At 36.6% G+C, this 57,671-nt stretch carries 50 protein-coding genes and 2 other annotated features (1 of these 52 running past the window's edge); of the genes, 33 read left to right on the plus strand and 17 right to left on the minus strand.

The genetic code is table 11. The features are described 5' to 3' along the window. On the minus strand, positions 1-324 hold a 324-nt coding region (locus LY60_RS14945; protein ID WP_484346121.1), incomplete at its 3' end, for an acetyl-CoA C-acetyltransferase. Positions 325-591: 267 nt separating this feature from the next. Here LY60_RS14945 and LY60_RS14950 point away from each other — a divergent pair. From LY60_RS14950 to spoIIR, 6 genes are all read left to right on the plus strand, one after another. After that, entirely contained in the window at positions 592-2,280 is a 1,689-nt protein-coding gene (locus tag LY60_RS14950) for a sigma-54 interaction domain-containing protein (protein ID WP_170226262.1), read from the plus strand. 113 nt (positions 2,281-2,393) lie between these two features. After that, positions 2,394-2,594, plus strand: coding sequence for a CLC_0170 family protein (locus LY60_RS14955; RefSeq protein WP_019228419.1), 201 nt, complete (start codon positions 2,394-2,396; stop codon positions 2,592-2,594). Positions 2,595-2,602: 8 nt separating this feature from the next. After that, positions 2,603-4,120, plus strand: a complete 1,518-nt coding sequence (locus LY60_RS14960; protein WP_145085689.1) for a spore germination protein — start codon at positions 2,603-2,605, stop codon at positions 4,118-4,120. Beyond that, positions 4,121-5,218 carry a GerAB/ArcD/ProY family transporter gene (locus LY60_RS14965; protein WP_145085692.1) on the plus strand — a complete coding sequence of 366 codons (1,098 nt, stop codon included), beginning with the start codon at positions 4,121-4,123 and terminating at the stop codon, positions 5,216-5,218. Positions 5,219-5,297: 79 nt separating this feature from the next. Further along, positions 5,298-6,407 (plus strand): Ger(x)C family spore germination protein, encoded by a 1,110-nt coding sequence (locus LY60_RS14970; RefSeq protein ID WP_145085695.1) that lies wholly within the window; start codon positions 5,298-5,300, stop codon positions 6,405-6,407. A gap of 8 nt (positions 6,408-6,415) precedes the next feature. Beyond that, positions 6,416-7,120: a stage II sporulation protein R gene (gene spoIIR / locus LY60_RS14975; protein ID WP_145085696.1), complete on the plus strand. Its 705-nt coding sequence runs from the start codon at positions 6,416-6,418 to the stop codon at positions 7,118-7,120. 85 nt (positions 7,121-7,205) lie between these two features. Here the strand turns inward: spoIIR and LY60_RS14980 are convergent, their stop codons facing one another. Together LY60_RS14980 and LY60_RS14985 are read right to left on the minus strand one after the other, a co-directional pair. Then, a complete protein-coding gene (locus LY60_RS14980; protein ID WP_145085699.1) occupies positions 7,206-8,609 on the minus strand; it encodes a sigma-54 interaction domain-containing protein in 1,404 nt (467 codons plus the stop codon). Positions 8,610-8,698: 89 nt separating this feature from the next. Beyond that, entirely contained in the window at positions 8,699-9,118 is a 420-nt protein-coding gene (locus tag LY60_RS14985; protein ID WP_019228413.1) for a YwiB family protein, read from the minus strand. A gap of 313 nt (positions 9,119-9,431) precedes the next feature. Here LY60_RS14985 and kdd point away from each other — a divergent pair, with 313 nt between their 5' ends. The 13 genes from kdd (at position 9,432) to LY60_RS15050 (ending at position 26,568) form a co-directional block, all read left to right on the plus strand. Continuing rightward, positions 9,432-10,472 carry an L-erythro-3,5-diaminohexanoate dehydrogenase gene (gene kdd / locus LY60_RS14990; protein WP_145085702.1) on the plus strand — a complete coding sequence of 347 codons (1,041 nt, stop codon included), beginning with the start codon at positions 9,432-9,434 and terminating at the stop codon, positions 10,470-10,472. A 90-nt stretch (positions 10,473-10,562) separates the two neighbouring features. Next, the gene (gene kamA, locus LY60_RS14995; RefSeq protein ID WP_145085705.1) at positions 10,563-11,816 is read left to right on the plus strand and encodes a lysine 2,3-aminomutase; all 1,254 of its coding nucleotides are present in this window, start codon (positions 10,563-10,565) and stop codon (positions 11,814-11,816) included. A gap of 117 nt (positions 11,817-11,933) precedes the next feature. Then, a complete protein-coding gene (kamB, locus tag LY60_RS15000) occupies positions 11,934-12,962 on the plus strand; it encodes a lysine 5,6-aminomutase reactivase subunit KamB (RefSeq protein WP_145085708.1) in 1,029 nt (342 codons plus the stop codon). Continuing rightward, a complete protein-coding gene (gene kamC / locus LY60_RS15005) occupies positions 12,959-14,551 on the plus strand; it encodes a lysine 5,6-aminomutase reactivase ATPase KamC (RefSeq protein ID WP_145085711.1) in 1,593 nt (530 codons plus the stop codon). Before kamB ends, kamC begins: the two co-directional genes overlap by 4 nt. Positions 14,552-14,715: 164 nt before the next feature. Beyond that, complete coding sequence (gene kamD, locus LY60_RS15010; RefSeq protein ID WP_145085713.1) at positions 14,716-16,272, plus strand: lysine 5,6-aminomutase subunit alpha; 1,557 nt, start codon at positions 14,716-14,718, stop codon at positions 16,270-16,272. Further along, entirely contained in the window at positions 16,272-17,066 is a 795-nt protein-coding gene (gene kamE / locus LY60_RS15015; protein WP_145085716.1) for a lysine 5,6-aminomutase subunit beta, read from the plus strand. The genes kamD and kamE overlap by 1 nt, the downstream gene beginning before the upstream one ends. A gap of 238 nt (positions 17,067-17,304) precedes the next feature. After that, entirely contained in the window at positions 17,305-18,465 is a 1,161-nt protein-coding gene (locus tag LY60_RS15020; RefSeq protein ID WP_170226264.1) for a sensor histidine kinase, read from the plus strand. Continuing rightward, the gene (locus LY60_RS15025; RefSeq protein ID WP_145085722.1) at positions 18,462-19,109 is read left to right on the plus strand and encodes a response regulator transcription factor; all 648 of its coding nucleotides are present in this window, start codon (positions 18,462-18,464) and stop codon (positions 19,107-19,109) included. The genes LY60_RS15020 and LY60_RS15025 overlap by 4 nt, the downstream gene beginning before the upstream one ends. A gap of 180 nt (positions 19,110-19,289) precedes the next feature. Beyond that, complete coding sequence (locus tag LY60_RS15030; protein ID WP_145085724.1) at positions 19,290-20,279, plus strand: hypothetical protein; 990 nt, start codon at positions 19,290-19,292, stop codon at positions 20,277-20,279. 9 nt (positions 20,280-20,288) lie between these two features. After that, complete coding sequence (locus LY60_RS15035; RefSeq protein WP_145085727.1) at positions 20,289-21,218, plus strand: ABC transporter ATP-binding protein; 930 nt, start codon at positions 20,289-20,291, stop codon at positions 21,216-21,218. A 9-nt stretch (positions 21,219-21,227) separates the two neighbouring features. Continuing rightward, on the plus strand, positions 21,228-22,601 hold the full coding sequence (locus tag LY60_RS15040) for an ABC transporter permease (protein ID WP_145085730.1): 1,374 nt from the start codon (positions 21,228-21,230) through the stop codon (positions 22,599-22,601). Further along, a complete protein-coding gene (locus LY60_RS15045; protein ID WP_145085733.1) occupies positions 22,564-23,736 on the plus strand; it encodes an ABC transporter permease in 1,173 nt (390 codons plus the stop codon). The genes LY60_RS15040 and LY60_RS15045 overlap by 38 nt, the downstream gene beginning before the upstream one ends. 348 nt (positions 23,737-24,084) lie before the next feature. Continuing rightward, positions 24,085-26,568, plus strand: coding sequence for an ATP-binding protein (locus tag LY60_RS15050; protein ID WP_145085736.1), 2,484 nt, complete (start codon positions 24,085-24,087; stop codon positions 26,566-26,568). A gap of 362 nt (positions 26,569-26,930) precedes the next feature. Here the strand turns inward: LY60_RS15050 and LY60_RS15055 are convergent, their stop codons facing one another. Both LY60_RS15055 and LY60_RS15060 read right to left on the minus strand, forming a co-directional pair. Then, complete coding sequence (locus tag LY60_RS15055) at positions 26,931-28,190, minus strand: competence/damage-inducible protein A (protein WP_145085738.1); 1,260 nt, start codon at positions 28,188-28,190, stop codon at positions 26,931-26,933. A 204-nt stretch (positions 28,191-28,394) separates the two neighbouring features. Next, positions 28,395-29,540, minus strand: coding sequence for a M14 family zinc carboxypeptidase (locus tag LY60_RS15060; RefSeq protein ID WP_145085741.1), 1,146 nt, complete (start codon positions 29,538-29,540; stop codon positions 28,395-28,397). Positions 29,541-29,815: 275 nt separating this feature from the next. Here LY60_RS15060 and LY60_RS15065 point away from each other — a divergent pair, with 275 nt between their 5' ends. The 3 genes from LY60_RS15065 to LY60_RS18405 all read left to right on the plus strand — a co-directional run bounded on the left by LY60_RS15065 (position 29,816) and on the right by LY60_RS18405 (position 33,517). Next, entirely contained in the window at positions 29,816-30,376 is a 561-nt protein-coding gene (locus LY60_RS15065; RefSeq protein ID WP_212633495.1) for a hypothetical protein, read from the plus strand. Between the two features lie 372 nt (positions 30,377-30,748). Next, entirely contained in the window at positions 30,749-33,142 is a 2,394-nt protein-coding gene (locus LY60_RS15070; RefSeq protein ID WP_145085747.1) for an S-layer homology domain-containing protein, read from the plus strand. Between the two features lie 213 nt (positions 33,143-33,355). Beyond that, positions 33,356-33,517, plus strand: a complete 162-nt coding sequence (locus tag LY60_RS18405; protein WP_145085749.1) for a transposase — start codon at positions 33,356-33,358, stop codon at positions 33,515-33,517. 217 nt (positions 33,518-33,734) lie between these two features. On the opposite strand, the gene LY60_RS15080 is transcribed toward LY60_RS18405, so the two are convergent. The 3 genes from LY60_RS15080 to LY60_RS15090 form a co-directional block, all read right to left on the minus strand. Beyond that, positions 33,735-35,705, minus strand: coding sequence for an FAD-binding protein (locus LY60_RS15080; RefSeq protein ID WP_145085752.1), 1,971 nt, complete (start codon positions 35,703-35,705; stop codon positions 33,735-33,737). A gap of 108 nt (positions 35,706-35,813) precedes the next feature. After that, entirely contained in the window at positions 35,814-36,614 is an 801-nt protein-coding gene (locus tag LY60_RS15085; protein ID WP_145085755.1) for a MerR family transcriptional regulator, read from the minus strand. Positions 36,615-36,644: 30 nt separating this feature from the next. Further along, the gene (locus tag LY60_RS15090; RefSeq protein ID WP_145085758.1) at positions 36,645-37,079 is read right to left on the minus strand and encodes a 2-thiouracil desulfurase family protein; all 435 of its coding nucleotides are present in this window, start codon (positions 37,077-37,079) and stop codon (positions 36,645-36,647) included. Positions 37,080-37,493: 414 nt separating this feature from the next. Here LY60_RS15090 and LY60_RS18240 point away from each other — a divergent pair, with 414 nt between their 5' ends. After that, positions 37,494-37,928, plus strand: coding sequence for an FMN-binding protein (locus LY60_RS18240; protein ID WP_246145516.1), 435 nt, complete (start codon positions 37,494-37,496; stop codon positions 37,926-37,928). 55 nt (positions 37,929-37,983) lie between these two features. On the opposite strand, the gene LY60_RS15100 is transcribed toward LY60_RS18240, so the two are convergent. The 4 genes from LY60_RS15100 to hpf all read right to left on the minus strand — a co-directional run bounded on the left by LY60_RS15100 (position 37,984) and on the right by hpf (position 41,493). Further along, positions 37,984-38,580, minus strand: coding sequence for a M23 family metallopeptidase (locus LY60_RS15100; RefSeq protein ID WP_170226265.1), 597 nt, complete (start codon positions 38,578-38,580; stop codon positions 37,984-37,986). Continuing rightward, entirely contained in the window at positions 38,573-38,983 is a 411-nt protein-coding gene (locus tag LY60_RS15105; RefSeq protein WP_145085764.1) for a hypothetical protein, read from the minus strand. The genes LY60_RS15100 and LY60_RS15105 overlap by 8 nt, the downstream gene beginning before the upstream one ends. 104 nt (positions 38,984-39,087) lie before the next feature. Beyond that, complete coding sequence (locus LY60_RS15110) at positions 39,088-40,227, minus strand: HD-GYP domain-containing protein (RefSeq protein ID WP_145085767.1); 1,140 nt, start codon at positions 40,225-40,227, stop codon at positions 39,088-39,090. A 735-nt stretch (positions 40,228-40,962) separates the two neighbouring features. Beyond that, on the minus strand, positions 40,963-41,493 hold the full coding sequence (gene hpf / locus LY60_RS15115) for a ribosome hibernation-promoting factor, HPF/YfiA family (RefSeq protein ID WP_019230581.1): 531 nt from the start codon (positions 41,491-41,493) through the stop codon (positions 40,963-40,965). Between the two features lie 153 nt (positions 41,494-41,646). On the opposite strand from hpf, the gene LY60_RS15120 reads away from it, so the two are divergent. Then, positions 41,647-41,886, plus strand: a complete 240-nt coding sequence (locus tag LY60_RS15120) for a hypothetical protein (RefSeq protein WP_145085770.1) — start codon at positions 41,647-41,649, stop codon at positions 41,884-41,886. 31 nt (positions 41,887-41,917) lie between these two features. On the opposite strand, the gene LY60_RS15125 is transcribed toward LY60_RS15120, so the two are convergent. Both LY60_RS15125 and LY60_RS18360 read right to left on the minus strand, forming a co-directional pair. Beyond that, positions 41,918-42,409, minus strand: a complete 492-nt coding sequence (locus tag LY60_RS15125; protein ID WP_145085773.1) for an HD domain-containing protein — start codon at positions 42,407-42,409, stop codon at positions 41,918-41,920. A 240-nt stretch (positions 42,410-42,649) separates the two neighbouring features. Beyond that, entirely contained in the window at positions 42,650-44,140 is a 1,491-nt protein-coding gene (locus LY60_RS18360) for a M23 family metallopeptidase (protein ID WP_145085776.1), read from the minus strand. A gap of 272 nt (positions 44,141-44,412) precedes the next feature. Between LY60_RS18360 and LY60_RS15135 the strand changes: the two genes are divergently transcribed. The 4 genes from LY60_RS15135 to LY60_RS15150 all read left to right on the plus strand — a co-directional run bounded on the left by LY60_RS15135 (position 44,413) and on the right by LY60_RS15150 (position 48,947). Continuing rightward, positions 44,413-45,468 carry a DnaD domain-containing protein gene (locus tag LY60_RS15135; RefSeq protein WP_212633496.1) on the plus strand — a complete coding sequence of 352 codons (1,056 nt, stop codon included), beginning with the start codon at positions 44,413-44,415 and terminating at the stop codon, positions 45,466-45,468. Next, positions 45,461-46,444, plus strand: a complete 984-nt coding sequence (locus LY60_RS15140) for an ATP-binding protein (RefSeq protein WP_145085782.1) — start codon at positions 45,461-45,463, stop codon at positions 46,442-46,444. Before LY60_RS15135 ends, LY60_RS15140 begins: the two co-directional genes overlap by 8 nt. Before the next feature lie 15 nt (positions 46,445-46,459). Further along, the gene (locus LY60_RS15145) at positions 46,460-48,088 is read left to right on the plus strand and encodes a putative manganese-dependent inorganic diphosphatase (RefSeq protein WP_145085785.1); all 1,629 of its coding nucleotides are present in this window, start codon (positions 46,460-46,462) and stop codon (positions 48,086-48,088) included. Positions 48,089-48,389: 301 nt separating this feature from the next. Then, positions 48,390-48,947, plus strand: a complete 558-nt coding sequence (locus LY60_RS15150) for a DUF3793 family protein (RefSeq protein ID WP_145085788.1) — start codon at positions 48,390-48,392, stop codon at positions 48,945-48,947. A 65-nt stretch (positions 48,948-49,012) separates the two neighbouring features. On the opposite strand, the gene ilvA is transcribed toward LY60_RS15150, so the two are convergent. Beyond that, a complete protein-coding gene (ilvA, locus tag LY60_RS15155; protein ID WP_246145518.1) occupies positions 49,013-50,248 on the minus strand; it encodes a threonine ammonia-lyase in 1,236 nt (411 codons plus the stop codon). Between the two features lie 43 nt (positions 50,249-50,291). Continuing rightward, positions 50,292-50,510, minus strand: a binding site (T-box leader). 130 nt (positions 50,511-50,640) lie between these two features. Beyond that, positions 50,641-50,889, plus strand: a binding site (T-box leader). Between the two features lie 213 nt (positions 50,890-51,102). Between ilvA and LY60_RS15160 the strand changes: the two genes are divergently transcribed. From LY60_RS15160 to ilvB, 3 genes are all read left to right on the plus strand, one after another. After that, entirely contained in the window at positions 51,103-51,342 is a 240-nt protein-coding gene (locus tag LY60_RS15160) for an ACT domain-containing protein (RefSeq protein ID WP_145085791.1), read from the plus strand. Between the two features lie 86 nt (positions 51,343-51,428). Next, a complete protein-coding gene (ilvC, locus tag LY60_RS15165) occupies positions 51,429-52,439 on the plus strand; it encodes a ketol-acid reductoisomerase (RefSeq protein ID WP_019227334.1) in 1,011 nt (336 codons plus the stop codon). Positions 52,440-52,464: 25 nt separating this feature from the next. Beyond that, positions 52,465-54,117 (plus strand): biosynthetic-type acetolactate synthase large subunit, encoded by a 1,653-nt coding sequence (gene ilvB, locus LY60_RS15170; protein WP_145085794.1) that lies wholly within the window; start codon positions 52,465-52,467, stop codon positions 54,115-54,117. A 269-nt stretch (positions 54,118-54,386) separates the two neighbouring features. Here ilvB and LY60_RS15175 read toward each other — a convergent pair whose 3' ends face one another. Both LY60_RS15175 and LY60_RS15180 read right to left on the minus strand, forming a co-directional pair. Continuing rightward, positions 54,387-54,938, minus strand: coding sequence for a putative ABC transporter permease (locus tag LY60_RS15175; protein WP_170226266.1), 552 nt, complete (start codon positions 54,936-54,938; stop codon positions 54,387-54,389). 108 nt (positions 54,939-55,046) lie between these two features. Beyond that, complete coding sequence (locus tag LY60_RS15180; RefSeq protein WP_145085800.1) at positions 55,047-56,576, minus strand: putative polysaccharide biosynthesis protein; 1,530 nt, start codon at positions 56,574-56,576, stop codon at positions 55,047-55,049. A 185-nt stretch (positions 56,577-56,761) separates the two neighbouring features. Between LY60_RS15180 and LY60_RS15185 the strand changes: the two genes are divergently transcribed. Together LY60_RS15185 and LY60_RS15190 are read left to right on the plus strand one after the other, a co-directional pair. Continuing rightward, positions 56,762-57,310 (plus strand): helix-turn-helix domain-containing protein, encoded by a 549-nt coding sequence (locus LY60_RS15185; protein WP_145085803.1) that lies wholly within the window; start codon positions 56,762-56,764, stop codon positions 57,308-57,310. Between the two features lie 83 nt (positions 57,311-57,393). Further along, on the plus strand, positions 57,394-57,671 hold the 5' portion of the coding sequence (locus LY60_RS15190; protein WP_145085806.1) for a glycyl radical protein. It continues 2,092 nt past the right edge of the window; 278 of the gene's 2,370 nt are visible here — the first part of the coding sequence; the start codon lies at positions 57,394-57,396; the stop codon falls past the right edge of the window.

The following is a 57,671-nucleotide window of genomic DNA, read 5'->3' on the forward strand; positions in this document are numbered from 1 at the left end:
ATCGCATTGTCCGCTTTCCACAAATTGTGCAGCCATGCTCACTGCTCTTAAGCCTGAACCGCATACCATATTGATTGTCAGTGCCGGAATTTCTATTGGAACTCCTGCACCCAATGTAACCTGTCTTGCAACGTTTTGTCCAAGACCGGCTCCTAAAACATTTCCAAAATAAACTTCTTCGATTGCACTTGGCTCAATGCCTGCTCTTTTAATTGCTTCTTTGGCTGCAATCACGCCTAAGTCAACAGCTGATAACGGTGATAACGCTCCTCCGAAAGAACCTATAGGTGTTCTTGCTGCTGATACTATTACTGCCTTTCTCATAATTTGCCTCCTAAATTTATTATATATGATACATAAAGCAATTATCATGCCAACAATTAAATTATCCATTTATCGTTGATATATGTAGGAAGTTAAAAATCCAGGCAAATTATTTATAAATTCTTATATGCAAAATTGCATACAAAAAATATATAGTAATTGCAAAACTGCATATACTGGTTTATAATATGTATTGTTCACATTTAATAATAACACATTGTAAAAAAAATATCAATTGAAATATAAAATTTATAAATGAGGAAAATTATGAATTCAAAAAACATTGATTTAAACATGGGTTTTGTAATAACTGATGATAAGTTCAATATTTTATACTCAAACAATTTCTTTAAAACAAATATATGCAAAAATAATGAGGATATATTGAATAAAAAATTAACAGTTTTTTTTCAGGATATAAATGTTGATTCTGATGATGACCTTTATTCTGTAAAATACCGTGATAACTCGGTTTATTATGTGGTTCATAACAGGCTTAAGCTTCAGGGCAAGGATTTTTATGTTTTTTTCTTTTATGATTTTACCCTGGGCAATGAGCTGGAAAAACAAATAATAAGGCTCAGCAGCCAGCAATATCTTTACAATGAAATGCTCAACAAGCTTAAGGATGGAATATATATAACTGATGAAGAAGGTACAACCACATATGTCAATGATGCATTTTTGAACTTGTCGGGGCTTACCAGGGATCAGATAATAGGAAAAACCGTGTATGACTTAAGAAGGTTCAACATTCTTCCCAATTCATGCTGTGCCAAAGTAATAGAAACAATGGCGCCAGTTTCCACAATCAACAATTATTACAAGGGGCAGAGATGTCTGGTTTCAGGTTCTCCCATATTTGATGAAAAGGGCAATCTTGCTAAGACAATAGCTGTAATCAGGGATGTTTCTGAACTGGATGTGCTCATGAAAAATATTACAAAAGAAAAAAATCAGTTTATTAAAAACAGCGAAATAAAAAATATATCCAACAAGGAACCTTTTGTAGTAATAAACAATGAAAAAATGAAAAACATCTATACAAAAGCAAAAAAAATAGCCAATGTTGAGAGCACTGTGTTGATATTGGGTGAAACAGGAGTTGGAAAGGATTTTATTGCAACGTACATTCACGGCATAAGCAACAGAAGCAGTGGAAAGTTTGTAAAAATAAACTGCAGTGCTGTTCCGGAGCACTTGCTTGAGTCAGAATTTTTCGGCTATGAGGAAGGAGCTTTCACAGGAGCTCAAAAGGGAGGGAAAAAGGGACTTTTTGAGGAAGCAAACGGGGGAGTTCTTTATCTTGATGAAATAGGAGATATGCCCTACACACTTCAGGTGAAGCTTTTAAGTGCACTGAATGACCGAATGTTTTATCGCATCGGAGGAACTGCATCGGTTGAATTCAATGCCCGTATTATTGCAGCCACCAATGTGGATTTGAAACATCTTGTGGAAGAAAAAAAATTCAGGGCAGATTTGTACTACAGGCTTAACGTTGTTAATTTTGTCATTCCTCCTCTCAGACACAGGAAGGAAGACATTATTCCTCTTGCACATCAGTTCATTGAATATTACAACAACAAGTACGGCAAAAACTGCTATTTTACAACTAACTGCCTTGAACATTTCTTGGTTTATGACTGGCCAGGAAACATAAGAGAGCTTAAAAATATGATTGAACGTCTTGTGCTCATGACAGATGACGCATTCATTGACACAAATTTGTTTACTGAAAATCTCATGTTTAATGAAGGGGTAGAATCATTATCAGGAAACAACCATTTTATGCAGGAAGCCAAGTCATTAAAGGAAAGAATAGATGATTATGAAAAAGAAATAATAGAAACAACTCTTGCTTCTTCAAAAAACATGAAAGAAGCTGCCTTAAGGCTTGGAATAGACCTGTCGACCCTTGTAAGGAAAAAACAAAAATACGATCTCACCAAGTAACCGCTTAGGCGGTTTTTTTATTGCAGGAAAATTTTTCAATAAATTTTACCAATAATTGAATAAAAAAGACTTAAAATGCAAATATTACATATCAGAGATATACAGGAGGGGCCATGTTCTTTATAAATGATCTTAAACACATGATAAATACGGAAATAATAATTCTTTTCTTGATAATCAGCGGTATATTGATTTTTATAACCAGCAAGGATCTGAAGCGCAAAAATTATCACAGGGATTATAAAATAGTGCGCACTACGGGGATAGTTTACGGAATTCTTGCACTGGCAGCAGCTGCGGCAATATACATATAGGGGGAAAAATGAGCGAAAATAACAATAAAAACCAGAATACTACTAAAACAAACATTGATAAAGATCTGAATAAAAATGAAGCAAACTTAAGAAACATATTCAAAAATGCTGATGATATTGTCTTCAGAAAAATTGAAGGAGGACAAAATCAAAAAATCAACATGCTGTTGGTGTATGTGGACGGTATGACTACAAAGGAAGCAATTAGCGAATATGCTGTTCAAAATCTCATGATGAACTTGAATCTTGAAAACCTTGAGAAAAGTCCTGACAATGAAATTTTAAATGCTGTGTCAAAGACTAACATTGCAATTCTTGAGGTGAAGGCTCTCTTAACATTAGAAGAATGTGTGGACAAGATGCTTTCAGGGGAAACAGTGCTTTTGATCGACACATGCACAAAAGGTATCATGCTTTCATCAAGAGGCTGGCCAATGAGGGGAGTTCAGGAACCTTCGGCAGAAACTCTCATAAGGGGTGCAAGGGACGGATTCAATGAAACAATGAAAGTCAACATTACCCTTATAAGGAGAAGAATAAGGGATCCGAAGCTGAAGGTTAAATACACTCAGGTAGGCTCCAGGTCAAAGACTGACATGGCAATCATGTATATAGAAGACCTTGTAAACAAGACCGTTCTTGATACAGTGGAAAAAAGAATCAAAAACATCGATATTGAAGCAATTCTTGAAAGTTCCTACATAGAAGAAATGATTGAAGACGACAGCTATTCTCTTTTTCCTCAGATTGAAAATACAGAAAGGCCTGATGCAGCAGCTTCAGCGCTTCTGGAAGGAAGAGTTGTCATAGCTGTAGACAACACACCTACTGTACTTATTGCACCGGCCATTTTTGTTTCATTCATGCAGTCATCGGAGGATTACTATGAAAGGTGGCTTCCATCATGCATAACACGAATGATTAGATATGTGGCACTACCCATAGTAATGCTTTTACCTGCTTTGTATGTGGCTGTTACTCAGTTTCACCCAAACATGCTTCCAACGCAGCTAGCCCTTTATGTGGCTGCATCCAGAGCTAATGTTCCTTTTCCGCCTTATTTTGAAGCACTTTTGATGGAACTTGTAATAGAGCTGGTGAGAGAAGCATCAATGAGAATAACAACACCGGTGGGCTCCACCATAGGACTTGTGGGTGGTCTGGTAATCGGGCAGTCTTCTGTGGAAGCAGGGCTTATAACACCATTAGCTGTTATAATAGTTGCCCTTACAGCAATAGCTTCATTTACAATACCAAGCTACAATTTCAGCACAACACTTAGGATGATAAGATTTGCATTCATAATACTTGCAGCCGTATTCGGGCTGTTTGGTATATCCATAGGTTTAAGCGTGCTCATAATACATCTTTGCACACTTAAGAGCTGCGGGATTCCATACATGTCTCCGCTGTCAAGTTTCATTGAAAACAGAAGCGATCTGAAGGATACCATCATAAGGCCGAGGATAAAAAATATGGTCCGCAAACCAACATATCTTCAGGCAGAAAAAGAAAAGGGGAATTAAATGTTTAATCAGGATATTACACCTTATCAGAATATATCGATTTTAATATTGGTTTCATTTGCTTTTCAATCATTGCTGATGCCATCAATACTTTCAGAAATTGACGGTCCGGTGGGATGGATTTCCATTGCAGCTGCAGCACTGTTATTGTATCTGGCCATTAGACCGGTAAACAAACTCATGGAAAAACACAGTGAAGACACAATCATCAGCATTTCAAACAAGCTTTTTCCGAAATTTATATCAAAATCCATTGGATTATACTACATATTTATGTTTTTGATTTCAAACAGCATCCTTCTCAAGGACTTTTCGGAGCAGATAAAGCTGATGATGCTTTTTAATACTCCGCTGAGCACCATAATTATTGCAATACTCCTAACTGCAGGATACGCTGCTAAAAAAGGAATTCAGACTATTGCAAACATAACAAATATTGCTGTTATAGTTGCGCTTATACCCTATCTTTTGATAATAATATTTTCAACATATTATGCAGATTACACCAATATACTTCCGATTTATCCTGCTGATGTTGTTGGAGTTGCAAAATCAATACCTTTTGCAATGCTTGGTTTCTTTGGTTTTTCAATACTCATGTTTTCCAACAGCCGTGTGGCCATAAAGGAAAAGAATCTATTGATCAATAAAAGGTTCATTGTCATAAGTGCCATTCTTTATATAGCATGCTATCTTTTAATAGTTGTAAAGTTTGGAATGAAGGAAGCTGTAAACATGGTGTGGCCATTCATATCAGTAATGAAGTTTGTGAACATACCTGGTTTTTTCTTTGAAAGCACTGAAATTGTAGGTCTTTGTTTTCAAATTGTTGTTACATTCACCTGCATATGCATACTTTCATATTTTACAAACCTTTCCATGCAGGAAACTTTCAAAACAAGAGAAAACGGCTACTTCATATTCATTCAGATACCAATACTGTACCTGATGGCAGCAGCGCTTCCGGGAATGTACATGATGTTTCCATACATACGCATACCCATTTATGCACTGAGTGCACTGAATTTCCTCATACCGCTGTTAGTAGCGTATAAAAACAAATTAAGAGTGAAGAATGAAGAATTAAGAATTAAATGAAGGGTTTGTGCAGGGCACAAACCCAACGATAATTATTAATTCTTAACTCTTAATTCTTCATTAATAAAAAGGGGTTTATATGAAAAAGAAAAAATTAATTATAATGATGCTGGTAGCTGTGGCAACATCGCTGGTTCTTACAGGATGCTGGGATAGCGTAGAAATAAACAAGAGGGAATATCTGTTTGCTGTGGGAATAGACAAGGAAGGGGACACACTTAAGTTTACTGCTGAAATTCCAAAAATAAATGAAGGAAGCGAAGAACAAAGAATTATTTATTCCATGGAAAACAACAACTTTGCGGACTTTTACAACACAAGCTATCTTCATTCAGACAAAGCCATTTCAGACAGGTTGATGCAGGTTATAGTCCTCGGGGAGGAAACAGCAAAGGATCCGGAAATATTTAAAAAAATATTTGACGAAATACAAAGATCTCCTCAAATGAACAGAAGGGTAAAAATCTGCATTGCAAAAGGAAAAGCAGAAGACATTATAAACACAGAAATACCAAGCAACCCCATTGTGGGCAGATTTTTAAGCGACATGCTTGTGAAGCTTAAAAGGGAATCCTACCAGGACATATACACTTTTGATGAAGCAATACTTCATCTGGGTCAGACAGGAAATGCAATGATTCCTGTTGTTGAAATGAACGACAAGAGCCTTAAAATAGAAAGGGCTGCTGTAATCAAGGAATATGAGCTTCTTGGATTTTTGGAAACAGAAGAAGTGGAATCAATAATGCTTTTGTTGAATCCAACAAAGGCTAACATAAAGAACATAAACATTGAAGCTGACGAGAAAACTCTGGCTCTTGGGGCAGTGGATGTGAGCATGACGGAGGATATTGATTTAGACAAAGACAAACTAAATGTTGATTACTATATTACATTGTACTGTTATGTGGATTCATTCATTATAGGGGATGACAGCCTTGCAGATGAAAATTTCATGAACAAAGTGAAAGAAGAGTCGTTGAAAAAAATTTCCGACACCACATCTTCCACCATAGATAAGCTGCAGCATACATACAAGGCAGATCTTCTCAGGATAAAGGATGATTTGTACAAATTCCACAAGCAGGATTATGAAAAAATAATGGATAAATACGATGAGGTTTTTGAAGCAGCCGACATAAATGTTCATTTTAAAATGGATATAAAAAGTATAGGGCTGGTAAAATAGGGGGGAAAATGAGTTACAGAAAGAAAATATTATATTCGGCAGCATTTGTATTAATGGCAGCATTAGTTTCATACAGTGTTGAATCATACATGGGAATGGCAAAAATAAATGAAAAAGTTATCCGTCTTCACGTTATTGCAAACTCTGACAGCTTTGAGGACCAGCAGCTTAAGTACCAGGTCAGAAACAGCATCATAACAACTTTCAATAACCAGTTTAAAAATATCTCTTCAAAAGAAGACAGCGAAAAAATTATAATTGAAAAAATAGGCGATATCAGGCAGGAAGCAGAAACAGTGATTAAAAATGAAGGATATGAATATGAAGTGAACGTTTATTACGGAAATTACAAGTTTCCAAGGAAGCTTTACGAGGATATAGTCCTTCCGGAGGGTTACTACGATTCTGTGAGGATAGAAATAGGAATGGCCGAAGGGAAAAACTGGTGGTGTGTCATGTTCCCTCCTTTATGCTTTGTTGATTTCGGAAAGGATGAAAGTACACCGATTTTTGAAGTCGATACTGAAGCAAAACTCAGAGAAGTGCTGACAGAAGAAGAAATCGAGACTATAAAAACAAAAAGGGGATTAGAAGAAATAAAGTTGAAATCAAAAATATTTGAGTTTATAGAAAAAGGCAAGGTTGAAAATACAGGACTTTACTCCACTGACCGTTCTAAAACATACGCAGAATCAATTTCAATTAAGAATTAATAATGAAGAATTAAGAATTATGGTAGGCTTTGTGCATCTGCACAAAGCCATCATTCATTTTTAACTCTTAACTCTTAATTCTTAATTAATGAAAGGGTATATCCAGCTTCTTAATCTTGTATTGTAGAGTCTGTCGAGGAACATTTATGAGTTTTGCTGCTTTTGCAATGTTGTAGTCTGTCTGCTCGAGAGCTGAAATTATAATTTCTCTTTCCACTTTGTCAACAGCAACGTTCAATGGCTGTATTACACTAGTATCAAGAGAACTTGAGTATGTCGGGTGATAATTTTTGAACTGGAAGGGAAGGTGTTCTTCTCTTATGAGGTCACCGTCATACAAAGACACAGCACTTTCAATGGCATGTTCCAGTTCTCTGACATTTCCAGGCCAGCTGTATTCCATGAAAATATCCATTACTTCTTTGGAGATTCCGCTGAAAAACTTGCTGCACTTATCATTGTATTTTTTTATGAAGTGTTCAACAAGTATGGGTATGTCTTCTTTCCTTTTGCACAAATCAGGTATAACCAGTGTAATAACATTGAGCCTGAAAAATAAGTCCTGCCTTAGCTGCTTACTTTCAACAACTTCGTTTATTTCAGTGTTTATTGCTGAAATTACTCTCACGTCAACATCAACTGTGTTGCTTGAACCCACTCTTCGTACTCTTCCGTCCTGCAGAACTCTCAAAAGCTTTGTCTGAAGCTCCAGTGGCATGGAGTTAATTTCGTCAAGGAACAATGTTCCTCCATTTGCAAGCTCAAACAGACCAGGCCTGTTTTCTGCACCTGTGAAGCTTCCTTTAACTGAACCAAACAAAATGCTTTCCAGAAGATTAGATGGAAGTGCCGCACAGTTTTGAGCAATGAAGGGCTTATGCTTACGGTTGCTTGAGTTGTGAATAGACTGAACAAAAAGTTCCTTTCCTGTTCCTGTGCTTCCTGCCACCATTACAGGCGAATCAGACATAGCAGCCTTTAAACCAAGGGATTTCAATTTAAGCATTTCCTTATTTTGACCTATTATGTCAAGAAAGTTGAATTTTGCCAGTGGCTTTGAAGTTTTTTCAAGGCTTTCGCTTGTTTCGTAAAGTTCACGCTGCAGATTTACAATTTTTTCTGACAATTCCCTAACTTTTGTGATATTTCGTGAAACCTCAAGAGCACCAACTACTTTGTTGTTGTAGGTGATGGGAAGCGTTGAGTTTAATGTTGAAATTTTATCACCCTTGTAATTTACAAAATTTTGTTCAACATTGTAAATTGGTTTGCCGGTTTTAAGCACTTTAAGAATTGTGCTCGTGTCAAATGAAAGTGAAGGGTATACTTCAAGAATGTGCCTGCCTATGGCTTTGTCCACATCTATTTCATCCAGCTGCTTGGCAGCGACGTTGTAATATACTATTTTTCCGCTTGCATCAACTATATGAATTCCATCTGTAATGATATTAATTGCTTGAATTAAAGCATCAAAATATTTAATTTCCATAGCTCTCCTCTTTAGCGCCTAAAATTAGGCGTATAATGCCGAAAAATGGGCAACAATGTTCGTGTTTGTTGAAATGCGGTAATCTTTGTTTAAAATATATCAATTTTCAACTTGTTGTAACTTTCCTCTGCGCCGCCAAAAGTAATCTTGTATTCAACATATATTTGGCCTTTTCCAAATTCATTTAGTGAATTTTTATAAATTGCTGTAGTGAAATCAAGGTCAAATGTTCCATAGGGGGTGGTGTAAAGGTTGCTGTTCCTTGTATCCTGCTGAAACTCCATTTTGGAAGAATAAAGTCCAATCTTGGTCATAATCATTTTGTCTTTGTAAATTTTAAGCCTGGTCCTGCTTCCCTTGTTTTCTGTTATGTCGCTTTCATCATAATTTACTGTGAAGCATCCTCCGTGGTGTTCAAGAACTGCTTCAGTAATAAGCTCTATAACATCTTCGTTTCCAGCTTCGTCAACAGTCTGTGTAGTGGTTATTTTCAATTTTACCTTGTCCAATTTATCATCTCCTGATCAGGTTTTATTCTATTATCATTTGTACTGGATATTAATATTTTATTATTATTTCACAAATTGCGGTGTAAAATCAATAATTATGTTGTATACTGTTAATTATACCAAAGTTATAAGTGAAGAGCAATATCAAAAAGCTGAAAATTCGGCACTCAGTATTTTTTGATAAACTTTGTTAAAGTAAAAACACTGAAATATGCCTATTTTTATTTTTTTTAAAAGTTGGCATAATAATTGCACTATAATATTATGAATATACCCAATATTCACCCAATAATAAGCATTAATAGGAGGCGCTATGATTAAAAAAGGAAACCCATACGGAACTCACAGGGTTATAGAACCAAAAGGAGTGCTGCCACAGCCAGCTTTGAAAGTCGACAACACAATGGAAATATATGATAATGAAGTATTGATTAATGTTCAGACTTTAAATGTGGACTCAGCAAGCTTTACACAAATAAGTGACCAAGCAGGCGGTGACGTTGAAAAAATCAAAGAAATAATGAAGGGAATAGTTGCTGAAAGAGGAAAACACCAAAACCCTGTAACAGGATCAGGCGGAATGCTTATAGGCACAGTTGAGCAAATAGGACCTGCATTAGAAGGAAAGACTGATTTAAAAGTTGGAGATAAGATTGCAACTTTGGTATCCTTATCCTTAACTCCATTAGTAATTGAAGAAATACTTGAAGTAAGAAAAGAAATCGACCAGGTAGACATTAAAGGCAAGGCAATATTGTTTGAAAGTGGAATTTATGCTAAAATACCTACAGACATTCCTGAAAATCTGGCTTTGTCAGTTCTTGACGTAGCAGGAGCACCTGCACAGACTGTTAAGCTTGTAAAAGAAGGAGACACTGTGCTTGTTCTTGGTGGCGCAGGAAAATCAGGCCTTCTCTGCTTGTATGAAGCAAAGAAATTAGTAGGTCCAACTGGTAAGGTTATTTGCTGGGCACACAGACAAAGCTCACTTGATACTGTTAAAGAGCTTGGTTTAGCCGATGTTTGCATAGCAGGAGATGCTACAGACGCAATTGAAGTTTATGAAAAAATTATGGAAGCTACAGACGGAAAACTTTGTGATTTAGTTATAAGCTGTGTTTCCAGACCAAATTGCGAAATGTCTGCAATCCTTGCAACAAAGGATGAAGGAACAGTATATTTCTTCAGCATGGCAACTAGCTTTACAAAAGCTGCATTAGGTGCAGAAGGCGTTGGCAAAGACGTTAACATGATGGTAGGAAACGGATATTGTAAAGGACATGCAGAAATTTCTCTTCAAATAATGAGAGAAAGCAAAGAATTAAGAGACTTGTACACTAAATTATACGCATAATTTAAAGCAATTTATAAATTCAAATACTAATTAAGAATTATTTCTTAATTAGTATTTCCATGCTAAAAATAATAAAATGGAGGGATCATAGTGGCTTATTACAATGAAATCGAACTCTGGAAGGATGTAAAACCTGAAGAGTGGAGCGACTGGAAATGGCAGGTTGAAAACAGAATCGACTCTGTAGAAAAAATCAAACAAATAATCAACATCACAAAACAAGAAGAAGAAGATATATCAAAGGTGCTGGAAAAATTCAGAATGGGTATAACACCATATTATGCAGCACACATGGATAAAGATGACCCGAGAGATCCAGTTAGAATGCAGGCTGTTCCTACATTTACAGAAACTCACGTAAGTTCTGCAGACATGCTTGACCCACTGCATGAAGACACTGACTCACCGGCTCCCGGACTTACTCACAGATATCCAGACAGAGTATTGTTCCTTATAACAGACCAATGCTCTATGTACTGCAGACACTGCACAAGAAGAAGATTTGCAGGACAGTGCGATGATGAAGTTTCCATGGAAAACATCGACAAATGCATCGAATATATCAGAAAAACTCCTGTTGTAAGAGACGTTCTTTTGTCAGGCGGAGACTGCTTGCTGGTTTCTGACGAAAAACTTGAATATATAATCAAAAAATTAAGAGAAATACCTCATGTTGAAATAATCAGACTTGGTTCAAGAACACCTGTTGTTCTTCCTCAGCGTATTACAGACAATCTGGTTAACATGTTAAAAAAATATCACCCAATTTGGCTGAACACTCATTTCAACCATCCAAAAGAATTCACTCCTGAATCTATGGAAGCTTTGAGAAAACTTGCTGATGCAGGTATTCCATTAGGAAACCAGTCAGTATTATTAAGAGGAGTTAACGACTGTCCTCATATTATGAGAGAACTTGTTCATAAACTTGTTATGAACAGAGTAAGACCATATTACATTTATCAATGTGACCTTTCTCTTGGAATTGAACATTTCAGAACTCCTGTTGCAAAGGGTATTGAAATAATTGAGTCCTTAAGAGGACACACTTCAGGATATGCAGTTCCTACATTTGTTGTTGATGCTCCTGGCGGCGGCGGAAAAATTCCTGTAATGCCAAACTATGTATTGTCACAGTCAGCTGACAAAGTAATTTTAAGAAACTATGAAGGCGTTATAACAACATACACAGAACCACATCTTCCAGACATTGAATGTACATGCGATGTATGTCAGGGCAAGAAGTCAGATCCATTAACAGGAGTAGCAGGCTTGTTGCAGGGAAATGAATTAGCATTAGAGCCTACTAAACTGGCAAGAAGAGAAAGAGTTCACCACGAATAATACAATTAAGAATTATGCTGAAGAATGAAGAATTGAATGAAAGGATTTGTGCTTTGCACAAATCCTACCATAATTTTTAATTCTTAATTATTAATTCTTCATTATCAAAGGGGCAATATGAGATTAATTGAAGATATACTAAAAAACAATTATGAAACAGTATCGATAATCGGGCTTGCAAAAAATGCAGGCAAGACAGTGGCACTCAATTATCTCATAGAAGAGGCAGAAAACAACAATATTAATATTGGAATAACATCAACAGGCAGAGATGGAGAAAACACGGATCTTGTGACGCAGACACAAAAACCTTCCGTCTACGTAAGGGAAGGCATGTATGCGGCAACAGCCAAAAAAACTCTTCTGCTGTCTGATGCAAAGACAGAAATACTGGAAACAACAGGAATAAGCACTCCAATGGGAGAAGTCATAATTGTCAAGATAAGACAGGGAGGCAATATACAGATTGCCGGGCCTGTTAATGTTACGGATATGAAGTACGTGGCAGGGCGATTAAAACATTTTGGGGCACAAATTGTTTTTATTGACGGAGCAATTGACAGAAAGGCTGTTTCATCACCTGCAGCAACCGATGCCTGTATAATGGCAACAGGGGCGGTTTTAAGCAGGGACATGAAAAAAGTCATTGAAAAGACGGCTCACGCAGTTGAGTGCTATACTTTGAAACAAACAACGGATGAAATTAAAAGGATAGTTTCAAAGAAGAACAAAACATGCATCATATTGCATGATGGAAGTGTGATTGTTCCTGAAATTAAAACAAGCATAACAGGAGGCAAAAAAATAAGCGAGCTTATTGATGAGAATGCTGCTTGCGTGTTTGTCAAAGGGGCAGTAACAACCGCTTTGTTGAAAGATTTATGGGAAAACAAATATTTAAGAGGCATTGAAGTAATAATAGAAGATGGTACAAAATTGTTCACGGATATTAATGTGTGGAATGAAATGAGACAAAAAGGTCTCAAGGTTGTAACGCTTAACAGCATCAATGTTGTGGCTGTAACCTTGAATCCCGTATCTCCTGCAGGGTATTTTTTTGACAGTGCCTTGTTCAGGGAAAGCATGGAAAGACATATTCCAGCAGTGAAAATAGTTGATGTGGTGTCGGGCGGTGATGCAGAATGAAGCGTTTTATGACAGAGAACACGGCTAAAAATATAAACTTTGATTATATTTTCAGCGAGGTTAAACCAATTACCGAATATGGTATCAAAAAAAAGCAGGAAGCTTTACCTTTTTTTAAGGGTCAAGAGGCAGATCTTAAGAATGAGTTCAATAAAATAAGGGCATTTATTGAAAACAGAAAAAGGCGTGATATCATTGACGTGCTCAAACATATCAAGAACATATATGAAACAATAGAGAGGGCAAACAAGAATCAGGTTTTAGATGAAGTTGAGCTTTTTGAAGTCAAGAATTTCCTGATTCAAGTGCAAAGACTGGATAAAATTTTAAGAGGCATATCCATAAATAATTTAAAGCAGCTTACACCTCTGCCGCAGCTCTATGAACTGTTGGATCCATCTCATGAAAATCTGAACACATTTTATATTTACGATGAATATACGGAAAAACTTAAATCTGTAAGAAATGAAAAAAGACAAGTTGAAAAAGACATTAAGAAGTTAAAAACTGATATAAAAGATGATGTACAAAAAAAATACAACATCAAACTGAGCACAAGAGATGAAGCAACAATAAGCAAATCTCAGAAAGAAAAAGTCGAAGAAATGTCAATGGACACAAATCTTCGTGTATCAGGAGAAAACTATCTTAATGTGATTTTCAAAATCAAAAACAACGAGAGCATTGATTTACTGGAGCAAAAATACGAAGTTTTATCCAGGGAAGAAGAAGAAGAGGAATATAATATAAGGCAGGAAATTTCTTCTCAAATAAAAAAATATTATGGTGTGCTCATTGAAAATACCCGTGTCATAGGTGAAACGGATTATATAATTGCAAAAGCAAATTTCGCTCAGAAAACAAATTCCGTTGAGCCTGAAATAATTTCTGAGCTTCAATTGGATGTGAAGGGCGGAAGAAATCTTAAGCTTGAAAAGACATTGAAAGAAAAGCATGTGGAATATGTTCCTGTTGATTTAAACTTAAGAAAAAACGTCATATGCATTACAGGGGCAAACATGGGGGGAAAGACTGTATCCCTCAGGATGATTGGACAAATTGCAGCCATGGCAAGCTACGGTATGTTTGTGCCGTGTGAGTATGCAAAATTATGTCTTTTTGATCACATATATATATCAGTTGGAGACGATCAGTCCATTGAAAAAGGACTTAGTACCTTTGGGGCGGAAATAGTGAATTTAAAAGAAGCGTTGGAGAATTCTCTTGACAGGTGTCTTATTTTGGTGGATGAACTTGCAGGAGGTACTAATCCAAAGGAAGGATATGCAATCACAAAGGCTGTTGTCAACTATCTTAAAAAGAAGGATTGCATAACGGTGCTCACAACACATTATGACAATGTTGCAAATGATGATGAAGTTCAGAATTTGCAGGTTGCCGGGCTGAAGCTTCCTGATGAGGCTGATTTATTTGTAAACAGAAGCATTGAACAAATATCCAAATATATGGATTACAGGCTTATTGAAGTTAAATATAAAAGCGATATTCCAAAGGATGCACTGAAAATTGCAAGCATAGCAGGCATTTATCCGGAAATAATCGAAGATGCAGAAAATTATATTAATTAAGAATTAAGAGTTAAGAATTAATTGTATACATTAGACGCTGTCATTCTGAGGCGCAGCCGAAGAATCTCATGTTTTAAAAAAAGATGAGATCCTTCACTATCGTTCAGGATGACAGCTCGCTAATTATTCATTATTCATTCTTAATTACAAAAAAGGGAGGTAACATGGAAAGCAAATTAAACCTTAATCAAGGACTCATTGACAGCGCGCGTTCAGCTGCAAAAAATATAGCTGAAAATGTACAGCAGTTTATTGATAAAAACACAACTGTAACAGTTGAAAGAACAGTGGCAAGACTTATGGGAGTTGACGGCGTTGACGAAATCGACAAACCTCTTCCAAATGTACTTGTTGATAACATCAAGGAAGGCGGCGGACTGTCAAGAGGTGTAGCATTCTGGATTGGAAATGCTATGGTTAACACAGGACTCACTCCTCAGGAAATAGCAGAAAAAGTCAGTGCAGGTGAAATAGACATCACAAAGCTTCCAATTGCTGATGAGAAAAAAATCATGGATGCTGTTTATGAAACTGCAAAAATGATGGTTGAAAGAATAAAAAACAACAGAGCAAAAAGAGAAGATTATTTAAATACAATAGGTGAAGGACAGAAACCTTATCTATATGTAATTGTTGCTACAGGAAACATCTATGAAGATGTTCTACAGGCTCAGGCCGCTGCAAGACAGGGAGCTGACGTTATTGCAGTTATACGTACAACTGCTCAAAGCTTGCTGGACTATGTTCCATACGGACCTACAACTGAAGGATTCGGAGGAACTTTCGCAACTCAGGAAAACTTCAGAATAATGAGAAGAGCTCTTGATGAAGTGGGAGAAGAAATAGGAAGATACATCAGGCTGTGCAACTACTGTTCAGGACTTTGCATGCCTGAAATAGCAGCAATGGGAGCAATGGAAAGACTTGATGTTATGCTTAATGATGCATTGTATGGAATTCTTTTCAGAGACATCAACATGCAAAGAACATTGGTTGACCAGTATTTCTCAAGAATAATCAACGGATTTGCAGGAATAATCATAAACACAGGTGAAGACAACTACCTTACAACAGCAGATGCTGTTGAAGAAGCTCACACAGTACTTGCTTCTCAGTTTATAAACGAGCAGTTTGCTCTTAAGGCTGGAATTCCTGAAGAACAAATGGGATTGGGCCATGCATTTGAAATGAATCCAGCTTTGGAAAACGGATTTTTGTATGAACTTGCACAGGCACAGATGGCAAGGGAAATATTCCCTAAGGCTCCACTGAAATACATGCCTCCTACAAAATTCATGACAGGCAACATATTCAGAGGACACTTGCAGGATGCGCTGTTCAACTTCATATCAATTTGGACACACCAGGGCATCCAGCTTCTTGGTATGCCAACTGAAGCAATTCACACTCCTCATCTTCAGGACAGAATGCTTTCAATTGAAAATGCACAATACATTTTCAACAATGCTAAAAACATAGGCGATGAAGTTGAATTCAAGAAAGACGGAATGATTCAGAAGAGAGCTCAGGAAGTTCTTGCCAAAGCAGAAAACCTCTTGAAGGACATTGAAACTGAAGGAATATTCGACACAATCGAAAAAGGAAAGTTCGGCGGAGTTAAGAGAAGCTTTACTGGCGGAAAAGGACTTGCTGGAGTTGTTGAAAAAGATGAAAAATACTTTAACCCATTTATTGACTTAATGCTTGGAGGTGTGAAGTAATGGAAGGAATTCAAAAAGTTGATTTAACAAATGTAAAACCAGGAATTCAAAAAGTTGATTTAACAAATGTAAAACCTTATGGTGACACATTAAATGACGGAATGGTTCAGATGAGCTTCACATTGCCTGTACCATACGGCGACGAAGCAAGCGAGGCTGCAAAGCAGCTGGTATCCAAAATGGGATTTGACGAGCCTGCAGTTGTTTATTCAAAGGACTTAGGAGTTGGCTACACTTACTTCGTAATGTATGGAAAATGCACTCACACTGTTGACTACACAACAATTGAGGTTCCAAAGGTTGACATTGAGTTCATGGACAGACACCAGGTTGAAGATTATATAAAAGAAAATATAAAAAGAGATGTTGTTATTGTAGGAGCATGCACAGGAACAGATGCTCACACAGTAGGAATTGATGCCATCATGAACATGAAGGGCTTCGATGGAAATTATGGACTTGAAAGATACAACGGAATTGAAGCGATAAACCTGGGAAGCCAGGTTCCAAATGAGGAACTTATTGCAAAAGCCATAGAATTTAAGGCAGATGCAATTCTGGTATCACAGGTTGTAACACAAAAGGACGTACACATAGCAAATCTTACTCAGCTTGTTGAAATGATGGAAGCTGAAGGGTTGAGAGATAAAATGATTCTTGTGTGCGGAGGACCTCGTATTTCTCACGAACTTGCACAGGAACTTGGATATGATGCAGGATTTGGTTCAGGCAGCTTTGCTAATCATGTTGCAACATTTGTTGTAAAACAAATAGTTGAGAGAAACTTGATATAAACGATATAATTATAGTAGGAGTAATGCTCCAGCGGAATGGCAAGCCATTCCGTTTTTTTTGTTAGGCACTATATTTATTTGTCATTTTGTAGGGGCGTGCCTTGTGTCCGCCCGGGGTTATACTATACCTTGAAAAGCGTAAAAAGATGTTCTTACAATCTTGATAAAAATTTTTCACCTGTATGGAAATCCATATTCATATAATGTATAATGTACATAAATGAAGCAGGAGATTTGTATGGAAAAATATAAGAAATTTTTATACATCCTAAAGGCTGTAATATTCATATCATTATTCACATCTGCGCTTTACTTTGAAAGTGCAAAAAAGCAGCGCCTTATTATATTATGTTTATTGTTCATAGCTTTTCTTGTTACTAACATGGGGAAATACTTCATTAAGGATAAAAAGAGAGTTTATATCATGTCTTTTGCAGCGGATACAGCACTTATTTATTTAATTGAATTTAACTCAAGACTTCTTATCAATTACTTTTTTCACTCATTTTACATAATTGTACTTCTCGAAGCAACGCTTACATTACAACTTACAAGGGGAATAATACTTGGAACATTGATTGTTCTAGTTTCAATGATTAAGTACATATACTTGATTTACTATAAATTCAATTTATCAAGCGTGTCTCAGATGATGTTTTTTTTCATGATTAATATTTTAATCCTCATCATCGCATCTTTTGCTCAACAAAACAAGCAGGAGAAGGAAAAAAAGGACGTGCTCTACAAGGAGCTTCTGGATGCCCACAGAAAATTGAGAGAATATACTGATGAAGTCAACCGTCTTTCTGTAATTGAAGAAAGAAACAGAATTGCAAGAGACATTCACGACAATCTTGGACATAACATGACTGCGCTGATAATGCAGCTGCAGATGGCGGAGCATTACATGAAGACAGGTTCAGGCAAAACTCAGGAAATGCTTCAAAGCTCCATACAAACAGCAAGGGACAGCCTTTCCTCCATAAGAGAAGTTGTTGAAACTTTAAGAGGAAAAGAGAGAATAATATCACCGGAAAAAGCAGTCAGGACACTTATTGATGAATTTTCACAAAAGACAGGGGCTGAAATAAATTTAAATATAAGCGGAGAAGTAATAAATGATGTGAAAGCAGGAACTGCCCTTTACCACATATTGCAGGAAAGCCTCACAAACTCCGTGAGGCATGGAAGCGCCACAAGAATAGATGTTGAGCTTGATTATTCAGAAACTTCTGTAAGTTTTTCCATCAAGGACAACGGCAGAGGTTCTGAAAGCATAAAAGAAGGCTTTGGAATGAAGGGAATTCGCGAAAGGGTGGATGATTTTAAAGGCAGTGTTGAATTTCAGTCCCTTAATGGTTTTAACGTAAAAGGAATTCTGTATTTGGAGGATGTATGATAAAGTTACTGTTGGTTGATGATCAGGATATATTACTTGAAGGATTAAAGTTAATACTTGGCATGGAGGAAGACATAGAAATTTCAGGAACTGCCAACAACGGTAAAAAAGCATATGAATTTTGCAAGTGGAACATGCCGGATGTTGTGCTAATGGATATTCAAATGCCTGAATTAAACGGCGTTGAGGTGACAAAGATGATTCACCGTGATTTTCCTAAGGTCAAAGTAATAGTGCTAACAACATTCAATGATGATGAATATATTTATGATGCCTTGAAAAACGGAGCTTCAGGCTATATGTTAAAGGATACTTCCCCTTCTGAAATTGCCAGGGCTGTGCGCACTGTGTATAACGGCGGAGCCCTCATACAGTCGGAGGTTGCTGTAAAGGTAATAGACAAATTTTCAGAGCTTGCTAAGGAAAAAAGGGATAAAAGTATAGATCCAAGGACAGATTTGTTGACGGACAGGGAAAAAGACATTTGTCGTCTCATAGCAGAGGGAAAAAACAACAAGGAAATTGCAGATGAATTGTTTTTAAGCCAAGGCACTGTTAAAAATCACATAACAAGAGTTTTAATAAAGCTTGACCTTAGGGACAGGACACAGCTCGCAGTCTTCACAATCAAAAATGATTTGTAGATATTTAATTAAATATAGATTTTTCTAAGGGCGGACCTTGTGTTCGCCCTTGTCAGTAAGAAAAATAATGTGCCAAAAGTCATGCTTCACAACTTAATTATGTGATTTGCGATACTAGAAAACAACTTTCAATAAATATAAAATGGTATTGTAAGATAATAAAACCTACAGGAGGGTATTATGAAAAGACTATTATTTGCAGCATTGGCACTGATGCTTGTGATTTCACTGTCAGCATGCAATACCAGCAGTCTTGAAGAATATAAACAAGCATCGGAGAAAACGGATCAGATCACAAGGGGCAAAGTTTCTGGAGAGTTTGCAACTAAAATAGAACTCAACACTGAAAATATGACTGCTGAAGAAATAAAGGAACTTAATTATTACAAGGACATGAAGGGAAGCTTCAATGTTTCCTACGACGATGAAGCAGGAAAAAGCATATTCAGAAATTATCTCAACATGGGAGGCCTTGGATTTGACTTTGAAGTGTTCATAAACGGTGAAGAAATGTTTATGAAACTGCCGGTAGTTGGAAAATACATGAAGCTCGATGAAGTAGAGGCTAATGTTAATGTTGAAGAAAATGAAGAGATCATATCAGAAGAAACCATTGATTTTATAACACAAAAATGGATCAGCCTCATGAATGATGACGATGTTTTCAAGGGTAAGGATATAGTCCTTACAACTCCAGACGGAGAAGTCAAAACAACTGAGTATGTAATAAAATTAAATGATCAGCAGATAAAAACCCTGGTCAAGGATAGCACTGACATACTTTCAAAGGATGAAAAGCTTAAAAGTTTCTATAGGAAATATATTGAGAAAAGTTCAGAAGAATCAAATGTAAAATCTTTTGAAAGCATTCTTGCAGAATTTAAAATCGGCATAGACAATTACAACATTGAAAGCTTTATATATACTGCATATGTTGATATCGACGGATATATTGTAAATGAAACATTTGAAATTTCTGCTGCTGTCATTGACCCTGAAGAAAAGAATCTTAAGGCAATCAGTTACAAACTGAATTTGAACAATTTTGACATCAACAAGGAACAAAACTTTGATTTTCCTGTTTTGTCAAATGATAATACACTGAGTGTTGATGAAATGGATGAAAGTATGCCTGACATGATGAAGGACTTGTTCAATAATAAAGATTAGGGGTGTGTTATGTTAAAAGTTGAAAATTTATATAAAAATTTTGGAAAAGTCAATGCTGTTGACGGAGTCAGCTTTGAGGTAAAAAAAGGTGATGTGTTTGGGCTGCTGGGACCAAACGGTGCAGGAAAGTCCACAACCATATCTATGATTTCAACATTGCTGGCTCCTTCTTCAGGAGAAATATTGTACGATGGAAAAAGTATATTTGATAATCAGAAGTCAGTCAGACAAAGACTGGGGGTTGTTCCCCAGGAAATAGCTCTTTATCCTACCCTTTCCGGATATGAAAATCTCAGGTTTTGGGGAAGCATATACGGGCTTAAGGGAAGCGAGCTCAAGAATAGGATTGAAGAGGTTTCAGACATCATTGAGCTTAACGGCAGATTGAAAGACAGGGTTGACAAATACTCAGGAGGGATGAAGAGGAGGCTCAACATCGGAGCAGCCCTCCTTCACATGCCTGAGATGCTCATAATGGATGAACCCACCGTGGGCATAGATCCTCAATCAAGAAACCACATACTTGACACAGTTTTAAAACTTAACAATCAGGGCATTACAATAATCTACACCAGCCATTACATGGAAGAAGTGGAGTATCTCTGCAACAAGGTTTGCATCATGGATGAAGGAAAGATTATTGCTTCCGGAAGTCAGGATGAACTTGTAGAAATGATCAGAGAAAAAACACAGATAAATGTGAGACTGAACAGAGTGGATGGTTTAATATCTGAAAAGTTAAAAGAAATCAAGGGTGTGTCTGATGCAAGAATTTCTGATGACACTGTTGTGCTCCATGGAGATAATGCCGATACTCTTCTTGCTGACATTGCATTGAAGGTTTCAGAAAACGGAATGTTTATAAAGTCAATTGATGTCAAAAAACCCAATCTTGAAGCAGTGTTTCTTCATTTGACGGGAAAAGCCCTTAGGGATTAAGGTGAGCGTATGAAAATGTTAAGCATTATTATTAAGGATTTACGAACAATTTTAAGCGATAAACATGCAGTTGCAATAATTATAATCATGCCCCTCATATTGATGACAATATTGAGTTTTGCCTTGAAGTCTTCGTTTTCTGATGGTGACTATTTTGATGAAGGCGTGAAGATTGCAGTTGTGAAGCTGTATGACGGGGATGAGGATTCAAAGATGTTTGATGAAACCTTAAGAAACGGTATTTTTTCAAAAAATATGGGTGAAGAAACTATCACAAAACTTGGGGATTCAAGTCGTGATGTTGATCCTGAAAAAATATTCTTTCAAGAATTTCTTGGAAGCGATGAGGTTTCAAAAATAATATCATACCAAGTCGAAGATGAAAAAACTGCAATGGAGCTTCTTGATAAAAATGAAGTATCAGCTGTGGTTACTCTTCCTGAAAAATTTGTGTATGACATGAAAGTAAACCTTGTTACTCCATTCAGGAACAATGTTGATATAAAGGTTGAGGTGCATCCTGATAAAAGCATTGAAGGGGTGGTAGTAAAATCAGTGATGGAATCTTACTCCAGTGCAATGGCAACAGTCATCATAGGTAAGAATGTTATTATTGAACAAGCAATGGTTAATGGTGTAGGCGAACTTAAGAATTTAGACATTGTAATGGAAGAACTTACAAATGTGCTTGAACATATGGACATTGAAATAAAGGATGTAGTGGTTGAAGGAAGAAAAAGCATAACAAGCGCAGATTACTATGCTGCTGCCATGATGGCCATGTTTATTCTCTTTTCTGCAGGTCATGGGGGGAGAATGCTTCTGGAGGAAAAGGAAAATAAGACATATGGAAGGATGATAATGGCAGGAACATCAAAGTTCAGCATTTTGTCGGGAAAGTTTGTGGTTGTGTTTTTGCTTTGTTCCATACAAATAACAATAATGATAATTTACTCTCACTTTGCTCTCAAGGTTCATTGGGGAAATATTGTAAATACTGCAATAATCAGCGCTTCTGCTGCATTTGCTGTTGCAGGGCTTGGAGCTTTCATAGCTTCTGCAACTTTCAGAGCAGGCAACTTCAAACTTGCCAATACATTTGAGTCTGCAATCATACAAGGGATGGCTCTTCTTGGCGGAAGTTTTTTTCCCGTTGATGTTATGCCTAAAGTAATTCAAAACTTAAGTTTCTTATCCTTGAACGGATTAGCACTAAAATCTTATCTTAAGGTTATGATGGGGTACGGGCTAAATGATGTAATGAAAAATGTTGCGGCTCTTGGTTTAACAGGCATTGTATTTTTAATTCTCTCTGTTGCAATATTAAATAGAAAGGAGGAACATTATGTTAAGCATAATAAAGTTAAGACTGTTAAGGCTTAAGGATGACGTGCTGGTTTTCGTGCTTATGACCGGAATGGCACTTGTGCTGACGGCTGTGTTTGGAATCTCATTCAACACCTACAGGCCTGAAATTATGATAGTCGATGAAGATAAAAGCAATTATTCTGAAATGCTAATTGATGAGCTAAAAACAAACAATTCGTTTAATTTTATTGTGACTGACATGGATGAAGCCTCTAAAAGTGTTCAGGGAGGCAACGTAAGCGTTGCAATGGTTGTTTACGACGGTTTTGAAGAAAGTCTCATTTCAGGCAGTGAAGTGTCACTTGGGTTTATAAAAATAAAAGATGACACAATGATTCTTACCCTTCAGCAGGCAGTAACAAGCATTGCTTCAAAAATGGCAGGTGCAGTTAAAGTTGCAGATATTACGTCGGATTATATCAGTTCTCAGGATAATATGACTGATACAGAAGCTGTAAGAGCCAAGACATATGCAGGTGTCATGGATTCATGGAAGTACAAGAATCCTATGTATGTAATATCCACTATTGCCCATACAAAAAACCAGTCTGGTTACGACGGTATGAAGCATACCATGATAGGATTTACATTGTTTTTTTCCATGTACACCATGGTGTTTTCAATAGGAACAATATTAAGCGACAAGCAGTACAAGACATGGGAGAGGATGCTCATATCTCCGGTTTCAAAGACTTCCATACTTGGAGGAAGCATGGTCGTAGCGTACTTGGCAGGAGTTGTTCAGATGGGAGTGCTGATTTTGTGCGGAAACTACCTGCTTGGAGTTGATTGGGGAAACAGCATGTTCGGTGTATTGATGGTTGCAGCTGCATTCATATTTGCAGTAACGTCTCTGGGGCTTATGATGTCTGGTTTTGTAAAGACACAGGCTCAGCTTGGTGCAATTGTGCCGGTTGTTTTGACCAGCACATCCATGCTTGGTGGATGTATGTGGCCTCTTGATATAGTCAACAACAAGGCACTTTTGTTTCTGGCAGAACTTACCCCTCAAAAATGGGCTATGCAGGGAATAGAAGGAATAGCCAGCAAAGGAATGGGATTTGAAGCGGCAGTGTTTCCAACAATAGTGCTCATGGGTATGGGAGCCGTATTCTTCATAGCAGGAGTAAAGGTTTTGAAAACTGAGTAAATTGTATTACAAGTGTATATCGCTTCAGTCATATAACAAAGTTATTTCAACAATGTAGGGGCGGACCTCGTGTCCGCCCGTGTTTTAATTTAATAATTTTGTAATCTTTCGTTCGAGATGACATTAGTGCTCCTCTACAGCATTGAATCAAATTTGTAATCATATGGTGGTGGTTTTGTACCCACCTTTTTTTATTGCAGTTAAAATGTTAATAAATATTTTAAAAACACCACATACTGTTGACAACTTTTAAATTCAGCAGGATATATTGTCCAATTTGTATATTTTCGTTTAATATTAAAGTTGAGGGGTATATGTAAATTAAAGTGATTATTTAAAGGAGGATATATGGATTACGCTGACAAAATTAACATAGATAAATACAAGGTACCAACAGAAAGGCTTAAGAAAATCTGCATGACTGATGATGAACTTAATTTCTGCGGTTCATCAAAGGAAGTAAATTTTCCAAAGGGAGTCATAGGACAGGACAGGGCGGTAAAGGCAATGGAGTTTGGTCTTTCAATGAATGCCGCTGGCTACAATATTTTTATTCTCGGTCACCAGGGAACAGGAAAAAGCACATATGCTCAATCAGTAGTAAACAATGAAGCCGCTAAGGGAAAAATACCTGGAGACTGGTGCTACATCAATAATTTTAACGAGTGGGATAAACCACTGGCAATAACTCTTCCTGCAGGCCAGGGGAAAATTTTTCAGAAGGATATGGAAAAATTAATAGCAAACCTTGCTGTTTATATACCAAAAGCATTTGAAGGAAGCAACTTTCAACAGCAAAAGGAAACAATAGTTCAAAAGGTGAGCGAAAAAATGGCATCCATATTGAGGGACATTGAAAAAATGGCCATAACTGCAGGTTTTGGAATACAGCAGGCTGGAACAAAGATACTTTTGATCCCTCTCAAGGACAACAGGCTCATAACGCCCGATGAATACAACCAGCTGCCTGTAGATACAAAGGAAAAAATTGAAATAAACAGAAACAAGCTTGCAAAGGAAATTGATGACCGCATACGTGAAGGACAGGTTTTGCAGAGAATTTCCGAGGAACAGACAACAGAGCTGGAAAAACAAACTGCACATGCGGCAGCAGAACCTCTTATTAATCAGCTTAAAGAAAAGTACAAGGAAATACCTGCAATTGTCGATTATCTTGACAAGGTGCTTAAGGACGCCGCAGAAAATCACAGCATATTCAGCAGTGTTCACCACATGGTAAATGATGAGGTAGCTACGGAAGCTCAGGAAGAAACAGAAACAACCGATGAAGATGAAGATATGTTATTTGACGGCAGATTTTTTGAATCTAAAGACATAAAGGACCCATTTGTAAGGTACAAGGTCAACTTGTTTGTAAACAATGAAAAAGCAACAGGAGCTCCCGTAATCATAGAAAGTAATCCTTATTACTACAATTTGTTTGGGAAAATAGAATACAAGAGTCTTATGATGACCACAATGACTGATTTTACAATGATAAAAGCAGGAGCGTTACAAAGGGCAAACGGTGGATATCTGATTCTTCAGGCAAAAGACCTCCTCATGGACCCATATGCCTGGGATGCACTTAAAAAGGCTCTTAAGTACAAGCAGGCTGTTGTGGAAAACATCGGTGAACAAACCAGGTTTGTGCCTACAGTGACATTGAAGCCTCAGCCCATACCTCTTGATGTTAAAGTAATATTGGTTGGAAGTTATATGTACTACTACCTCTTGTCTTCCGATGAAGATTTCAAGAAGCTGTTTAAGGTTAACGTGGACTTTGATGTTGAAATGGACAGAAACCAGGAAAATATAAGGCAATATGTTTCATTCATAGGCTCAGTGTGCGAAAAGCAGCACTTGAAACATTTTAACAACAGGGCATTGGCAAGAGTGGTTGAAATGGGCTCTAGACTTGCTGAAAATCAAAACAAACTTTCAACCAGATTCAATGTGGTAAGCGAAATAGTGTATGAATCATCAGCGCTGGCTGAGGCAGACAATTCGGAATTTGTGGATGCATACCACGTAGACAAGGCGATAAAGAACAAAAAATACCGCTCCAACATGCTGGAAGAAAAAATGCAGGAACAGATTCTTAATAAAAAGGTTTTAATAGACACAGAAGGAGCTGTGGTGGGACAGGTCAATGGTTTGTCCGTAATGGATGCATCGGGATATGCTTTTGGAATTCCTTCAAGAATAACTGCAAGGACGTACACCGGCCGCCAGGGAATAATCAACATTGAGAGAGAAACACAAATGAGCGGCAACATCCACTCAAAGGGAGTGCTTACACTTAATGGCTACCTTGGAGGAAAATTTGCACAGGAAAAACAATTCGGACTTACGGCTCAGGTTACATTTGAACAGCTTTACGGAGGAGTTGAAGGTGACAGTGCTTCAAGTGCTGAGCTTTATGCAATTTTGTCAAGCCTCTCAAATGTTCCAATAAAACAAAACCTCGCTGTGACAGGATCAGTTAATCAGATGGGTGAAATCCAGCCTATTGGAGGAGTGAATGAAAAAATCGAAGGGTTTTTTGATATATGCTCCATTAAGGGACTCACAGGAAACCAGGGAGTTATAATTCCTGAAAGCAACGTTGACAACCTTATGTTAAAGGATGAAGTTGTGGAAGCTGTGGTCAAGGATGTTTTTCACATTTATGCGGTAAAAACCATTGAGGAAGGACTTGAACTTCTTACTGGTGTTGAAGCAGGAGAAAAGGGTGTATACGGTGATTATCCAATGGACAGCATTTTCTACCTGGCAGACCAGAAGCTGAGCGAATACAACAGAATACTGGCAAACAATGCAGACAAGTAAAAATACAGGATGTGTCAGAACAAATCTGCATGAATACAACATTCATAGCTCATATGTAGGGGCGGACCTCGTGTCCGCCCGCAACTTTGAATGAAAAAAATCCCTCATATATGCAATATTTTAGCAATGCATTCTATGAGAAATTTCGAAAGTTGCGCTAACCCTATTTTTCAGGAGTTGAAAAATAGCTCATCTAAAAATACCGTCAGTGTCAGAACAAATCTGCATGAATACAACGTTCACAGCTCAATATGTAGGGGCGGACCTCGTGTCCGCCCGCAACTTTGAATGAAAAAATTCCCTCATATTTCAATTCTTAATTCTTAACTCTTAACTCTTAACTCTTAACTCTTAATTCTTAATTATTGGCCGTTTCCTTCAATGCTGCTTCTTACAAGGTCCAAAGCAGAAGTAGCCGCTCTGTCCCTGATAATTTCGCGGGAGCCGGTATTTTTTATTTTCAAAACATTGAACTTGCCCTTGTAGTATACACATATATAAACCAATCCAACAGGTTTTTCTTCTGTGCCACCGTCAGGGCCAGCCACTCCAGTCGTTGATACACTTATGTCTGTTCCTGCAGCCTGAGCAGCACCATATGCCATTTCCTTGGCCGTTTCTTCGCTTACTGCACCAAACCGCTCCAATGTCTCTCTTTTAACCTGCAGCGTGTTCATTTTGGCTTCATTGCTGTATGTTACAAAACCTTCCATGAAGACTTTTGAAATGCCGGGATAACTTATTAATCTGGAAGCCACCATTCCTCCTGTGCAGGATTCAGCTGTTGCAATAGTAATGTTTTTCTCTATCAATAACTCGGCAGTCTTATCTTCAACCTTGCCTGTTTCAGTAACATATGCGTTGTTTTTGCCAAATCGGCTGATTAGCTCTTCCTTCACCGGTTCTATAAGCTCCATGCATTTTTCCTTGCTGTCTGCTTTGGCTGTTATTCTGAAAATTACCTTGCCTGCGCTTGCGTAGGGAGCAATTGTGGGATTAGTCTGATTTTCAATGATGTCCAAAATCATTTCTTCGGCAGCTGATTCACCGATGTTAACAACAACAAGCTTCTCACCATAAACCACCTGATTTGAAAATTGCTTCAGATAAGGTATGACTTCATTGTCCATGAGAGGCTCCATTTCTTTGGGAGGTCCCGGAAGCAATATACCTATTTTTATATTTCCTTCGCTGTCTTCACCCTTTAATATGCATGCATTTGCAGTGCCGTTGGCATTGTTCAGTATAATTGAACCCTTTGGGAAATATGCCTGCCTCATGTTGTTCTTGGGAAAGTCTTTTCTGAAGCGGGAGTACATCTCCTTCACATGCTCATAACTATTTTCATCATAAACCATTTCAACATTGAAGTATTCAGCCAGGGCTTCCTTTGTAATATCATCCTGGGTGGGGCCGAGTCCTCCTGTGCATATTACAATGTCAGCTCTTGAAAATCCTATGTCAAAACCTTTTTTGATCCTGCCGGGATTATCTCCAACAACAGACTGATAGTGTACATCAATGGCTATTTCAGCCAGTTTTTTTGATATATATTGGGCATTTGTATTGACAATATCTCCATGCAAAAGCTCAGTACCTACACAAAGTATTTCAGCATTCATTTTTTTCCTCCAATAATTGTAAATTACATAAAACTAATATAGTTCAAAAAATAATATGTTTCAACAACTTATTTATTAAATAGTAATACATTTATGCCATCTCGTAGGGGAGGACTATTGTCCTCCCGCAGAATTAAGCATAATCTAGAAATTTAATCACGTAGGGGAGGACTACTGTCCTCCCGCATAAATCTATATTTTAAATTACTTAGTCAACGCAGCAAATTTCTCAGCATCTCCAAAAATCTCATCACCTATTTCAGCAGCCTTTTCTGCAAAAAACAACCCTGTGCTCTTTGCGTGCTCCCAAACAAGCTCATGAAACATATAATCAGGATGCTGCTTCCCTCCTTCAACAAAGGGAGACAACTCTATGCAAAATGCAGGCCTTTTCATTATTGCCCTGAACCAGTTTTCAAAACCGCAGCCATAAATTTTCGGATCCATGCTGACTTTAGTTTTTCTGTAAATGTACTTTTTATTTAACTCATCCATAATTTTTTCGTCAAGGCCTTTAAACATACTGTGAGTTCCGCTGTCAGCCCAGAATGTGCAGTTGCCGGAGCAGTGATAAGTAACCATTAGTGAAAAATGATTTTCATTACAGAGATTAACCAGCGCCAAAGTTTCAGGCTCGCTGTTTGACTTAAATCCTTTAAATCTATCTGAGCATGGAATTTCTGTGCCGGGAACGCAAGTTCTTATTTCCCAGTTTCCATCATCAAAATTCTTGTTTAAATCAACACCGTTTGCATTTGCCTTCCAATAAGTGTGATCCTCTCCCCATATATGCATAGTTTTAAGTTCTTCATAGTTTGAAGAAGCTTCGATACCATGATGTATAATATTAAGTCCATCAGGATTTGCCACAGGCACAAAAAACAAATCAACAGCATCAATTATTTTCCTGACATCATAACCTTCATAATATTCTGCTTCACTGTAATAGTGGCAGTAATAATCAATCATCTTCATGCAGAGCATTACAGAAAAATCTTCCCTGGCATGAATACCTCCGGTAAAAAGAACTGAGGGCTTTATTTTTAGATCAGCGGGCGCTGTCATTCTGAACGCCAGCAAAGAATCTCTCTTTTCATTTTCAGCCTCAGTGCTGATGCCATTCTGTGCGGAATGAGACATCCCATCTCTGTCATCATTTATGTCATTATGAGCATAGCGAAGAATCTCATCTTTTCTTCCGCTTATCTTTAAAGCAATAATGTCTCTTTCTTCAACAGATTTGCCGATAATCTTCATGCTTAAAATATCACTGTACTTGCTGCAGAGCTTATCCATGTCTTCATATATTTTATCAAGATAGTATGTATCAGAAGTATCAACTATGAACATTGCAATCTCCTCATCATTTGTAATATGTTTATTATAATATAAAAATTTTCAATTATACAATAAATTTAAAACAGCAAAATCCATTGCATTAAAAACTACAAAAACTTTCGCTCATCATTCTGTAGGGGCGGACCTCGTGTCCGCCCGGTTTCAATCTGATTAAAATGACTAGCTTATCTAGTATTTCATCTTTTGCTTATCTAGTATCTCATCTTTAATATTGCTAACCAAATCTATAAATGTTATAATAAATCAAAATTATAAGGGGTGAGTATATGCTGTTTTCCAACATGAATTTAAAAACCAGAACATTGAAGATAATCAGTCTGTCCCTTACATTGGCAGGTATTATATTTATACTGGCGTCAAAATACATTGGCAGCATAGCAATACGCCTGGCAATGTTTGCTGTCTTGGTCTACAACCTGGTAAACATTAAAATGACGTACAAATATTTAAAAACTAAAGAGAAAATTAATTATGCAGCTTTAGTGGCTGCAGCAGTCCTTGGCTTGTTCAGACCAGAACTTATAATGTTCATTACAGGAATATTGCTTTTGATATTAACAGTTCCTATATATTTTAATGCCATAAGAAAAAGCGACTATTCTGATGTAATAATGCTCATAGCCTCAGGTGCTGGAATATTGTTTGCTTCATATTGTATAATAAATTCCAAGGCAGCACTTAACACTGTAATCATAATAATAGGTATAGCAATGACAATTCTGGGGTGCCTGTCACTATTTGAAGCGTTATACTCCAAGACAGATGATAACAGCAACGATTCAGATGACAGCATTGAACATACCTTCGAAAACATAACAGACAAGTAATACTTTATTGAAAATTACCAATTCGTAGGGGCGGGTCTTGTGCCCGCCCGTGGTTATCTTATTATATATCATCTTATGTTCTTATCCGTTAACATTCATAAATCGACACATTTCCCACCAATCAAGGACAATCCCCAGAAAAACATGTACATGTAACATTACTGTAATATTAAACTCAAAAACCTATGCTATATTATATACATAGGCACGCTGGCACTTATGCCGTGAATATTACAATAAAATTACATTAATCTCATTAATGTTGACTTGTCAATATTCCGGTGTTATAATACTCTAGTCATTGTGCTGACACAATGAGAGGTGCAGGGGACCTAAACACCCACAAACAAATTTCATAGGAGGAAATAAAGAATGAAAAAAGTATTATCACTTGTTTTGGTAATAGCAATGGTATTATCAAGCATGAGCTTTGCATTCGCAGGCACATTCGAAGACATAGCTGATACTGATTATGCAAAAGCAATTGAAGCATTATCTGCTTTAGGCGTAGTATCAGGTTATGAAGACGGTACTTACAGACCAGAAAAAACTGTAACAAGAGCTGAGATGGCTAAATTGTTGGTAGAAATTCTTGGTTATGGAGATTTAGTATCAGGTTCAAAGAGTAACTTTACTGACACTCAAGGTCACTGGGCAGACTCTTGGATAGCTTTAGCAGCTGGAAAAGGAATAGTAATAGGAACTGGCGACGGAAAATTCACTCCAGACAGAACTGTATCTTATGATGAAGCTATCACTATGGTAGTTAGAGCATTAGGTTATACAGATGCAAGCAATGAAATCAAAAATATGACTTGGCCAACAAACTTCAAAGTTAAAGCAGCTGAGTTAGGTTTGACAAAAGATGTATCTTTATCAGCTAGTGGAGCTGACAGAGGCGGAGTTGCTCAATTGTTATACAATGCATTGACAGCAGTATTAGTAACAGTTAACTCAGACGGAGATGTTGTTAAATCTGATGATGAATTAATCAGCAGAATAGCTGAAAGAGATGATGACTACACTGTTACAGCAGACAAAGTTGATGTTCATAACAAAAACTTTGCTGGTGAATTAGTAGACTTAGCTCCATACATGTTCCAGAACCTTAAGGTTTATTTGAATGATGATGATCAAGTTGTATTTGTAAAAGATACAAACTCATTAGTTATCGAAGGAACAATTGATGAAGTTGATGATTTAACAGTAGCTGTTGAAACTGCAACAGGAACTATTAAAAAAGTAACATTCGCTGATTATGATGTGGATGCAGAAGATGTATTTGAAAATGGTTCAGTTAAAGAAAGCGATATAGTTCTTGCTGACTTAGAAGATACAGAAACTATTAAAATAGTTGCTACTGATGGATTAGGAACTAACAAAGAAGATGGAAAAATTCAAGCTGGTGAAGTTGTAGGTTTTGTTACTACAATTCAAACTGAAGCTATAAGACTTGAACAGACATATGTAGCTGGAAAAACTAAATTAGACGGTTTAACATTACCTGAATATGAAGATAAGGTTGATACAGCTAACATTAAGGTTACTGGTGATGTAGATTCATTAGAAGATATTGAAGAAGATGACATAGTAGTTGAATTCTTATCAGAAGATGAAACTGTAACTACTTTAGTTGTAACAAGAAACGTAGTTGAAGGTAAAGTAACAAGAATAGATGGATCTAAATACTATATTAGCGGAACAGCTTATGATTTAAGCGACCTCAGCATAGTAGCTTCATTTGATCTTGGAGATGAAGGTGTATTCTTCTTAGACCATAATGATGAAATTGTTGATTATGATGGTTCATCAGTTGGACCTACAAACTATGCAGTAGTTATTGGTTTTGAACCAGGAACTATAACAGAAAAATTCAACTCAACATCAATTGATGATTACCCACAAATCAAACTTGCTACACAAGATGATGAAACAGTTGTATTTGATGTATATGTAAAATTAAATTCATCAGGAGATGTAACAGGATCTGCTAAACTTGATGGTGCTAACATGTTCTCAGGAACTGACTTAGATGATACTGACACATTAGATGCAGCAATTGATCAGTATTCATTGATTAAATACAGATTAAACGCTGATGGAAAAGTAAATAAAATTGAAGTAGTAAACAATAGTATTACTTATACTAATATTGACTTAGACAAAACTTCAAACAAATTAGCTTCTGACGTTGTAGTATTTGACGCAACAGATAATGATTATGATGTAGTAGATGCAAGTGCACTTCCAACAGAATTCAGCGCATATGCTGTAAGAAATACTAGTGGTGAAATTATAGTACTTGTTGTTGAAGCTGATGAACTTGATTCAGCTGCAGAAGTATCATATGCTTACATTACTAAAGTAAATCAGTCATTCAATGGCAGTGATGAAGAAATTCAGACTATAGTAATTTACACTGATGGAGCAAAGAAAACTGTTTATACAACTGAAGATGATACAGTAGCTAATGGAACAAAGAAAGTTTATGGCGTTAAGTATGATGGCGAAGACATAGACGAAGCTACAGCAGTACCATTCGCTTCAGCAGTTACTGCATCAGCAATGAATGCAAGAGGCGCTATGGTTAAGGTAGGAGCTAACTGGTATGCAATGTCTGAACATGCAACAGTAATCGGAGTTGATATGTCTGATAATACTGTAAATGATCTTAGAGACTTGTATGACATTAAAGCTGGTGTAACATTATTCCAATACTACTTGAATAGTGACCAGGAAATAGACTTAATAATCATTCAAGAATAATAAATAATAAATAAAAAAACACCTTCGGGTGTTTTTTTATTTATCCTTTGTCAATTGTTGTGGTGTTAGATGAATAGACTAAGAGGGTTTAGGGACAGGTTTTTTGATTGAAGATTGCATTGATTTTAAAAAGTAGCAGTATATATAAAAAAGCTTGGAGGCAAATAATGCCAAGACAAGCTAGAATAAAGAGCAGCACCGATACATCATGTAATGACCAGAGAAATATTTAAAGCGGGTATAGACAAAAATATGGCTATGGCCATAATAAAAGGGATAATGAAGGATATAGACTATAGCATAATTACATACTGTATAATGGATAACCACTTGCATTTATTGATGAAGGTGTATTATGACAAACTTGAGATATAGATGAAAATACCGAATATTATATTTGCCATACACTATAACAAAGTTAACATAAGATATGGTCATGTATTCATGGACAAATTTAAGAGTAAGCTATAGAAAATAATAAATAACTGTTGGGTGCTTTTAGGTGACTAAGAACTGTCTCTGAATTATAAGCAATTCATATTTAATATTACATTAAAAAAGCTCAAGTGCATAACACTTGAGCTTTAACAAATTATTTAATTTTAGAATAAGCTGCTGCTTCTTTACCGGCTATAGTTCCTGAATCAATGGCGAGACCATAGAAAGAACCTGGGATATCGTAGTAAGGAGTGCAGAATAAGCTTCCTGCGTCTGAACCTACAACATATAATCCTGGGATTGCCTTGTTACCATCGTTTAATGCTCTTAATGATTCATCTACTCTAACACCGCCTATAGTACTCCATCCGCTGAATTGATTTTGTACAATATAGAATGGTCCATCTTTTATTTCAGATAAATACATTGCTTCTTTACCGAATTGAGCGTCAACACCGTCTTCACAACATTTGTTGTAAGCATCTACAGTTGCTTGCAAGTCTTCAATTCCAAAGAATTTACCAAGTTCCTGAATTGTATCTGCTTTATAAACCCATCCTTGCGCAATTCCTTCTTCAAGATCTGCATCTAGATTTGTAAGAATCTTTTCTTTGTAATAATTACCGATTGTCCAATTATCAGGTGCACCTTTTTCTTTAGTATATAAGTACAATCCTTGTGTTTTCATTGCATCTACATATGTCTGATCTACAATGGCATAGTATGGGCTGTTACGTATAATTGATTCGCTTCCGAAAGACATAGGATAATCAACCATCAGTCCTTCATTCATAAAACGAGAACCCTGTGCATCTACATACAAGCCGCCGTAAACTCCAAACTTGAATGCAGTATTTTGATCATACTTATCTTGTTTTGCACTTCTTGTTGCCTTTGTGTTTGTTCCGCCGTATTCACTTCCGCATATACCAAATGTTTTATCAAGCACTGCTCCAGCTTCAACAGCCATGTTGATTCCATCGCCTGTGCTTAAACTTCCGCCGGCTGCGTTTATTGTCACCCCTGAAAAGTTTTCTGCTATCATTTGTTTGTTGCCGATGAAACCTCCGGTTGCAAGAATTACTGAATCTGCATGAATTGTTACTTTTGTTCCATCCTTCTTTTGAGCTTCAACTCCTACAACTTTATCTCCATCCATTATTAACTTTTTGCCGGTTGTATTAAACATTACATCAACATTGTCTTCTTTAAGTGTTTTTTCCCAAATGCTCACACGTTCAGACAATGGATTTAATATTAAATGGAACCCGCCATATTCACCTTTAAAAGGTGTTTCAAATCTAAAGTCTGCTTCTTTAAATTGATAACCCATATCCATTAATTGAGTTACGGCTAATTTTGACGTTTCAAGACAACGTCTCACCAATGTAGCATTCACTGACCAATGAGAATAATCCATCATATGATAAAATGCCTTATCAACTGTAAGCTTTGAATTTTTCTCCTGCAATACCGGGGTATCGATTGCAAATGGGCCGGATACTTTTAATCCGTTTGATACAGCAAGAGCTGCGCCTTTTTCAATAGCCATTACTTTTGAACCTTCTATTGCTGCATTGTGAGCAGCCATATATCCTGATGCACCTAATCCGACTACTACAACATCTGTTGTATATTCTTCATCGGCACCCGGCTTTTTTTCTATTTTGTTAGCTCTAAGTGCTTTAACATCTCCTCCGGCTTGTTCAGCACAGTCAGTCACTGCGTTTACTAATGCCATGCTTGATATAGTTGCGCCTGTTACCGTATCAACAGCTAAACTTTGGTTTTCAATAATCTGTGCAGGAACCTGCGCTTCAACCAAGGCGAACAACTCAGGAGTTTCTTTTTGTTCCGTAACCTTAATGCTTGTTATTTCCGTATCAGAGAATGTAGTCTCTACATTAAGATTTGATAGGTAACCATAAACATTTGCAGTATATGTACCTGCTTTGAATGATATTTTTGGTACTTCTGTCTGTTGAACGTTTTCTGTGGGCTTAGCACTTTCTGCGGGCTTTGGGCTTTGTGCCGGCTCAGCGTTCTCGCATGCTGTAAGCATTGAAATCATTGAAATCATAGCGATTATCAATAATAAGCAGCCAAATAATTTTCTTTTTTTCATCTTTTCTCCTCCAATTGTTTAAATTTAAAACATATTTAAATAGTTAAATACAAGACGAAGTATAAACTATGAACATGGTTTAGAGTCAAGATGTTTTTCAAAAAATTGTTAATTTTTTATCGGAACATATAAAACCTCAATATCAATTCCTTTACCATCAAGATTGAGAAAGGTAGGCAGCAGCAAAACATCCCCATTGATCTTATAATTATTTTTTTCTAAGAAATTGAATAACTCATTGAAGGAATCTAACTTCTCACTTCCTTCTCTTGTCTCATTTCTGTAATAACGTATGCATTTGCCTAATTTTAACTTCTTTACTTTTGACTTATCATATTTTCCCAATAAATGCTCTCTTGAAATAGGTATAGCACTTGCATAGCTTGGGTTAATTGTCACATTTCTGTTTAGAAGCTCGTCCATCATTATTATTCTGGCGTAGGAAGTTATTGATAACAGTTCGGCAAATTGGGCAATAACGTTTCCGTTTTCAACTGATATACCAAAATCAATTCCATTTGAAGCTAAAACATAAAGATAATCTTCCATGTCTACTATTTCAAACTTATTTTCATAACCTTCTTTAAGCAATGAAATAACTGCTTCTAATTTTTTCATGCGGCTGTGCATCAAATCAATTTGTTTTTGAAGTTCTTCTTTTTTATCTTCCAGGGAATTTACAAACAATTCTCCGGATTGTCTTTCATCAAGCATGCTTATGGCTTTTTCTACAGTAAATCCATATTGAAGCAAAACACGAAAGGCATTTACACGAAATGCATCCCAGCGTGTAAAGTATCTATAGCCATTTATATCTTTCCGTACTTTTAATAATCCGTTTTTTTCATAAAAACGGACTTTAGACTGTGGCAAGCCGGACATTTTAGCAAATTCACTAATTTTATACATTCATACCTCCCATAATGACATTGACTGCTATTATTTATTGAATTCTTCGTCACTTATTACTTCTATTCCGTTCTTACGCAGGAGTTCGGTTGTAATGCCTTGTCCCTTTATCAGCTTTCTGCTGAATGTTCCGTCATATATGAAGCTGCTGCCGCAGGATGGACTTTTTTCTTTAAGAATTGCCTTCTTAATGTTGTGTTTTTTTGCAAGCTCCAGTACTTTTTTTGCTCCTGAAACAAATTCTTCAGTCTTATCTTCGTTATTGTTGTTTACTACCTTAGAGTTCCTTATTTCGCAGGGATGTCGAGGAATGGGGAGGCCTCCATCAACCTCTGGGCACACCATTATTGCTTTTCCTTCATCAACAAGTCTTTTAATCTTTTCAGACAATGTAGATTTGCCATCGTAACGGCAGTTTTCACCGCACAGGCATGCACTTACTATGTATTCGTAGTTATTTTCCATTTGATCACCTTCGTTTATTATTAATTTTAAACAATATGTATTAAATGCAGCAATCTGAATTCTTTACCTTGAAAATATCAATAATACATGCCGCTTCTTTGACATACATGTATTATCGTAAGCATGTACATTATAATTTCTAAAAATATTGTAGCATAACTCACTCTTGCATTAAATAAAATAATTAAATTAAGTGGATTATTTTATAGTGAAGGACCTTGTCTTTGCTAAAAACATGAGATTCTTCGGTCTGCGCCCTCAGAATGACAGTGAACAAGTGTAAAGTTTCTCGTGGTACTGAACCAACTCTCTGATAGTACATACAATATTAACAAAATTTTAAGAATTTGTTCCTTTCATTTTCCAGGATTAATGATATAATACTAAACGTATCAAATTTATTGGAGGACAAAAATGAAAAAAGTATCATTATTATTGGCTCTTGGTTTGATGATGTTCAGCATTGCTGCATGCTCAAGCAAAGAAGCAGCTGCTCCTGCTGCAGAAGCAGAAAAACCAGCAGCAGTTGAGCCGGCAGAAAAACCAGCAACAGAAGAACCAGTAAAGGAAACTGAAGAAGCTGCAGCACCAGTTGAAGGAGCTCTTACAGCAACAGCAAAGGGATTTGGCGGAGACGTTACAGTAACTGTAGTAGTTGACGGCGATGACATAGTGTCTGTTGAAGCAGTTGGCGACAGCGAAACAAACGGAATTGGATCAAATGCAATTGATCAATTGCCTGCAAAAATTGTTGAAGCAGATTCAACAGAAGTTGACGGAGTTTCAGGTGCAACTGTAACAAGCAATGCTATAAAAGAAGCAGTTAATGCTGCACTGGCTTCAAAATAAATAATGCCGGACAACCGACTACATAAAGAAAAACCCGCGGAAGCGGGTTTTTTAATTATTGCAATGCTTTTGCTAGTTTTTTTACTAAATCATGTCCATATCTGTAGTCATTAACAATGTAATCCATGGTTTTATCTTCCAGCGATGCTTTAGTTTTTACAATTTCACGAGCGCTTTCAACAGATAAATCTTCTGGTAGCTTCTGATATTCTTCAATAAATAACATGGGATCAACAGTCCTCATGAAGACTGAGGAGTCACACTCCACTCTGTCCCAGAAGTTTTCATATGGTGTAATTCTTATTTCAAAATGAAGGTGTGGTCCTGTCACAGCCCCTGTTTTGCCGGAGTATCCTATGATACTTCCAGCTTCTACACTGCTTCCTGCAAAAACAGAAGTTCTGTTTAAGTGGGCATAGAGGGTGCCATAGTTGCCGTGATCAATGGCAACGTAGTATCCATAGCCCCCATCATTAAACCTTGCAGCTTTTACTGTGCCGGAAGCTACAGCATAAACAGGAGTATTTTCTTCAGCGTAAAAGTCAACACCGTTGTGCCACCAGTATTTTACACCATCAACTGTTATATTTCTTGGTCCGTAAGAGCTGCTGACGCTTATGTTGTCCAAGGGGAGGCTTTGAATTTTAATCATTGTTGGCATCTCCTATGCCCGGGTTTGTTTCTTTCCCACTGTTGCCTTCTTTATTTTTGTTAGATATATTTTCAAAATAATTGTCCACAGCCTTGTCAATTTGCGTCTTTGCATATGCCTCTATACTATTAAATGTGCCCTGCACCATTTTTTCCACGAATTTTTTTGTAATGACAACTCTTAAGGGACGCGGTACCATGTTGTACAATGTGTCAACAACCCAAGAAAACTTCTGACCACCAGACTTGCTCACATCTTTGTACATTTCCTCGGCTTCTGTAATATATTTAATTGAACTGTTCATGATTTTTTCGTTTGTCCTCAAATATACTGACAACGCACCAAATATAACAGTCAACAATGGAATTATCAATTCCAGCAATTTTTGTAAATCTATATTCATAAATATCACATCCTCAAACAATATATTACATTATATTCAAGAAGGATATTTTGGTTATTTCATTAGAAAGTCAAAATAAAAAAGCCCTAAGGCTTTAGTTTTAGCTATAATTTCAATTTCATATCATATGTGGACTTCAAAGCGCCTTCCAGACCGGAATTGTCATAATCATATGCCATATCAGTTATGGTAGTGTTCATATAATTGTTGTCATAGAGTAAATCAATATCTACGCCAACAGTACCGTCGCCGTTTATAATCCTCACAACCGGACGCATTATATTTTCTGAATTGTTTTTTACGACCACAGCGATTCTTTTGTTGCTTAATCTAACAAAAGTTCCTATAGGGTATGCAACTATCACTTTAAGAAAACTTTTCAAAATTTCGTAATCAAAATGCGTATCGGCACATCCCATAATATATTCTATTACTTCACTTGGAAATGATGTCATGCGGTAGGACCTGTCTGATGTAAGTGCATCGTATACATCGCACACAGCCAGCACTCTGCCGTAAAAATGAATATTACTTCCTGAAACACCATAAGGATAACCTGTTCCGTCAAGTTTTTCGTGGTGGCTTTGTATTGCCGAAAGGACGCTGTAAGGTACAAGATCCTTCAAAAGACTTACTGCATTTACCGGGTGTTCCTTTATTATATCAAATTCTTCTTCTGTAAGCTTGCCAGGCTTGTTGAGAATTTCCAGGGGTATCATCATTTTGCCAATATCGTGAAGCAGACCTGCCATTCCAAGGTCATGAAGTGCACCTTCACTAAGTCCCAGGGAAATTCCTGTTGATATGGATAGAGTTGCCACATTGAGGCAATGCTGATATGTGTAGTTGTCGTAATTTTTAAAATCTATTATGTTGTATGAAAGGTCATCCTTGTACATAATTTCTGTAATTAGGCTGCTTACAATGCCTGAAAGCTGCTTTATGGCTGTTGCATGAACTTTTCCTGAACTCATTTTCAGTTCATAATAAACATCTTTAACTGTTTTTAGTGTATTTGCCTTAAGTACGTCATTTATGTATGAATCAACTTCAATGTCGGCAAAGGCTTCGCTTTCAATGTAAGCGCCTTCTATGCCGTGATAATTAATTTTGTTGATAAATGTATTGTTTAAAACCTGGCCTTTAGTCAAGAGCAAGCTGTTAAAATTACTGCTGTTGTACAAAATAATGTCTTTTGCTAAAATCATGCCTGGCTTGAGATATTTGTTTGTGATAAATAACATGCATGGCTCCAATTAATATTTTTTTATTAATTAGTATAACACAAACAAATACAATATTCTACAAATTTTTTATTGTCAAATAGCACGTATAAACAAGCCTACTATATACCGGAGAAATTCTTCTTTGTATTAACTTTTAAATATGCAACATAGAATAATTTTAAAAGTGCTGTAAAACTTATGTTTGTTTAAAATTGTCTGAATACTTAAATTATTGTCAAAAGTAATTAAGTAAATTTAATAAAGTTCAAAAAACAGAAGTTTTGTTCTGCACATTACCAGGTTATCCACAACTGTGGATAGAATTGTTAACAACTCATGAAGTTGAAAAAACTAATGTGAATTGATGTCAAGAAGTATTTAAAATATGCCTCAAAAAAGTTTTTGTTGAAATTTCAATAAAATTGAAAAAGTAAGTTTGCACAGCTTATCCACTGTTGTGGACAAGTGTGGATAAGCCACCTAAAGTATAAATATTAGTAAATAAAATATTCCATAAAATAAAAGTGACTCATGCGACACGATTCGACATGTGTAGGATTTTGAGTAATATATAATATGGATGTTCCGGAATAAAACAAAAAACTACAAGCGTAAAAGAGGCATCAAATCAATTATATGGGAATATTCGGGGGAATAAGGAACGTATAATAAAAATTTGTCGGCAAAAACAAAAAGGCGCAATTTAGTTTGCGTCTTTTTGTATATATTCGGAGGTAAAGTTATGTTGTTTGTTTATAATTCTGGTTCGATCAATCCATAATTATCATCTTTTCTTTTATAAACCACATTTACTTCCTCTGTGTCTGCATTCAGGAATACAAAGAAATTATGTTTCAACAAGTCCATCTGTAGTATGGCTTCTTCTATATTCATAGGCTTTATTGCAAAGCGCTTAGTTTTTACAACCTTGAATTCCTCTTCCTCCTCATCATCAAGAGGTTCAATATTTTCAAATTTAATTGATTCGTTAACATGTTTTCTGTCCTGGAGTTTTGTTTTGAATTTTCTAATTTGCTGTTCTAATGATTCCACTGCTTCATCTATAGCGTTGTACATGTCATCAGAATATTCTTCAACACGTACTATTCTGCCATTGAAAGGAATAGTCACCTCAACTTTATGTATTTTCTTTTCGATGCTTAAAACTACCTTGGCTTCAATATCCTGCTGAAAAAACTTATCCAGTCGTAATAATTTTTTTATTGCTGCCTCCCTTAATGCATCTGTGAGTTGCATGTTTTTTCCATATATAGATATTTTCATGCGGTCAGCCCCTTTCAAGTTATTTATTAATAATATACTTAAATATTACCCAAATATGAAACAAATAAACATTTTATGTTATATAATTTTAAATAATGATAATCAGAAGCAGGAACGGGTGTTGAAAACTTCACTTTACTGGGAGATGTTTTATTGCAGACTGCGGGAGGACACGAGGTCCTCCCCTACAAAACTGACATAATTTATGCTGCGTTTGCGCTACCGCTGTTTTTCTCTCCCAACGGTCAGAAAAACAGGGTTAAGCACGGGCATAGCGCAGTCTCGTTCACCATTTTATCAGCTTCCTCCGGTCGCATAAAATGGGAACTCGTTGCGTTTGACCTACCGCTGTTTTTCTTTCCCTACGGTCAGAAAAACAGGGTTAGGGCATAAAAAAAAGATGCTTACGCATCTAGTGTTCATTTTATTCAACAAAATACGCTGCTTTTTTTGCAGTGTATGCCATTTTTCTGAAGTTATTGGCATATTCTATTGTTGCAATACACTTGTCCACATAGCTGACTATCCAGGCTTCCTTAGACTTAGGCAGTCCAAATGGAAACATGTGTCCTTTTATTATATCTTCTTCTTTTTTGTTCAGATCGAAGTATTTACTTGCGTTGTCAAATGCTATTATCGGATGTATGATTGCATGCTTGATTGAATCGGTTATGATTCTAGGGCTGAATGTCTTTTTAAACTTATACAGGAAGAAATCATGAAGCAATGCCCCTCTGATTGCTGATTCCCAGTCCAAATTGCGCTTATAGGCCATTTGGTAAGCATAAAATGCCACTTTTACGGAATGTTCAAAAACACTTTCATCATGATGTTTCAGATATCGCATCTGCTGATATTCTTCATGTTCAATGATCGGTCTTGCAACTTCCATAAATCTGTCGTCGTAATATATCATTTTACCATCCTTAAGTAATTTATATCCATGCTGCACAACCAGTTGTCGGTATTCAAATTCATAAAACTAAAATACTCCTACATAATATTACTAATGAAGAAAAAATGCAATTAAAAAATAATTAAATATATGACATTATTTTGATTAACAAAATATTAATTTATTGTCATGGAAGGATTGGACTTTTACTGCAAGACATAATAAAAGCCGCTTAAGATTAAGCGGCTTAACTTTCTTTGATTAGTAAATATATGACGCAGGATTTACTACTGAACCGTACTTCATTATTTCAAAATGAAGGTGAGGGCCTGTGGAAACTCCTGTAGAACCTACTGCTGCGATTATTTCTCCCTGGTAAACTTTATCTCCTGCAGATACATACAAATTGCTGCAGTGTGCGTATCTTGTTGTAAAGCCGCCTCCGTGGTTTACTAATATGGAGTACCCGTAGCTTCCATCCCATCCTGCTGAAATGACAGTGCCGCCGTCAGCAGCCTTGATTGATGATCCTGTGGCTTTTGCCAAGTCCAGACCTCTGTGGAAGCCTCCGCTTCTGGAGCCGAATCTGGATGATATTGTTGCCCCTGGAAGTGGATTTATAAATGTACCTGTTCCAATTCTAGCCGGCGGATCCTGAGTACCTGTTGTAACTATTTCTGTTGTTGGTTCTTTAACTACTTTTTCTGAAACAACTTCTTTCGCAATTTGTATGCCGTTTTGTTCTGTAACTATTGCTTCTATTTCTGAAACACCGTACTTTCCTTCTCTTTCAACTATTTTCTCATCGTTGAACATGTATGAAACATACTGGTATTCTGTTTCGTATGGTGTTTTTTCTTCTTGAGTTATTTTTCTTGTAACCTGTACGTTTACAAATGGTTTTGGAACCACAAGGTTCAATTCATCACCAATTTGTATGTGTTCTGAATCTGATGAAGGGTTTGCGGAAATCAATTCGTCAAGTGACATATTGAAGTACTCTGCTATTGTCCAGTATGTGTCTCCTTCTTCTACAATGTATTTTTGTTCTTCATCGGTACCTTTGATTATGTAATCAGCTAATTCCTCTGCAGTCTTAATTTCTGTGTTGGAGGCATTGACTTTTTCAATTTCAACAGTTTCCTCTGTGTTTACTTCAATAATAGAGCTTTGGTCATAGCCATCAGTAAAATAATTTTTTACTTCTTCAAGAACTGTGTTTGCTTCGTATTCCGAATTAACAACTCCTACTGGATTTCCATTTACAACTATTGCATAAGCAAGAATTGAATAGTTCACATTTTCCTCCAGAACTTTGTAAAGTTCTTCAGGAGATGCAATTTCTTTATCCTTTGCCTTGGATGGTTTTACTTCAAAAGTATTTTCAATTTCAAGCTCATGTTGGTATTTTTTTTCTAAATCTGATTCGAGTTTTTCAAGGGTAGTGTCTAATTGTTCAGAATCTCTGATTTTAACGAGTTCCTTTCCATCTGCCAATATTGAAAAACTGTCTGTTGAAAACACGTTGTTTTCGTGAGTATCCAAATAATTTAAAGTGTATGTTGTACTTAAAATTAATGTTGTTGCGCATGTGAGGGCTATGGCGCCTTTGACTTGTTTATTTAAAGAATTGAATTTACTGAATTTAGCGAGGACTTGTCTTTCTTTCTTTAGGGGGAGTTGCTTGAAGATTTCAACGGTCTTGTTAATAGTCTTATTTTCTTTGAACTGCTGCAAATTTAGTTTTTTCATAGTATACTTCCTGGTTTTTATCGTTGTTTTATTACTAAGAAAAAATAGTATTTTTCTTTTAAAATAAAAAATGATATAATCAAATATGAATTATTTAATTTATCATCCTCTAATATTATAATATTAAATATGATAAATTGTCAACAAGAGATGCAGAAAATGTTTTCACAAAAACATAATAAGATTATTACAAATATATTACAAGTATATTACAAAATATTACAGTAATTATTTCCAAAGAGGAGAAATTTATGCATTTTATTCTTCAAGAAATGAAAATAGATTTGGGAGATACCCCTATAGAGAATATTTTTATAAATGATTACATGCCTTTAGCCGAAGGAACATATGTGAAGGTTTATCTCATGGGGTATAAGTATGCCAAGGACAGGCAAGGTAACTTCAACAATGAAACAATAGCCAAGGATTTGAAACTGCCGCTTTCCGACGTGTTGAATGCATGGACTTACTGGGAAAATGAAGGTATAGTAATCAAGCATGAAACTGAAGATGAGTACAACTACATAATTGAATTTGTCAACCTGAAGCAGCTTTATATAGACAATGTCTACAAGCATATTGCAAAAAACATACCAGAAAAAAATTATGTAGACAGTCATGAACTAATTACTTCAAGCAGAAGTCAAGAAAATAAGGAAATGATGGAAGAAATTGAGGAAATGTTCGGAAGGCCATTAAAAATCAACGAAAAACAAAAAATTGTGACATGGCTTAACACATACAAAACTAAACCCGAAATAATGACACAGGCATTCAGTTACTGCATAAACAACAAGAAAGTCAAAAGATTCAGCTACATTGAATCTGTAGTTTCCGCATGGCACGACGAAGGCGTGGATGATATTGAATCAATGGTCGAGTATCTTGAAAAGAGAAATGACCGTTTCTCAATGTATTCAAGAATAAGCAAGGCTCTTGGATTCAACCGTACTCTCACGGAAGCAGAAATGAAGACCATAGATAAATGGTTTGACTGGGGGTACTCAATGGATATGATATTGAGATGTCTTGAAAATTCAACAAAGATAAACAATCCAAACATTAATTACTTTGATTCCATAATGTGCAGCTGGAATGAAAAAGGGTTCAAGAACATTGAAGACCTTGTAAATGACAAGAAAACGGAAGTTAAGACAAAATCTTCCATAAAGGAAGTTCAAAAGCAAAAAAACAAATTTCATAACTTCGACCAGAAAATTAAAAATTATTCTGAACAGGAGCTTGAAGAAATAGCAAGAAAAAAACTTCAGAACAAATTCAATAAATTAGGTCTGAAGATTCCTGGGGAAGGAGAAGAAAATGAATAAGCAGATTGTAGAAAACATAATGACCGAATATAACAGGAAAAGACTTAAATCAGCTCATGAAGCAGATATAAGAAAAGAAAATCTCTATGAGAATATTCCTGAGCTTGAAGAAATTGAAAAGATGATTAAGCTTGCAAGCATTAGTTTATCAAAGATTTTCCTGACTAATCCGGAAAATGTTCATGAGCAGGTTAAAGAATTGAAGGAAAAAATCGACCACTTAAAAAATAAGAGGCAGGAAATTTACAAGAAAAACAACATACCTGAAAACTACCTGGAACCAATACATGAATGTAAAAAATGCAGTGACACAGGGTACACACCAGATGGTAAAAAATGCAGCTGCCTTAACAGACAGGTCATCAGCCACTTGTACAATATGTCCAACATGGTCCACATGCTTAAGAAGGAAAATTTTGATACATTTGACATAAATATTTTCAGCAACGAACCTTATGAAAATGAAAAATTAACACCAAGACAAAATATGTACAACATACTTGAAGCATGTGAGGATTTCTGCATGAATTTCACCAAGACCAGCGCAAACCTGCTTTTTTACGGAGGAACAGGACTTGGAAAGACTTTCATGTGCAACTGCATTGCAAAAACTCTTATTGACAAGGAAGTTACAGTTCTTTATGAAACTGCGTTTTCTCTGTTTGAAATTGTTGAAAACCACAAGTTCAATAAACAAAATGAATCTGAAGAAAACCGAATAAATTACAACATGATATTTGAATGTGATTTGCTCATAATAGACGACCTTGGTGCAGAAATAGGGAATTCATTCACAAACGCAGAGCTTTTCAACATAATAAATGAGAGGCTTGTTGCAGAAAAGAAAACAATAATTTCCACAAATTTGTCTCTGGATAAACTGGCAAGTGCATACTCCGACAGAATTATGTCCAGGGTTTTCAACAATTTTGCCCTCATAAAATTTTATGGAAATGATTTGAGAATGGAAAGTTAGAACAAAGGAGAAAACATGAAACAAAATTTAATTTTTGGACACAAGACACCTGATACAGACAGCGTGTGCGCAGCAATCGCACTGTCTTCACTTAAAAACAGCCTGAATGAACCATCAAAGCCCTATGTCCTGGGAATGATCAACAAGGAAACAGAGTTTGTGCTGAAACATTTCCATGTTGAAGTTCCGGAATTATTAAATAATGTAAAAATACAGATAAAGGATTTGGATTATGAAAGGATAAGGCCTTTCATGAAATATCAGTCTGTTCATTTTGCATATTTTTACATGAATGAAAACAAATTAAGAACTCTTCCAATTGTAGATGATGATGGAAATCTTTCCGGAATTATAACAATGAAGGACATTGCCATGAGCCTTATAAACACTGATCAAAAGCATCTTTGCACTCTGTATGACAACATTATTGAAACTTTGCTTGGAAAAAACATTTTGAAGTTTGACAGAGTGATAGATGGTGAAGTAGTTGTTGCGTCCTTTGAAGAAAAAACATTGAGAAGAAATGATATAATCGATAGAAATTCAATTGTTATTGTAGGAGATCGCTATGATGTCATAGCGTATTCAATTGAAATAGGCGTGAAACTGATAATTGTTACAGGAGACCTGGAAATTCCAGATGACTTGATCCAAATGGCAACTACAAACAAAGTCAACATTATAAGCACAGCATATCAAACATATTACACAGCTAAAAACATAATGCTCTCCAAATATGTGGAAGATATTATGAAGAGCCATGACATAATGATGTTTTGCGATGAAGATGATCTAAATGACTGCAAGGAAGACATTGAACAATCAAGGCATTCAAAGTTTCCGATAATTTCAAGGGATAAAAAGTATCTTGGCCTTTTGAGCAGAAACCATCTCATTAACCCTCAAAGGAAACGGGTTATTTTAGTTGATCACAATGAAATGAACCAGAGCGCCGAGGGAATTGAAGAAGCAGAAATACTGGAGGTTATTGACCACCATAAAATCGGTGACATAAGGACATCAATTCCAATCAGTTTCAGGAACAATCCTGTGGGCAGTTCAAACACCATAATATTTTACATGTATAGAGAAAATAATATTGAAATCCCCAAGGAAGTGGCAGGCCTCATGCTGTCGGGAATAATATCCGACACGTTGCTGTTCAAGTCTCCCACAACTACAAATAGAGACCGTATTGCTGTTGACGAACTGTTGAAGATTGTTGATATTGATTTGCATGAATATGCAATGGAAATGTTCAAGGCAGGAACATCCCTTGAAGGAAAAACAATGGAAGAAATCATATACCAGGATTTCAAGAAGTTTAACCTTGAATACAAGAACGTGGGGATTTCACAGGTGTTCACACTGGACATAAATCAGATTATGAACAAGAAGGATGAATTCATAAAACTCATTGATGAAATAACATTTGACAAGGATTACTTCCTTATAATCATGGCCGTTACAGACATTGTCAATGAAGGATCCTACATGTTTTACACATCCAGCAAGGAACGTCTCGTGAAAGGAATTTTTGATGAAGAAGAAACATTTCAGGGGATGTATGTCGACAAGTGCGTTTCAAGGAAAAAACAGATAGTGCCGAAAATAATCAACGCATTGAGGCTCATAAGGCAATAAATTATACGAGTTGATTAATACTAACGAATGGGAATCTGGAATATCAACAACGGGCGGACACAGATCCGCCCCTACATATTGAGAAATTCCAGTTTGTAGGGGAGAGCTACTGCTCTCCCCTGTATGCTATAAAATAAAATTGATTTTTAATAACAGTTTGCTTAACTGTTTTTTTATTACAATTAGAGCAGAATATACTAATATAAATGTAATGTGCCATAGAATAATACTTATTGATTTACATACTTTATAGTCACAGGGTTAGCAATAATTAACCAAGAAATGCTATAAAGGAGAAATTATGGAACTTGAACATATATTGGCATATCACTGTGCTCCTACATTTGCAGGTATAAAGGCTGCAAATTTGCTGTCTCTTGAAAAATTTCTGATTCCGGAAATAAAATTATCCTTTGAATTTTACAACCAGAATCTCAATTTGAGAGGAATTTACTTTGAAATGCTTTGTGAATGCAACGAAAGAATACTTGTCATTGTATACAGGAAAGACACTCTGTGGAGTGAGCTGTCAAGTCCTCCCAACAAAGCATTTTTAGAAACACAGGGTTATTGTGACTGGAGTTCCTTGGATTCTCTTTTTAAAAGATTAAGAGAAAGAATTTCAGACACAGATGAATTTCCTCACGAAATAGGACTGTTTTTAAGTTATCCTTTAGAGGATGTACTTGGATTTATATTCTTCAAAGGTAAAAATTATAAGTGCAGCGGTTACTGGAAAGTTTATGGTAACGAAAATATTACAAAGAAGAAGTTCCGGGAATTTACCATGAGCAGGATAATTTTTTGCAGGAAAATTGATGAAGGAAAGTCTATTGTTCAGATTCTTGAATCAGCATAAATGGATAAAAATAAATTAATTAAATAAATAATCCGGATGACAGCATTCTGAACATCCGGATTATTTTAATATATTCTTTTAATGTGCAGTCCGTTCTCCTGCAGCATTTCCATTATCTGTGCGATGTGTTTGTTTCCGTTTGTTTCAACTGTCACTTCAAGCTGCACGTTCATGAACCTGTCTGTTGCTTTGAATTGGTTGTGGTCAAGCTTTATGACGTTAGCTCCTGCATTTGCCAGCACTTCTGATACTTTTAAAAGCTGCCCCGGGATGTCGGGAAGCTCTACTGTGAAACAGAATATTCTTCCTCTTGACACAAGACCTTTGTTCAGCAGCGATGAAATTGTAAGAACGTCTATGTTTCCTCCGCTTACAATGCACGCCACATTTTTATTTTTAAAGTTAAGTTTCTTAAGGGCTGCCAGCGGAAGTATTCCGGAAGTTTCGGCTATGAGTTTGTGTTTTTCAACCAGAAGCAAAAGTGCCTCCATCATGTCTTCTTCAGTCACTTCAATTATTCCGTCCACATATTTGTTCACAATGCCGAACGTAAGGTCCCCGGGTCTTTTAACAGCCACTCCTTCTGCAGTTGTTTTGCAGCGGTCCAGAGTTGAAACATGTCCCTTTTCAAGGGATTTTTTCATTGTGAGTGCTCCTGTTGGTTCAACACCTGTTATGCGTATGGAAGGTTTAAGGCTTTTGGCTATGAGAGCAACACCGCTAATGAGTCCTCCGCCTCCCACAGGAACAAGTATTTCGTCAATGTTGTGAAGTTCTTCTATGATTTCAAGTCCTATTGTACCTTGTCCGCATATTACATCGTAATCATCAAAGGCATGAATGAACGTGTACCCTTTTTCCTTGGACAAACGCCTTGCTTCTTCATAGGACTCATCATATACATTGCCGTGGATTATTACATCTGATCCGTAGGATTTTGTACCTTCAACTTTTATGAGAGGTGTGACCTTCGGCATAACTATTGTTGCATGAATTCCAGCCTTCTGGGCAGATAAGGCAACTCCCTGGGCGTGGTTTCCTGCAGATGAAGTTACAACGCCTTTTGATTTTTCTTCAGCAGTAAGATTGGCAATTTTATTGTAAGCTCCTCTAACCTTGAATGATCCTGTTACCTGCAGATTTTCAGGCTTGATGTACACATTGTTGTTATATTCCCTGCTGAAAAAATCACTGTATACTAAATCAGTTTTTTTCAATACTCCATCCAGGTTCCTTGCAGCTTTTCTGATATTTTCTTCATGGTTTAAATTCATCATTTCCTGTATTTCTTTTTCCTTCATATAATCACTCCTTGTTTTAAGTATAAAAAAAGCGGGTTCTCTCCAAAAGGACGAGATAACCCGCGGTACCACCTTAATTGTGTAAACACCTCTCATATGTTCAATCAAACATTGGCATTATAACGGTGCCGGACGCTTTATCCTACTGTGATTTCAGAAAAGTTCTCAGGAGTGATATGTGTATATTTATACTGCCGTCTTTCACCACCCGCCGGCTCTCTTTAAATAATGTGTATACACCTGTCTCCATCAATGAAACTATAAAATTGTAATTGATTGTAATATTCAATCATAGCTTTGTCAAGAATAATTTTAAAATTTTATTTTAAGAAAAAAATAAAAAAAGTGTTGACATTGTTTTATGCACTGTATATAATACAAAATAAGTTAAGACAAAGGCATTGACGGAGACAAAAATATCCTGATATAACTGCAGAGAGCCGGTGTATGGTGAAAACCGGTGTTATATGATATAATGATCACTCCTGAGCTTCTGAGTCGAAGAAAAGTAGACGAAGACGTATTTCTGCGTTATAAGAATAGAGTTCAAAAAACAAAACATCAGTTTTTTCGACTTGAATGAGGCGATATTTTTTTATCGTAAAATAGGGTGGTACCGCGAAAGACCTTTCGTCCCTATATACAGCTATATGTATATAGAGACGAGAGGTTTTTTTTTATGACCTAACCCCATATGCACGAGCGACAGCGAAGGGCAGATGGTTGGTAGGTCAAACGCAACGAATTCCCAATTTATGCGACCGGAGGGAGCAAATAAATTGGTGAATGAGACTGCGAATCCTGGAATCCTCCTAACCTTCGCATCAAGTTGAAACCAAAATCAGGAGGCTAATATGTGCAGAACAATAAGTTTTAAAGTATCAAGCGGAATGGATTCCGCTGTAAGAGTGCTGACAACATTAAGAAGAAAGCAGTTTGATGTTAAGGGTTTCAGCATGGAAACTATAGACGCAAACAATTCAGAATTCAGAATAATGCTGGAAGATGAAAAGAAGCAGGGTTTTGACAGAGCAATGCTTCATATGAAAAAATTTGTCGATGTGTATGATGTTTGTGAGTATACAAACAACTAGTTCCAAGGGAAGTAATAACTGTTGAAAGCTGGCCATACAGGCATTTGCTATTATAAAATTATTGAAAATTTATGGAGGACAAAGAAATGGGTACAATGTATTACGACAAGGACGCGGATTTAAAAGTATTGGAAGGAAAGACAGTAGCCATCATAGGTTACGGAAGCCAGGGACATGCACATGCCCTGAATCTTAAGGAAAGCGGAGTAAATGTAGTTGTAGGTCTTCAGGAAGGAAGCCGTTCAAGAGCAAAGGCAGAATCTCACGGACTGAGAGTGCTTACAGTTGCTGAAGCCTCAAAAGAAGCAGATGTGATCATGGTTCTTGCTCCTGACACAGCTCAAAAACAAATTTATGAAGAAAGCATAGCTCCAAATCTTGAAGAAGGAAATGCTCTGGCATTTGCTCACGGGTTTAACATTCACTTCCATCAGATAATTCCGCCTAAAAATATAGATGTTTTCATGGTAGCACCAAAGGGTCCAGGACATCTTGTAAGAAGAACTTACCAGGAAGGAAAAGGCGTTCCGGACGTATATGCTGTATATCAGGATTATACAGGAAGATGTAAGGACATAACTCTTGCATACGCTAAAGGAATTGGCGGAACAAGAGCCGGCGTAATTGAAACAACATTCAAGGAAGAAACTGAAACAGACTTGTTCGGTGAGCAGGCAGTTCTTTGCGGAGGAGTTACAGAGCTTATGAAGGCAGGCTTTGACACTCTTACAGCAGCAGGATACCAGCCGGAAATTGCATATTTCGAATGTCTCCATGAAATGAAGCTCATAGTTGACCTTATTTATGAAGGCGGATTCGAAAACATGAGATATTCCATAAGCGATACAGCAGAATACGGCGACTATATAACACAAAGAAAAATCATCACAGATGATACAAGAAAAGCAATGAAGCAGGTTCTTTCAGACATTCAGGACGGTACATTTGCATACGACTGGATAGCTGAAAACAAGGCAGGCAAGCCAAGATTCCTGGCTATGAAAGCAAATAATCTTGAACATCCAATAATTACAACAGGCAAGAAATTAAGATCAATGATGTCCTGGATAGGCAAAAGCGCAGAAGGACAGGAATAAAATAACGCAGTTTCAAGGAGGAAATATGAAAAATTCAGGCTCACAAATAATTTTAAAAGTCCTAAAGGAGAAGGGCATAGATACATTGTTTGGATATCCTGGCGGTGCTGTAATACCTTTCTTTGATGCTCTTTATGATGAGCTTGATTATTTCAAGGTGTACAGACCGGCTCATGAACAAAACGGCGTACATGCAGCAGACGGTTATGCAAGAAGCACGGGAAAACTGGGAGTATTTATTGCAACTTCCGGTCCCGGTGCCACAAATGCCATTACAGGAATAGCCAATGCATATATGGACTCAATTCCGCTTTTAGTAATCAGCGGTCAGGTTGCCAATCCTCTCATAGGAAAAGATTCTTTTCAGGAAGTTGATATTACCGGACTAACCATGTCTGTTACAAAACACAGCTACCTTGTGAGAAAAGTTGAAAATCTTGAAGATGTCATAAGGGAAGCTGTGGAGGTTGCTACTGAAGGAAGACCCGGACCTGTGCTCGTTGATGTTCCCAAGGACGTATTCATGCACATGTGCGAATACAAGGGAAGCTCTCCTGAGAAAAAACATGAAGCTGATCTGCCGGACGATAAAATGCTTTTGGAAGCTGTAAAGCTAATCAACAGCGCAGAAAAGCCCATAATTTATGCAGGCGGAGGTGTGAGAATATCAAAAAATGATCATCTTTTGCTCGCCCTTGCAGAAAAAACAGACATACCGGTTTGCAACAGCTTCATGGGTCTTGGTACAATTCCAAGAAGCAACAAATTATCACTTGGATTTGTGGGAATGCACGGTTCTCTTGAAACAAACATGGCAGTTACAAACTGTGATTTGCTCATAGCCATAGGAGCCAGGTTCAGCGACCGTGTAATAGGAAGCCCCGACAAATTTGCTCCTAGGGCAAAAATCATTCACATAGATGTGGATTCTACAGAGGTTGACAAAAATACCTATGAAAGCATTCCATTAATAGGCGAAATGAAATCAATTCTTGAAAAATTGCTCCAACATTCAGAAAAAAAAGACAGGAGCAAGTGGCTGGAAGAAATCACATCCATCAGAAAAAAGAATGATATAGAAGGGCAGTTTGTTCCTGAAAATATACTGAACGAAATCAACAAAGTATACAATAAAAACACAATAGTTGCCACTGAAGTAGGACAGCATCAGATGTGGACCGGACAATACTGGCAGTTCAACAAGTCAAATGAGTTTATAACATCAGGAGGGCTTGGAACAATGGGCTTCGGACTGGGAGCAGCAATCGGTGCTCAGGTTGGAAATCCAAACAAAAGAACTGTTTTAATAACAGGAGACGGCAGTTTCAGAATGAATTGTCAGGAACTTGTTACTGTGGCAAAATACAAGCTTCCGATTAAAATTGTGATGTTTAACAACAATACTCTTGGAATGGTAAGACAGTGGCAGAGAATGTTCAGCAATGCAAGATATTCCGAAACAGACAACTATGATGAAGTCAATTACCAGGTCCTTGCATCTGCTTACGGAATAAAATCCTTCAAGGCAGAAACATTACAGGAACTTAAAAATATAATTTCAGAAACATACAACTTAAATGAACCATTGTTCATAGAATGCAAAATAAATCATGACTGCAGCGTGTACCCAATAGTTCCTCCGGGAAGACCTATTGATGAACTGTTGCTGAATGGCTAAATGAAATAGCACAAATAAGGATGCCGCAAGGCATCCTTTTACTATTGAAAAACCTTATTTTTCACAAATTGTAGGGGCGGATCTTGTGTCCGCCCGCTTTGTTGATTCAATAACATCTTATATTCGGGAGAACAGTGGTTCTCCCCTATAACCCGTGATTTCAAATTCATGGTAAGATATCAATTCATCGATGCGTAGGGGCTGACCTTGTGTCCGCCCAAGTCATTAATTCAATATCTTCCGGAGGACAGTAGCCGTTACCTACATTATTATAATTTCAATGTATCCATGTGGTAAAGCTTACGCATATTGTATGAACCGTCAACAATGAGTGCGGACAAAATGAAGTATACTGCTGAAGTCCTTATGGGATATGCAATGGAGTATACAGCCACTTCCATTAAAGGATGTAATATATTAGCAAGTATTAATGCAACAATACCCCATGCAAGGGAAAAGTCCAGGCAGATGTATGAATGAAGGTTGAATGGAAGATCGCTGTAGTCCCACATTTTGTGGTGAAAAACCCTGTCGAGCGTTCTTCCGGTAACATATTCCATAAATGTGACGGCTGCAATGCTTCCAATTGTTGCTGTTATCAATGCAGTCAGCCTTCCGTCAATCATAACTTCGCTGAGTGTGAATATTTGAATAATAGTAAGTGCGGATACACCATATAAAGGGCAAAAAAGACCTGTGAGGAATCCTCTGCTTATAACAACCCTTTTTTCTACTATACTTCTGAATGTGGTTTCAAGAACGAAACCCAGGAAACCATATATGAGGAAAAAAAACAATAAATTGATTATATCATACTGCACATTATCTCTCCTTTGTTGTTTTATAAGTGTATTTTTTGGAGTAATGAGATAAATATGCTTTGGATTTATTGGCAATATGTTGAACTTCATCTAGTTTTAAACTATTGTTTACATTGACTTTTTTAAATCCTTAAGTGACGAAATATGAATGCTTTTGAATACTATAAGGCCCATGAGGTACAAAAGAAGAAGTATGGCTATTGCTGACACCAGAGAAAATATGTTGTTGTGTGAGTTTTGAACAAACATTTTAAACAATACTCTGGAAGAAAAACCTGAAATGAAGGCTGCAGCTAAGGGCTTAAAAATCCAGTTTGAAATATCAAAAACAATACATGACACTTTAAGAAGTTTAGCAAGGTAAAGAAAAGTGTTTAATATTGTTGTAAGGAACAATGCAAACAAATATGCATCAAAACCATAAACAGGAACCAAAAAATATATTATGGAAATTTTCAAAACAGATTCAACAATGTTTATTTTAAATGAGCTCACTTGTTCATCCAATGCGTTAAGCATGGATGATATAACCATGTTAAGATACATGAAAGGACATACAAATGATATCAGTTTGAGCAGCAGCCCTACTTGAGTATCATTGTATACAGCCATGGCTATTTCTGTAGGAAAAGCTACAAATACGCTTACAACCAATATGCCTGAAATTGCTGTGAAATGAAGAACCTTTGACAGTGTTGATGACACTTTTTTTTCATTTGACAGAGCATTGTCTCCTGCCACTGATGGTATGAGTATGGAGGAAAGAGACGTTAAAAATGATGAAGGAAAAAACAAAAGAGGAAGAACCATACCCTTTATCATTCCGTACAGACTCATGGCAGCTTCTGTAGAAATGCCATACAAGAGAAGCCTTGCAGGTATCATTGCATTTTCAACGGTTCTTAAGATGGAATTCAAGTATGATGTTCCGGACAGAGGTACCGAAATTTTCAGGATTTTAAAAATCATGTTGTCTGCCTTTTTGAATGTTTTTCCGGAGTAAGGCTTCTTGTCAAATATGTAGAAAAACCATGTGATGATTAGAGAAAACAATTCTTCCACAGTCATGCCTATGGAAACGGCAGCACAGCCGTACTCGATGCCTCTTGGAAGGAAAAGATCCATAATGGAAAAGATGACAGCAATGCGTACAAGCTGTTCAACCACTTGCACTATGGAAGGCTTAACAACTTTTCCAAGTGCGAAAAAATATCCTTTATAGCAGGAAGACACAGCAATGAACGGAAGGCTTGGAGCCAGGTACAATAAAGCCAGCACGGTTCTTTGATCATTTAAAAACTCAGCACCTATGTCGTTTGCAAAATAATAAAGAAGAAATGCAGATGCAATTCCTGTAATAAGCGAAAGAAAAATTGACTGGCTGAGAACTTTTTTTGCATTAGAGTATCTTCCAAGGGACAATTCTTCTGATATGAGCCGTGACACAGCTACTCTGATTCCCGATGTTGCAAGAGTTACCATAAGAAAATAAACAGATAAAATAAGCTGATACAGACCTATTCCTACAGCTCCAAGCACATTGGCAAGGTAAATGCGAAATGCCATGCCGACAATTCTCACAATGGTAGTAGCAGCTGTGAGGACCAGTGTACCTATAATTAATTTTTCATTTTTCATAAAATACCCCTAATTTTGTATTCATATAATAATATGCCTGTAAAAGCAATTAAGAATTAAGAGTTAAGAATTAAGAATTGAAGACATATAAACAATATAACGCATGTTGTGCAATTTAGTGTACTTTTTATTGCAATTAATTTTGAAATATTATATAATGTAGAAAAAAACAGGAAGGTTTAAAATTGAACGATCCATTGATAAATATAAGCAATACACTTAAGAAAACAAGATTTGAAAAGGGTTTGACACTGGATGAAACTTCAAATCTGACAGGAGTAAGCAAGGCAATGCTGGGACAGATAGAGAGGGCAGAGTCAACGCCTACAATATCTACATTGTGGAAAATCTCAACAGGGCTTAAAATATCTTTTTCTGAATTGTTAAGCACAAGCAATGAAAACAATGAGACTATAAACATAAATGAAATTGAACCTGTTTATGAATCAGAAGATAAAATGATTTTGTACAATGTATTTCCCTTTGATCCTATTACAGGATTTGAATATTTTTATATAAAACTGCTTCCCGGAGCACATCATGTGTCACAGCCCCACAAGTCATCAACCGTTGAATATGTTGTGGTAACTGAAGGAAAATTAGACATTACCGTTGACGACAAAACTCATGTTCTTGAATCGCCTGCTGCATTTAATTTCAGAGCAGACAAAATACACACATACAGCAATCCATACGGCAAGGAAGTTGTTTTTCAAAATATAGTCAAGTATTAACAGCCAGAATTTTATTCTGGTTTAATTTTAACCATATAGTGCGCTATAACGCACAACAAATGCTATCACATTATGGAGGTTTTATGTTAACAAAAAGAATTGAAGATGCAAGACAAAATTACATCAATTCCAAGACTGCAATTTCATATGAAAGAGCAAGAATCTGGACAGAATCTCACAAAAAAACAGAAGGAGAATCAATTCCCATAAGAAGGGCAAAGGCCTTCAAAGATACATGCCAGCAGCTGGATGTGGAAATATTTGACGGCGAAATTATTGTAGGTGCTGTGGGAGAATTCAGGAAGTGCGGAATTTTGACGCCGGAATTTTCATGGACATGGGTTGACAGAGAAATGGACAA

Origin of the sequence: Sedimentibacter saalensis, from assembly GCF_007830175.1 — a bacterium.
GTDB classification, from domain to species: Bacteria; Bacillota; Clostridia; order Tissierellales; family Sedimentibacteraceae; genus Sedimentibacter; species Sedimentibacter saalensis.

Excerpts from the sequence above, each read along its gene's own strand:
- LY60_RS15035 (WP_145085727.1), top strand. The coding sequence starts at position 20,289 with ATGTTAAAAGTTGAAAATTTATATAAAAATTTTGGAAAAGTCAATGCT.
- LY60_RS15025 (WP_145085722.1), top strand. The coding sequence starts at position 18,462 with ATGATAAAGTTACTGTTGGTTGATGATCAGGATATATTACTTGAAGGA.
- LY60_RS15180 (WP_145085800.1), bottom strand. The coding sequence starts at position 56,576 with ATGAAAAATGAAAAATTAATTATAGGTACACTGGTCCTCACAGCTGCT.
- LY60_RS15150 (WP_145085788.1), top strand. The coding sequence starts at position 48,390 with ATGGAACTTGAACATATATTGGCATATCACTGTGCTCCTACATTTGCA.
- spoIIR (WP_145085696.1), top strand. The coding sequence starts at position 6,416 with ATGAGTTACAGAAAGAAAATATTATATTCGGCAGCATTTGTATTAATG.
- LY60_RS15040 (WP_145085730.1), top strand. The coding sequence starts at position 21,228 with ATGAAAATGTTAAGCATTATTATTAAGGATTTACGAACAATTTTAAGC.
- LY60_RS18405 (WP_145085749.1), top strand. The coding sequence starts at position 33,356 with ATGACCAGAGAAATATTTAAAGCGGGTATAGACAAAAATATGGCTATG.
- LY60_RS15045 (WP_145085733.1), top strand. The coding sequence starts at position 22,564 with ATGTTAAGCATAATAAAGTTAAGACTGTTAAGGCTTAAGGATGACGTG.
- hpf (WP_019230581.1), bottom strand. The coding sequence starts at position 41,493 with ATGAAAATATCTATATATGGAAAAAACATGCAACTCACAGATGCATTA.
- kamD (WP_145085713.1), top strand. The coding sequence starts at position 14,716 with ATGGAAAGCAAATTAAACCTTAATCAAGGACTCATTGACAGCGCGCGT.
- LY60_RS14950 (WP_170226262.1), top strand. The coding sequence starts at position 592 with ATGAATTCAAAAAACATTGATTTAAACATGGGTTTTGTAATAACTGAT.
- LY60_RS15020 (WP_170226264.1), top strand. The coding sequence starts at position 17,305 with ATGGAAAAATATAAGAAATTTTTATACATCCTAAAGGCTGTAATATTC.
- LY60_RS15030 (WP_145085724.1), top strand. The coding sequence starts at position 19,290 with ATGAAAAGACTATTATTTGCAGCATTGGCACTGATGCTTGTGATTTCA.
- LY60_RS15105 (WP_145085764.1), bottom strand. The coding sequence starts at position 38,983 with ATGAATATAGATTTACAAAAATTGCTGGAATTGATAATTCCATTGTTG.
- ilvA (WP_246145518.1), bottom strand. The coding sequence starts at position 50,248 with ATGAAGGAAAAAGAAATACAGGAAATGATGAATTTAAACCATGAAGAA.
- LY60_RS15065 (WP_212633495.1), top strand. The coding sequence starts at position 29,816 with ATGCTGTTTTCCAACATGAATTTAAAAACCAGAACATTGAAGATAATC.
- LY60_RS15055 (WP_145085738.1), bottom strand. The coding sequence starts at position 28,190 with ATGAATGCTGAAATACTTTGTGTAGGTACTGAGCTTTTGCATGGAGAT.
- LY60_RS15110 (WP_145085767.1), bottom strand. The coding sequence starts at position 40,227 with ATGTTATTTATCACAAACAAATATCTCAAGCCAGGCATGATTTTAGCA.
- LY60_RS15070 (WP_145085747.1), top strand. The coding sequence starts at position 30,749 with ATGAAAAAAGTATTATCACTTGTTTTGGTAATAGCAATGGTATTATCA.
- LY60_RS15160 (WP_145085791.1), top strand. The coding sequence starts at position 51,103 with ATGTGCAGAACAATAAGTTTTAAAGTATCAAGCGGAATGGATTCCGCT.
- LY60_RS15125 (WP_145085773.1), bottom strand. The coding sequence starts at position 42,409 with ATGATATATTACGACGACAGATTTATGGAAGTTGCAAGACCGATCATT.
- LY60_RS15090 (WP_145085758.1), bottom strand. The coding sequence starts at position 37,079 with ATGGAAAATAACTACGAATACATAGTAAGTGCATGCCTGTGCGGTGAA.
- LY60_RS14960 (WP_145085689.1), top strand. The coding sequence starts at position 2,603 with ATGAGCGAAAATAACAATAAAAACCAGAATACTACTAAAACAAACATT.
- ilvB (WP_145085794.1), top strand. The coding sequence starts at position 52,465 with ATGAAAAATTCAGGCTCACAAATAATTTTAAAAGTCCTAAAGGAGAAG.
- ilvC (WP_019227334.1), top strand. The coding sequence starts at position 51,429 with ATGGGTACAATGTATTACGACAAGGACGCGGATTTAAAAGTATTGGAA.
- LY60_RS14970 (WP_145085695.1), top strand. The coding sequence starts at position 5,298 with ATGAAAAAGAAAAAATTAATTATAATGATGCTGGTAGCTGTGGCAACA.
- LY60_RS15050 (WP_145085736.1), top strand. The coding sequence starts at position 24,085 with ATGGATTACGCTGACAAAATTAACATAGATAAATACAAGGTACCAACA.
- kdd (WP_145085702.1), top strand. The coding sequence starts at position 9,432 with ATGATTAAAAAAGGAAACCCATACGGAACTCACAGGGTTATAGAACCA.
- LY60_RS15145 (WP_145085785.1), top strand. The coding sequence starts at position 46,460 with ATGAAACAAAATTTAATTTTTGGACACAAGACACCTGATACAGACAGC.
- LY60_RS14955 (WP_019228419.1), top strand. The coding sequence starts at position 2,394 with ATGTTCTTTATAAATGATCTTAAACACATGATAAATACGGAAATAATA.
- LY60_RS18240 (WP_246145516.1), top strand. The coding sequence starts at position 37,494 with ATGAAAAAAGTATCATTATTATTGGCTCTTGGTTTGATGATGTTCAGC.
- LY60_RS15060 (WP_145085741.1), bottom strand. The coding sequence starts at position 29,540 with ATGTTCATAGTTGATACTTCTGATACATACTATCTTGATAAAATATAT.
- LY60_RS14965 (WP_145085692.1), top strand. The coding sequence starts at position 4,121 with ATGTTTAATCAGGATATTACACCTTATCAGAATATATCGATTTTAATA.
- LY60_RS18360 (WP_145085776.1), bottom strand. The coding sequence starts at position 44,140 with ATGAAAAAACTAAATTTGCAGCAGTTCAAAGAAAATAAGACTATTAAC.
- LY60_RS15080 (WP_145085752.1), bottom strand. The coding sequence starts at position 35,705 with ATGAAAAAAAGAAAATTATTTGGCTGCTTATTATTGATAATCGCTATG.
- LY60_RS15135 (WP_212633496.1), top strand. The coding sequence starts at position 44,413 with ATGAAAATAGATTTGGGAGATACCCCTATAGAGAATATTTTTATAAAT.
- kamC (WP_145085711.1), top strand. The coding sequence starts at position 12,959 with ATGAAGCGTTTTATGACAGAGAACACGGCTAAAAATATAAACTTTGAT.
- LY60_RS15100 (WP_170226265.1), bottom strand. The coding sequence starts at position 38,580 with ATGATTAAAATTCAAAGCCTCCCCTTGGACAACATAAGCGTCAGCAGC.
- LY60_RS15140 (WP_145085782.1), top strand. The coding sequence starts at position 45,461 with ATGAATAAGCAGATTGTAGAAAACATAATGACCGAATATAACAGGAAA.
- kamE (WP_145085716.1), top strand. The coding sequence starts at position 16,272 with ATGGAAGGAATTCAAAAAGTTGATTTAACAAATGTAAAACCAGGAATT.
- kamB (WP_145085708.1), top strand. The coding sequence starts at position 11,934 with ATGAGATTAATTGAAGATATACTAAAAAACAATTATGAAACAGTATCG.
- LY60_RS14980 (WP_145085699.1), bottom strand. The coding sequence starts at position 8,609 with ATGGAAATTAAATATTTTGATGCTTTAATTCAAGCAATTAATATCATT.
- LY60_RS15085 (WP_145085755.1), bottom strand. The coding sequence starts at position 36,614 with ATGTATAAAATTAGTGAATTTGCTAAAATGTCCGGCTTGCCACAGTCT.